48 protein-coding genes and 4 tRNA genes are annotated in these 40,781 nt (G+C 55.2%); 1 reads left to right on the top strand and 51 read right to left on the bottom strand.

All coding sequences use genetic code 11. The features are described 5' to 3' along the window. Positions 1 to 163: 163 nt before the first annotated feature. The gene (locus tag ACZRKZ_RS26670; RefSeq protein ID WP_133103468.1) at positions 164 to 688 is read right to left on the bottom strand and encodes a single-stranded DNA-binding protein; all 525 of its coding nucleotides are present in this window, start codon (positions 686 to 688) and stop codon (positions 164 to 166) included. A 9-nt stretch (positions 689 to 697) separates the two neighbouring features. Next, complete coding sequence (locus tag ACZRKZ_RS26665; protein WP_463983125.1) at positions 698 to 2,092, bottom strand: MFS transporter; 1,395 nt, start codon at positions 2,090 to 2,092, stop codon at positions 698 to 700. 175 nt (positions 2,093 to 2,267) lie between these two features. On the opposite strand from ACZRKZ_RS26665, the gene uvrA reads away from it, so the two are divergent. Next, entirely contained in the window at positions 2,268 to 5,102 is a 2,835-nt protein-coding gene (gene uvrA, locus ACZRKZ_RS26660) for an excinuclease ABC subunit UvrA (protein WP_463967400.1), read from the top strand. A 65-nt stretch (positions 5,103 to 5,167) separates the two neighbouring features. Here the strand turns inward: uvrA and bfr are convergent, their stop codons facing one another. From bfr to birA, 49 genes are all read right to left on the bottom strand, one after another. Continuing rightward, the gene (bfr, locus tag ACZRKZ_RS26655) at positions 5,168 to 5,632 is read right to left on the bottom strand and encodes a bacterioferritin (protein ID WP_133103471.1); all 465 of its coding nucleotides are present in this window, start codon (positions 5,630 to 5,632) and stop codon (positions 5,168 to 5,170) included. A gap of 149 nt (positions 5,633 to 5,781) precedes the next feature. Then, entirely contained in the window at positions 5,782 to 7,236 is a 1,455-nt protein-coding gene (locus ACZRKZ_RS26650) for a catalase (protein ID WP_463983124.1), read from the bottom strand. Between the two features lie 246 nt (positions 7,237 to 7,482). Then, complete coding sequence (gene rplQ / locus ACZRKZ_RS26645) at positions 7,483 to 7,869, bottom strand: 50S ribosomal protein L17 (RefSeq protein ID WP_133103473.1); 387 nt, start codon at positions 7,867 to 7,869, stop codon at positions 7,483 to 7,485. Positions 7,870 to 7,910: 41 nt separating this feature from the next. Further along, positions 7,911 to 8,912 carry a DNA-directed RNA polymerase subunit alpha gene (locus ACZRKZ_RS26640; RefSeq protein ID WP_003176403.1) on the bottom strand — a complete coding sequence of 334 codons (1,002 nt, stop codon included), beginning with the start codon at positions 8,910 to 8,912 and terminating at the stop codon, positions 7,911 to 7,913. A 22-nt stretch (positions 8,913 to 8,934) separates the two neighbouring features. Next, a complete protein-coding gene (gene rpsD, locus ACZRKZ_RS26635) occupies positions 8,935 to 9,555 on the bottom strand; it encodes a 30S ribosomal protein S4 (RefSeq protein WP_133103474.1) in 621 nt (206 codons plus the stop codon). An 18-nt stretch (positions 9,556 to 9,573) separates the two neighbouring features. Continuing rightward, positions 9,574 to 9,963 (bottom strand): 30S ribosomal protein S11, encoded by a 390-nt coding sequence (rpsK, locus tag ACZRKZ_RS26630; protein ID WP_002555466.1) that lies wholly within the window; start codon positions 9,961 to 9,963, stop codon positions 9,574 to 9,576. A gap of 30 nt (positions 9,964 to 9,993) precedes the next feature. Continuing rightward, complete coding sequence (gene rpsM / locus ACZRKZ_RS26625; RefSeq protein WP_003186020.1) at positions 9,994 to 10,350, bottom strand: 30S ribosomal protein S13; 357 nt, start codon at positions 10,348 to 10,350, stop codon at positions 9,994 to 9,996. A 129-nt stretch (positions 10,351 to 10,479) separates the two neighbouring features. After that, positions 10,480 to 10,596 carry a 50S ribosomal protein L36 gene (rpmJ, locus tag ACZRKZ_RS26620; RefSeq protein ID WP_002555468.1) on the bottom strand — a complete coding sequence of 39 codons (117 nt, stop codon included), beginning with the start codon at positions 10,594 to 10,596 and terminating at the stop codon, positions 10,480 to 10,482. Between the two features lie 27 nt (positions 10,597 to 10,623). Beyond that, positions 10,624 to 11,952, bottom strand: coding sequence for a preprotein translocase subunit SecY (gene secY / locus ACZRKZ_RS26615; RefSeq protein ID WP_003210064.1), 1,329 nt, complete (start codon positions 11,950 to 11,952; stop codon positions 10,624 to 10,626). Further along, on the bottom strand, positions 11,953 to 12,390 hold the full coding sequence (gene rplO, locus ACZRKZ_RS26610; RefSeq protein WP_003210066.1) for a 50S ribosomal protein L15: 438 nt from the start codon (positions 12,388 to 12,390) through the stop codon (positions 11,953 to 11,955). 3 nt (positions 12,391 to 12,393) lie between these two features. Further along, entirely contained in the window at positions 12,394 to 12,570 is a 177-nt protein-coding gene (rpmD, locus tag ACZRKZ_RS26605) for a 50S ribosomal protein L30 (RefSeq protein WP_003186033.1), read from the bottom strand. Positions 12,571 to 12,572: 2 nt separating this feature from the next. Then, positions 12,573 to 13,073: a 30S ribosomal protein S5 gene (rpsE, locus tag ACZRKZ_RS26600; protein WP_003186035.1), complete on the bottom strand. Its 501-nt coding sequence runs from the start codon at positions 13,071 to 13,073 to the stop codon at positions 12,573 to 12,575. A 3-nt stretch (positions 13,074 to 13,076) separates the two neighbouring features. Further along, positions 13,077 to 13,427, bottom strand: coding sequence for a 50S ribosomal protein L18 (gene rplR / locus ACZRKZ_RS26595; protein WP_122486025.1), 351 nt, complete (start codon positions 13,425 to 13,427; stop codon positions 13,077 to 13,079). A 10-nt stretch (positions 13,428 to 13,437) separates the two neighbouring features. Continuing rightward, a complete protein-coding gene (rplF, locus tag ACZRKZ_RS26590; protein WP_010174584.1) occupies positions 13,438 to 13,971 on the bottom strand; it encodes a 50S ribosomal protein L6 in 534 nt (177 codons plus the stop codon). Positions 13,972 to 13,983: 12 nt separating this feature from the next. Beyond that, the gene (gene rpsH / locus ACZRKZ_RS26585) at positions 13,984 to 14,376 is read right to left on the bottom strand and encodes a 30S ribosomal protein S8 (protein ID WP_017848802.1); all 393 of its coding nucleotides are present in this window, start codon (positions 14,374 to 14,376) and stop codon (positions 13,984 to 13,986) included. Between the two features lie 209 nt (positions 14,377 to 14,585). Then, on the bottom strand, positions 14,586 to 14,891 hold the full coding sequence (gene rpsN, locus ACZRKZ_RS26580) for a 30S ribosomal protein S14 (RefSeq protein ID WP_003176414.1): 306 nt from the start codon (positions 14,889 to 14,891) through the stop codon (positions 14,586 to 14,588). A gap of 13 nt (positions 14,892 to 14,904) precedes the next feature. Then, positions 14,905 to 15,444 carry a 50S ribosomal protein L5 gene (gene rplE, locus ACZRKZ_RS26575; protein ID WP_003186044.1) on the bottom strand — a complete coding sequence of 180 codons (540 nt, stop codon included), beginning with the start codon at positions 15,442 to 15,444 and terminating at the stop codon, positions 14,905 to 14,907. A 20-nt stretch (positions 15,445 to 15,464) separates the two neighbouring features. Next, entirely contained in the window at positions 15,465 to 15,779 is a 315-nt protein-coding gene (gene rplX, locus ACZRKZ_RS26570) for a 50S ribosomal protein L24 (protein WP_029299388.1), read from the bottom strand. An 11-nt stretch (positions 15,780 to 15,790) separates the two neighbouring features. Then, positions 15,791 to 16,159: a 50S ribosomal protein L14 gene (gene rplN / locus ACZRKZ_RS26565; RefSeq protein ID WP_002555479.1), complete on the bottom strand. Its 369-nt coding sequence runs from the start codon at positions 16,157 to 16,159 to the stop codon at positions 15,791 to 15,793. A gap of 23 nt (positions 16,160 to 16,182) precedes the next feature. Then, positions 16,183 to 16,449, bottom strand: coding sequence for a 30S ribosomal protein S17 (rpsQ, locus tag ACZRKZ_RS26560; RefSeq protein ID WP_003176419.1), 267 nt, complete (start codon positions 16,447 to 16,449; stop codon positions 16,183 to 16,185). Between the two features lie 2 nt (positions 16,450 to 16,451). Beyond that, the gene (rpmC, locus tag ACZRKZ_RS26555; protein WP_002555481.1) at positions 16,452 to 16,643 is read right to left on the bottom strand and encodes a 50S ribosomal protein L29; all 192 of its coding nucleotides are present in this window, start codon (positions 16,641 to 16,643) and stop codon (positions 16,452 to 16,454) included. Continuing rightward, positions 16,643 to 17,056 carry a 50S ribosomal protein L16 gene (gene rplP / locus ACZRKZ_RS26550; RefSeq protein WP_133103477.1) on the bottom strand — a complete coding sequence of 138 codons (414 nt, stop codon included), beginning with the start codon at positions 17,054 to 17,056 and terminating at the stop codon, positions 16,643 to 16,645. The genes rpmC and rplP overlap by 1 nt, the downstream gene beginning before the upstream one ends. 12 nt (positions 17,057 to 17,068) lie before the next feature. Beyond that, on the bottom strand, positions 17,069 to 17,755 hold the full coding sequence (gene rpsC, locus ACZRKZ_RS26545; RefSeq protein ID WP_003176422.1) for a 30S ribosomal protein S3: 687 nt from the start codon (positions 17,753 to 17,755) through the stop codon (positions 17,069 to 17,071). A gap of 13 nt (positions 17,756 to 17,768) precedes the next feature. Next, a complete protein-coding gene (gene rplV / locus ACZRKZ_RS26540) occupies positions 17,769 to 18,101 on the bottom strand; it encodes a 50S ribosomal protein L22 (RefSeq protein WP_003210077.1) in 333 nt (110 codons plus the stop codon). 13 nt (positions 18,102 to 18,114) lie between these two features. Further along, positions 18,115 to 18,390, bottom strand: a complete 276-nt coding sequence (gene rpsS, locus ACZRKZ_RS26535) for a 30S ribosomal protein S19 (protein ID WP_133103478.1) — start codon at positions 18,388 to 18,390, stop codon at positions 18,115 to 18,117. A gap of 16 nt (positions 18,391 to 18,406) precedes the next feature. Next, positions 18,407 to 19,231 carry a 50S ribosomal protein L2 gene (gene rplB, locus ACZRKZ_RS26530; RefSeq protein WP_003176423.1) on the bottom strand — a complete coding sequence of 275 codons (825 nt, stop codon included), beginning with the start codon at positions 19,229 to 19,231 and terminating at the stop codon, positions 18,407 to 18,409. 14 nt (positions 19,232 to 19,245) lie between these two features. Continuing rightward, positions 19,246 to 19,545, bottom strand: coding sequence for a 50S ribosomal protein L23 (gene rplW, locus ACZRKZ_RS26525; RefSeq protein WP_002555488.1), 300 nt, complete (start codon positions 19,543 to 19,545; stop codon positions 19,246 to 19,248). After that, positions 19,542 to 20,144, bottom strand: a complete 603-nt coding sequence (gene rplD, locus ACZRKZ_RS26520) for a 50S ribosomal protein L4 (RefSeq protein WP_149413630.1) — start codon at positions 20,142 to 20,144, stop codon at positions 19,542 to 19,544. The genes rplW and rplD overlap by 4 nt, the downstream gene beginning before the upstream one ends. Before the next feature lie 12 nt (positions 20,145 to 20,156). Beyond that, positions 20,157 to 20,792 carry a 50S ribosomal protein L3 gene (gene rplC / locus ACZRKZ_RS26515; RefSeq protein ID WP_133103480.1) on the bottom strand — a complete coding sequence of 212 codons (636 nt, stop codon included), beginning with the start codon at positions 20,790 to 20,792 and terminating at the stop codon, positions 20,157 to 20,159. An 81-nt stretch (positions 20,793 to 20,873) separates the two neighbouring features. Next, positions 20,874 to 21,185 (bottom strand): 30S ribosomal protein S10, encoded by a 312-nt coding sequence (rpsJ, locus tag ACZRKZ_RS26510; RefSeq protein ID WP_003186070.1) that lies wholly within the window; start codon positions 21,183 to 21,185, stop codon positions 20,874 to 20,876. A 142-nt stretch (positions 21,186 to 21,327) separates the two neighbouring features. Further along, positions 21,328 to 22,521, bottom strand: a complete 1,194-nt coding sequence (gene tuf / locus ACZRKZ_RS26505) for an elongation factor Tu (protein WP_133103481.1) — start codon at positions 22,519 to 22,521, stop codon at positions 21,328 to 21,330. A 30-nt stretch (positions 22,522 to 22,551) separates the two neighbouring features. After that, positions 22,552 to 24,657 carry an elongation factor G gene (gene fusA / locus ACZRKZ_RS26500; RefSeq protein WP_149413631.1) on the bottom strand — a complete coding sequence of 702 codons (2,106 nt, stop codon included), beginning with the start codon at positions 24,655 to 24,657 and terminating at the stop codon, positions 22,552 to 22,554. A 30-nt stretch (positions 24,658 to 24,687) separates the two neighbouring features. Continuing rightward, the gene (gene rpsG / locus ACZRKZ_RS26495; protein ID WP_002555493.1) at positions 24,688 to 25,158 is read right to left on the bottom strand and encodes a 30S ribosomal protein S7; all 471 of its coding nucleotides are present in this window, start codon (positions 25,156 to 25,158) and stop codon (positions 24,688 to 24,690) included. A 118-nt stretch (positions 25,159 to 25,276) separates the two neighbouring features. Continuing rightward, positions 25,277 to 25,648 (bottom strand): 30S ribosomal protein S12, encoded by a 372-nt coding sequence (gene rpsL / locus ACZRKZ_RS26490; protein WP_002555494.1) that lies wholly within the window; start codon positions 25,646 to 25,648, stop codon positions 25,277 to 25,279. A 216-nt stretch (positions 25,649 to 25,864) separates the two neighbouring features. Further along, positions 25,865 to 30,064, bottom strand: coding sequence for a DNA-directed RNA polymerase subunit beta' (gene rpoC / locus ACZRKZ_RS26485; RefSeq protein ID WP_133103483.1), 4,200 nt, complete (start codon positions 30,062 to 30,064; stop codon positions 25,865 to 25,867). A gap of 64 nt (positions 30,065 to 30,128) precedes the next feature. After that, entirely contained in the window at positions 30,129 to 34,202 is a 4,074-nt protein-coding gene (gene rpoB / locus ACZRKZ_RS26480; protein WP_133103484.1) for a DNA-directed RNA polymerase subunit beta, read from the bottom strand. Positions 34,203 to 34,422: 220 nt separating this feature from the next. Further along, complete coding sequence (rplL, locus tag ACZRKZ_RS26475) at positions 34,423 to 34,791, bottom strand: 50S ribosomal protein L7/L12 (RefSeq protein WP_133103485.1); 369 nt, start codon at positions 34,789 to 34,791, stop codon at positions 34,423 to 34,425. An 80-nt stretch (positions 34,792 to 34,871) separates the two neighbouring features. Next, a complete protein-coding gene (gene rplJ / locus ACZRKZ_RS26470) occupies positions 34,872 to 35,372 on the bottom strand; it encodes a 50S ribosomal protein L10 (RefSeq protein ID WP_463967403.1) in 501 nt (166 codons plus the stop codon). Positions 35,373 to 35,570: 198 nt separating this feature from the next. Continuing rightward, entirely contained in the window at positions 35,571 to 36,266 is a 696-nt protein-coding gene (gene rplA, locus ACZRKZ_RS26465; RefSeq protein WP_133103487.1) for a 50S ribosomal protein L1, read from the bottom strand. After that, entirely contained in the window at positions 36,266 to 36,697 is a 432-nt protein-coding gene (rplK, locus tag ACZRKZ_RS26460; protein ID WP_003210097.1) for a 50S ribosomal protein L11, read from the bottom strand. The genes rplA and rplK overlap by 1 nt, the downstream gene beginning before the upstream one ends. 117 nt (positions 36,698 to 36,814) lie before the next feature. Continuing rightward, on the bottom strand, positions 36,815 to 37,348 hold the full coding sequence (gene nusG / locus ACZRKZ_RS26455) for a transcription termination/antitermination protein NusG (RefSeq protein WP_133103488.1): 534 nt from the start codon (positions 37,346 to 37,348) through the stop codon (positions 36,815 to 36,817). Between the two features lie 9 nt (positions 37,349 to 37,357). Further along, on the bottom strand, positions 37,358 to 37,726 hold the full coding sequence (secE, locus tag ACZRKZ_RS26450) for a preprotein translocase subunit SecE (protein ID WP_076016471.1): 369 nt from the start codon (positions 37,724 to 37,726) through the stop codon (positions 37,358 to 37,360). Between the two features lie 45 nt (positions 37,727 to 37,771). Beyond that, positions 37,772 to 37,847: transfer RNA gene (locus ACZRKZ_RS26445), tRNA-Trp, on the bottom strand. Between the two features lie 163 nt (positions 37,848 to 38,010). Then, a tRNA-Thr gene (locus tag ACZRKZ_RS26440) sits at positions 38,011 to 38,086 on the bottom strand. A 26-nt stretch (positions 38,087 to 38,112) separates the two neighbouring features. Next, positions 38,113 to 38,186 (bottom strand) — tRNA-Gly (locus ACZRKZ_RS26435). 23 nt (positions 38,187 to 38,209) lie between these two features. Then, a tRNA-Tyr gene (locus tag ACZRKZ_RS26430) sits at positions 38,210 to 38,294 on the bottom strand. 143 nt (positions 38,295 to 38,437) lie between these two features. Continuing rightward, a complete protein-coding gene (locus ACZRKZ_RS26425; protein ID WP_463983123.1) occupies positions 38,438 to 38,884 on the bottom strand; it encodes a hypothetical protein in 447 nt (148 codons plus the stop codon). Positions 38,885 to 38,891: 7 nt separating this feature from the next. After that, positions 38,892 to 39,641, bottom strand: a complete 750-nt coding sequence (locus ACZRKZ_RS26420) for a pantothenate kinase (RefSeq protein WP_149413636.1) — start codon at positions 39,639 to 39,641, stop codon at positions 38,892 to 38,894. After that, positions 39,631 to 40,590, bottom strand: coding sequence for a bifunctional biotin--[acetyl-CoA-carboxylase] ligase/biotin operon repressor BirA (gene birA / locus ACZRKZ_RS26415; protein WP_463967405.1), 960 nt, complete (start codon positions 40,588 to 40,590; stop codon positions 39,631 to 39,633). The genes ACZRKZ_RS26420 and birA overlap by 11 nt, the downstream gene beginning before the upstream one ends. Positions 40,591 to 40,781 lie beyond the last annotated feature (191 nt).

The raw sequence follows: 40,781 nt of genomic DNA, 5'->3' as shown, positions 1-40,781 counted from the left end.
GTCGCCCTCATGCAGTTGCGCTTCACTTCGTTCGCTGTGGTCAGCTTACGGCGGGACTTGCACCCGCAAGATTGCGCCCATGCTGGGCGCACATAAAAAACCCCCGAAGCCGATGGCTGCGGGGGTTTTGGGTGTTGCTCGATAATCCAGGTCTCAAGAGACCCTAGAACGGAATATCGTCATCAAAGCTGTCGAAGTCAGCTGCCGGTTGCGGGGCGGCCTGCTGTGGCGCTGGACGCGACTCACGCTGTGGCTGCTGAGGCTGCTGGCTTGGCTGCGGACGGGACTGCTGTGGACGTGGCGCCGAGTTGGACATGCCGCCCTGGCCCTGTTGGTCGCCCTGTGGACGGCCGCCCAGCAGTTGCATGGTGCCTTGCATGTCGACCACGATTTCAGTGGTGTAACGCTTGATACCGTCTTTTTCCCACTCGCGGGTCTGCAGCTTGCCTTCGATGTAGACCTGCGAACCTTTGCGCAGGTATTCACCGGCGATCTCTGCGACCTTGCCGAACATCGACACACGGTGCCATTCGGTTTTCTCGACCTTCTGGCCGGTTTGCTTGTCGGTCCACTGTTCGCTGGTCGCCAGACTCAGGTTGGTCACGGCGTTACCGTTAGGCAAGTAGCGAACTTCGGGATCCTGGCCGCATGTACCGACCAATATGACTTTGTTAACCCCACGGGCCATAACGTTCTCCTAAGCTGGGCGCGCTGTTGGCACTGGATTGACCAGTTGCTCAAGCGTCGCGCGATCCAATAATTCGGTGTCCAATTTGATGTAAATGGCGGCTTCTTCAGCCACCACGACTGCATCCGTTACTCCGACGACGGCCTTCAGGCGCTCTACCAGACCGGCTTCACGAATCGCTTCGGGCGATAACGGCAGGCGCAGGCTTGTGACGTATGGAGGTTCGCGCATGGTAACAGCAAAGACCAGCCAAAGTGCAGCCAGCCCGGCGCATCCAAGGAACACAACCGACAAACCGCCATGCTGGTACATCCAGCCACCCATGATCCCGCCGAGTGCCGAACCGAGGAACTGACTGGTGGAATACACCCCCATTGCCGTGCCCTTGCCGCCGGCCGGTGAAACTTTACTGATCAGCGAAGGCAATGAAGCCTCCAGCAGGTTGAACGCGGTAAAGAACACCACCGTGCCAATCACCAACGCCCGTAGGTTGTCGCCGAACTGCCAGAAGAATAGCTCAGTGAGCATCAATGTCGCGACGGAGCCCAGTAGAACTCGTTTCATTTTGCGTTTCTTCTCGCCATAGATGATGAACGGGATCATGGCGAAGAATGAAATCAGCAGCGCGGTGAGGTAAACCCACCAGTGCTGCTCCTTGGGCAGCCCGGCTTTTTCTACCAGGGCCAGGGGCAAGGCGACGAAGCTGCACATCAGCATTGCGTGTAATACGAAGATACCTAAATCCAGGCGCAGCAGGTCCGGGTGCTTGAGTGTGGGCAACAGCGCCTCGCGGGCGACGCCTGACTCGCGATGCTGCAACGGGCCAGCGGAGCGCGGAACCATGAAGGCAACGATCAGGATGCCCACCAGGGCCATACCGCCCGTGGCCAGGAACAACCCCGACAAGCCGAAGGCACGGGTCAGCAACGGGCCGACCACCATGGCCACGGCGAACGACAGCCCGATGGTCATGCCGATCATGGCCATGGCTTTGGTACGGTGCTGCTCGCGGGTCAGGTCAGAGAGTAGCGCCATGACGGCAGCAGAAATCGCCCCGGCACCTTGCAGGACGCGTCCGGCGATCACGCCCCAGATCGAATCGGCATTGGCCGCCAGCACGCTGCCGAGGGCGAAAACGATCAGCCCGAGGTAAATCACCGGCCGGCGGCCGATGCGGTCGGAAATGAACCCAAACGGAATCTGAAAAATCGCCTGGGTCAGGCCATAGGCCCCAATTGCCAGGCCGATGAGGGCCGGGGTCGCGCCTGCGAGGTCCATTCCATAGGTCGCCAGGACCGGCAACACCATAAACATGCCAAGCATACGGAAGGCGAACACCAGGGCCAGACCGCTTGCCGCGCGGGTCTCGCTGCCACTCATGCGTTCGCTGTGGGGATCGTGCATGGAAAAACCTCGTGTGAACCGGCGGCGATTCTATCAGTCCCATCGTTTGAGAGGGTATATGCGGCGCTTTGCCGCGCAGCTTTCATGTAAGGCTGCGCCGGGTGACTTGATAGTGTGTATTCATCCAGTATTTAACCGTATACTCCTGCGTTTACGCCCGCCGTGCGAGGCCACTTTGGACAAGATCGTGATTCGTGGGGCTCGAACCCACAACTTGAAGAACATCGACCTGACCCTGCCACGGGACAAACTGATCGTTATCACCGGCCTGTCCGGGTCCGGCAAGTCGTCCCTGGCGTTCGACACGCTGTATGCCGAAGGCCAGCGTCGCTATGTGGAATCGCTGTCGGCCTATGCCCGGCAGTTTTTGTCGATGATGGAAAAACCAGACGTCGACACCATCGAAGGCCTGTCGCCGGCGATCTCCATCGAACAGAAGTCGACGTCCCATAACCCGCGCTCCACCGTGGGCACCATTACCGAAATCTACGATTACCTGCGCCTGCTGTATGCCCGCGTCGGTATTCCGCGCTGCCCGGATCACGACATCCCGCTGGAAGCCCAGACCGTCAGCCAAATGGTCGACCTGGTACTGGCCCAGCCCGAAGGCGCCAAGCTGATGCTGCTGGCACCGGTGATTCGCGAGCGCAAGGGTGAACACCTTTCAGTGTTCGAAGAGTTGCGCGCCCAGGGTTTCGTTCGGGCGCGGGTCAACGGCAAGCTCTGTGAGTTGGACGAGCTGCCCAAGCTGGATAAACAGAAGAAACACTCCATTGATGTGGTCGTCGACCGCTTCAAGGTGCGTGCCGATCTGCAACAGCGCCTGGCTGAGTCGTTCGAGACCGCGTTGAAACTGGCGGACGGTATCGCCCTGGTGGCGCCGATGGACGACGAGCCCGGCGAAGAAATCATCTTCTCCGCGCGCTTTGCCTGCCCGATCTGCGGCCATGCCATCAGCGAGCTGGAACCCAAGCTGTTTTCCTTCAACAATCCGGCCGGCGCTTGCCCAACCTGTGATGGCCTAGGGATTAAGCAATTCTTCGACATCAAGCGTCTGGTCAACGGTGACCTGACGTTGGCGGAGGGTGCGATACGCGGCTGGGACAGGCGTAACGTCTATTACTTCCAGATGCTCGGCTCATTGGCCTCGCACTATAAGTTCAGCCTGGAAGTGCCGTTCAACGAACTGCCGGCCGAGCAGCAGAAAGTCATCCTGCATGGCAGCGGTTCGCAGAACGTCGACTTCAAGTACCTGAACGACCGGGGCGACATCGTCAAACGCTCCCATCCGTTCGAAGGGATCGTGCCAAACCTGGAACGGCGCTACCGCGAGACCGAGTCGGCCAGTGTGCGCGAGGAACTGGCCAAGTTCCTCAGCACCCAATCGTGCCCGGATTGCCGGGGCACCCGCCTGCGTCGCGAGGCGCGGCATGTGTGGGTTGGCGAGAAGACGTTGCCGGCAGTGACCAACCTGCCGATTGGCGATGCCTGCGAATACTTTGGCACGCTGAAATTGACCGGTCGTCGTGGGGAAATTGCCGACAAGATCCTCAAGGAAATTCGTGAGCGCCTGCAGTTCCTGGTCAACGTTGGCCTGGATTATCTGTCACTGGACCGCAGCGCCGACACCCTTTCCGGTGGTGAAGCGCAGCGGATTCGCTTGGCGAGTCAGATTGGCGCCGGCCTGGTAGGAGTGCTGTACATCCTCGATGAGCCGTCCATCGGCTTGCATCAGCGCGACAACGACCGTTTGCTCGGTACGCTGAAGCACCTGCGGGACATCGGTAACACCGTGATCGTGGTCGAACATGACGAGGATGCCATTCGTCTGGCCGACTATGTCGTCGACATCGGCCCCGGCGCGGGCGTGCATGGTGGGCATATTGTTGCCGAGGGCACGCCAGCGCAAGTCATGGCTCATCCTGACTCGTTGACCGGCAAGTACCTGTCAGGCCGGGTGAAGATTGCCGTGCCAGCCGAACGCACCCCACGTAACAAGAAGATGGCGCTGCACCTCAAGGGTGCGCGTGGCAACAATCTGCGCAATGTCGACCTGGAGATTCCGCTGGGCCTGCTGACGTGCGTGACCGGCGTGTCCGGATCAGGCAAATCGACTCTGATCAACAATACGCTGTACCCCTTGAGCGCTACCGCACTGAACGGCGCGACCACCCTGGAGGCCGCGGCTCACGACAGCATCAAGGGCCTGGAGCATCTGGACAAGGTGGTCGATATCGACCAGAGCCCGATTGGACGTACACCGCGCTCCAACCCGGCGACCTACACCGGACTGTTCACGCCGATTCGCGAGTTGTTCGCTGGCGTACCGGAGTCCCGCTCCCGTGGTTACGGCCCGGGGCGGTTTTCCTTCAACGTCAAGGGCGGACGCTGTGAGGCTTGCCAGGGCGATGGCCTGATCAAGGTAGAGATGCACTTTCTGCCGGACATCTACGTGCCGTGCGATGTATGCAAGAGCAAGCGCTACAACCGTGAAACCCTGGAGATCAAGTACAAGGGCAAGAACATCCACGAAACGCTGGAAATGACTATTGAAGAAGCGCGAGTGTTCTTTGATGCGGTCCCGGCACTAGCGCGCAAGCTGCAGACGCTGATGGATGTCGGCCTGTCGTACATCAAGCTGGGGCAATCGGCGACTACCTTGTCCGGTGGCGAGGCACAGCGGGTGAAACTGTCCCGTGAGCTGTCCAAACGCGATACCGGCAAGACCCTGTATATCCTTGATGAGCCGACCACCGGTCTGCACTTCGCTGATATCCAGCAGTTGCTGGACGTGCTGCATCGCTTGCGCGACCACGGCAATACAGTGGTAGTGATTGAACACAACCTGGACGTGATCAAGACTGCCGACTGGCTGGTGGATCTCGGCCCTGAGGGCGGCTCCAAAGGTGGGCAGATCATTGCCGTCGGTACACCGGAAGAAGTGTCGGAGATGAAGCAGTCTCACACTGGCTTCTATCTCAAGGCATTGTTGGCTCGCGACAAGGCCTGATCCAGGCTTATGAAAAAGCCCCTGTCACCGTTGAGGTGACAGGGGCTTTTTTGATGCCGGCGGAATCAGAACTGCGATTGCAGGTAGTTTTCCAGACCGATCAACTTGATCAGACCCAACTGCTTCTCCAGCCAGTAAGTGTGATCTTCTTCAGTGTCATTCAACTGCACCCGCAGGATTTCCCGGGTGACATAGTCGTTGTGCTGCTCGCAGAGCTCAATGCCCTTGCACAGTGCAGCACGGACCTTGTACTCAAGGCGCAAGTCGCTGGCGAGCATGTCAGGCACCGTGGTGCCGGTATCCAGATCGTCGGGACGCATACGTGGCGTACCTTCGAGCATCAGGATGCGGCGCATCAGCGCGTCAGCGTGCTGTGCCTCTTCTTCCATTTCGTGGTTGATACGTTCGTAGAGCTCAGTAAAGCCCCAGTCTTCGTACATCCGCGAGTGAACGAAATATTGGTCACGAGCTGCCAGTTCGCCCGTCAGCAACGTGTTGAGGTAATCGATTACGTCGGGGTGACCTTGCATCGCCCTACATCTCCCTTCTTGAAAGGCTGTAGTTTGAACCATGATGACCTGCAGGTCACGGGACCAACGGCAGAAAAGCGATGATATTCAGAGAAAATCAGCTGAAATAACGCAAAAACCGCCCAAATGAGGGCGGTTCTGCTTATCACTTAGAGTTGGTTAAGCGATACACCCAGTGCAGATGCGACACCTTCTCCATAAGCAGAGTCGGCCCTGAAGAAATGCTGCAATTGGCGCTGGACTACATCGCTGGAAACTCCGGCCATTGCCCCGGCGATGTTGTTGATCAGCAGGGCTTTCTGCTCATCGTTCATCAGGCGGAACAGCGCACCAGCGTGGCTATAGTAGTCAGTGTCTTCACGGTGATCGTAACGGTCAGCCGCACCGCTCAGGGCCAGGGCAGGCTCGGCGAACTGCGCAGCTTGCTTCGGCGCGTCGGCGTAGCTGTTTGGCTCGTAGTTGGGAGCCGCGCCGCCGTTGCTACCGAACGCCATTGAACCGTCTCGCTGGTAGCTGTTGACCGGACTGCGTGGCGCATTCACCGGCAGGTGCTGGTGATTGGTGCCGATACGGTAGCGGTGAGCATCGGCGTAAGCGAACACACGGCCTTGCAGCATACGGTCTGGCGACAGGCCTACACCTGGGACCATATTGCTTGGACCAAACGCGGCCTGCTCTACTTCAGCAAAGTAGTTCTGCGGGTTACGATTCAGCTCCAGCTCACCCACTTCGATCAGAGGGAACTCTTTTTGCGACCAGGTCTTGGTCACGTCAAAGGGGTTCTCATAGTGAGTATTCGCCTGAGCTTCGGTCATGATCTGGATGCAGACGCGCCATTTCGGGAAATCACCGCGCTCAATAGCTCCGAACAGGTCGCGCTGGGCGTAATCAGGATCGGTACCGGCCAGCCGTGCTGCGTCAGCAGGCGCGAGGTTTTTGATGCCCTGTTTGGTCTTGTAGTGCCACTTCACCCAGTGCCGTTCACCCGTGGCGCTGATGAGGCTATAGGTGTGGCTGCCGAAGCCGTGCATGTGACGGTAGCCGTCCGGGATGCCTCGGTCCGAAAACAGGATAGTGACCTGGTGCAGCGCCTCAGGGGAGTGGGACCAGAAGTCCCACATCATCTGCCCACTCTTCAAATTGCTTTGCGGCAAACGTTTTTGAGTGTGGATAAAGTCAGGGAATTTCAACGGATCACGGATGAAGAACACCGGGGTGTTGTTGCCGACGATGTCCCAGTTGCCTTCTTCGGTGTAGAACTTCAAGGCGAAACCACGCGGGTCGCGCTCGGTGTCAGCCGAACCGCGTTCGCCGCCAACGGTGGAGAAGCGCAAAAAGGTCGGCGTTTGTTTACCCACAGACTCGAACAGCTTGGCGCTGGAGTACTGCGTAATGTCTTGAGTGACGGTGAAGGTACCGTAGGCACCCGATCCTTTGGCGTGTACGCGACGCTCCGGGATGTTTTCACGGTTGAAGTGCGCAAGCTTCTCGATCAGGTGAAAGTCGTCGAGCAGCAGCGGGCCACGGGGGCCTGCGGAACGGGAATTCTGATTGTCCGCAACGGGCGCGCCGCTGGCGGTGGTAAGGACTTTAGTCTGGCTCATGCTCAATCTTCCTCAGGTCAGTCTTGGAACTGCCGGCTAATCGGCTGGGAGGGAGTATTGACCATCAGAATGACACCATCAAATTCAATAAATCATGGTCTTTGATAGAGAATAACTAACGATCCATCGGAGCACATAGCTATTGCCTTGATTGTGGAGGTGGCAGTGACTCAAAAATATAGACGCCTTTTTTCCAGGCACAAAAAACCGGGCGCTAGGCCCGGTTCTTCGTTACAGACTGACGTCTTACTCAGCGGATACAGCTTCACCGCCAACTGGACGATCGATCAGCTCAACGTACGCCATAGGCGCGTTGTCACCAGAGCGGAAACCGCACTTGAGGATGCGCAGGTAGCCACCCTCACGGGTAGCGTAACGCTTGCCCAGGTCGTTGAAGAGCTTACCAACGATAACTTTCGAACGAGTACGGTCGAAAACCAAACGGCGGTTAGCCAGGCTGTCTGTCTTGGCCAAAGTGATCAGCGGCTCAGCAACGCGACGCAGTTCTTTAGCTTTCGGCAGTGTAGTTTTGATCAGCTCGTGCTCAAACAGCGACACCGCCATGTTTTGAAACATGGCCTTGCGGTGCGAGCTGGTACGGCTCAGGTGACGACCACTTTTACGATGACGCATGGTTCATTCCTTACCAAACTCACGTTCGGTGATTACGACGATCAGGCAGTCGCCTTGTCGTCCTTCTTAAGACTTGCAGGCGGCCAGTTGTCGAGGCGCATGCCGAGGGACAGACCGCGGGAGGCCAGAACGTCCTTGATTTCAGTCAAGGATTTCTTGCCCAGGTTCGGAGTCTTCAACAGTTCTACTTCGGTACGCTGAATCAGGTCGCCGATGTAGTAAATGTTTTCCGCCTTAAGGCAGTTAGCCGAACGTACAGTCAGTTCCAGATCGTCAACCGGGCGAAGCAGGATCGGATCGATCTCGTCTTCTTGCTCGATTACCACTGGCTCACTATCACCTTTGAGGTCGACGAACGCAGCCAACTGCTGTTGCAGAATGGTTGCAGCACGGCGGATAGCCTCTTCAGGATCTAGAGTACCGTTGGTTTCCAGATCAATAACCAGCTTGTCCAGGTTAGTACGCTGCTCGACACGGGCGTTTTCCACCACGTATGCGATACGGCGAACCGGGCTGAACGAAGAGTCAAGCTGCAAGCGACCAATGCTGCGGCTTTCGTCTTCATCGCTCTGACGCGAGTCGGCCGGTTCATAACCACGACCACGAGCTACAGTGAGCTTCATGTTCAGGGCGCCGTTAGACGCCAGGTTAGCGATTACGTGATCGGGATTAACGATCTCGACATCATGATCCAGCTGAATATCGGCAGCGGTAACCACCCCCGAACCCTTCTTCGACAAGGTCAGCGTAACTTCGTCACGGCCATGCAGCTTGATAGCCAGACCTTTAAGGTTCAACAGGATTTCAATTACGTCTTCCTGTACACCTTCGATGGCGCTGTACTCGTGGAGCACACCGTCAATCTCGGCCTCGACTACTGCACAGCCGGGCATTGAGGACAACAGGATGCGGCGCAGCGCGTTGCCCAGGGTGTGGCCAAAACCACGCTCGAGAGGCTCGAGAGTGATCTTGGCGCGGGTTGGACTGACAACCTGCACATCAATGTGACGGGGTGTCAGGAACTCATTTACCGAAATCTGCATGGATGCACCTATTTTCTAGCCCTTACTTGGAGTAGAGCTCGACAATCAGGCTTTCGTTGATGTCGGCGGACAGATCACTGCGAGCAGGAACGTTCTTGAAAACGCCCGACTTCTTCTCAGTGTCTACTTCTACCCATTCTACGCGGCCACGTTGGGCACACAGATCGAGAGCTTGGACAATGCGAAGTTGGTTTTTTGCTTTCTCGCGAATCGCGACCACGTCACCAGCACGAATCTGGTAGGACGGGACGTTAACGGTTTGGCCGTTTACGCTGACGGATTTGTGCGATACCAGCTGACGGGATTCGGCACGAGTCGAACCAAAGCCCATACGGTATACAACGTTGTCCAGACGGCATTCGAGCAGTTGCAGCAGGTTTTCACCGGTTGCACCTTTCTTGCCAGCAGCTTCTTTGTAGTAGCCGCTGAATTGACGCTCGAGAACGCCGTAGATACGACGGACCTTCTGCTTTTCACGCAGTTGGGTGCCGTAATCGGACTGGCGACCGCGGCGTTGGCCGTGGATACCAGGTGCTGCTTCAATGTTGCACTTCGATTCGATCGCGCGCACGCCGCTCTTCAGAAAGAGATCGGTGCCTTCGCGACGAGCGAGTTTGCATTTTGGACCAATGTAACGAGCCATTCTTTACAATCTCCTGGATTACACGCGGCGCTTCTTCGGCGGACGGCACCCGTTGTGCGGGATTGGCGTCACGTCGGTGATGCTGGCGATCTTATAGCCACAGCCGTTCAATGCACGGACAGCAGACTCACGACCTGGACCTGGACCTTTGACGTTAACGTCGAGGTTTTTCAGGCCATATTCCAGCGCAGCTTGACCAGCACGTTCAGCAGCTACTTGAGCAGCGAACGGGGTGGACTTGCGAGAACCGCGGAAACCCGAACCACCGGAGGTAGCCCAAGAAAGCGCGTTACCCTGACGGTCGGTAATGGTCACGATGGTGTTGTTAAAAGAAGCATGGATGTGGGCGATGCCATCAACCACTGTCTTTTTAACTTTTTTACGAGGACGAGCAGCAGGTTTTGCCATGATTAATTTCCTGTCGATTCGCTGGGGCGATTACTTGCGGATCGGCTTACGCGGACCTTTACGGGTACGCGCGTTAGTCTTGGTACGCTGACCGCGTACTGGAAGACCACGACGATGACGCAGACCGCGATAGCAACCGAGGTCCATCAAACGCTTGATTTTCATGTTGATTTCGCGACGCAGGTCACCTTCAGTGGTGAACTTCGCCACTTCGCCACGCAGCTGTTCAATCTGCTCGTCGCTCAGATCTTTGATCTTTGCGGCTGGGTTTACCCCAGTCACTGCGCAAATTTTCTGCGCAGTAGTGCGACCAACACCATAGATGTAGGTCAGCGAGATAACAGTGTGCTTGTTATCTGGAATGTTAACGCCTGCAATACGGGCCATTCAGTGGGACTCCAATTGACAGCTACCTACGCCCCGGAAGCCAAGAAATAGGGCGCGAGATAATATCGCTGTAATAACAAATAATCAACCCGGCAGCGCACTAGCTGCCGGGCTTCAAGCGGATCACACTCAGCCTTGGCGCTGTTTGTGACGCGGTTCCGCGCTGCAAATTACTCGAACAACACCTTCGCGGCGAATAATTTTGCAGTTACGGCACAGCTTTTTCACCGATGCACGAACTTTCATCACCAACTCCTCGAACCTTATGGGTACTCAGCGCAACATGCCGCTGCCGTAACCCTTCAGGTTGGCTTTCTTCATCAGGGATTCGTACTGGTGCGAAACGAGGTGCGATTGTACTTGAGACATGAAGTCCATCACAACCACGACCACGATCAGCAACGAGGTCCCCCCAAGGTAGAACGGAACGTTTGCCGCAACCACCAGGAACTGGGGCAGCAGACACACGGCCGTCATATATAGAGCACCGAACATGGTCAAGCGAGTCAGAACGCCATCAATGTAGCGCGCAGACTGCTCACCTGGACGGATGCCCGGAATAAAGGCACCGGACTTCTTCAGGTTTTCCGCTACGTCTTTCGGATTGAACATCAACGCCGTATAGAAGAAGCAGAAGAAAATAATCCCTGCACTAAACAGCAGAATATTCAACGGCTGACCAGGAGCGATCGACTGCGAGATGTCCTGCAACCAGCCCATACCTTCAGACTGACCAAACCAGGCACCCAACGAAGCCGGAAACAGCAAAATGCTGCTCGCGAAGATAGCAGGAATTACCCCGGCCATATTCACTTTCAGCGGCAAGTGGCTGGTCTGCGCAGCAAAAACCTTGCGGCCCTGCTGACGCTTGGCGTAATGAACAGCAATACGACGCTGACCACGCTCAATGAACACCACAAAACCGATAATCGCTACTGCCAGCAAACCGATGGCAACCAGGGCAAAGATATTGATATCACCCTGACGCGCAGACTCGAAAGACTGCCCAATTGCTCTCGGAAGACCGGCGACGATACCTGCGAAAATCAACATCGAGATACCGTTACCAACACCGCGCTCAGTAATCTGCTCACCCAGCCACATCATGAACATCGCACCAGCCACAAATGTGGATACCGCAACGAAATGGAAGCCAAAGTCACCAGTGAACGCAACACCCTGCCCAGCCAGGCCAACGGACATGCCGATAGCTTGGACCAAGGCGAGAATGACAGTGCCGTAGCGGGTGTACTGGCTAATCTTGCGACGGCCAGCTTCACCTTCCTTCTTCAACTGCTCCAGCTGCGGGCTGACGGCGGTCATCAGCTGCATGATGATCGATGCCGAGATGTACGGCATGATCCCCAATGCAAAGATGCTCATCCGTTCCAGCGCGCCGCCGGAAAACATGTTGAACAAGCTAAGAATGGTCCCCTCATTCTGTCGAAACAGGTCTGCGAGTCGGTCCGGGTTGATACCTGGAACCGGGATGTGTGCGCCTATTCGGTAGACGATAATCGCCAGGAACAGAAAACGCAGACGAGCCCAAAGTTCAGACATACCGCCTTTGCCGAGCGCTGAGAGAGCACCTTGCTTAGCCATTTATTCCTCGAACTTGCCGCCAGCTGCTTCGATAGCCGAACGCGCACCTTTGGTGGCGCCGATTCCCTTGCCGATAGTGACAGCGCGAGTCACTTCACCGGACAGCATGATTTTCACACGCTGTACGTTGACGTTGATCACGTTGGCATCTTTCAGGGTCTGCACGGTAACGATGTCGCCTTCCACTTTAGCCAGCTCGGACAGACGCACTTCTGCGCGGTCCATGGCTTTCAGGGAAACGAAACCGAATTTCGGCAGGCGACGATGCAGCGGCTGTTGACCGCCTTCAAAGCCTGGAGCAATAGTGCCACCGGAGCGGGAGGACTGACCTTTGTGGCCACGGCCACCGGTCTTGCCCAAACCACTACCGATACCACGGCCCGGACGATGCTTTTCACGACGGGAACCCGGCGCTGGACTCAGATCATTGAGTTTCATCGATTAACCCTCGACACGCAGCATGTAGTAAGCCTTGTTGATCATCCCGCGATTCTCGGGAGTATCAAGTACTTCTACAGTGTGACCGATGCGACGCAGACCCAAACCCTTAACACACAATTTGTGGTTAGGGATGCGACCGGTCATGCTTTTGATCAGCGTTACTTTAACGGTAGCCATGATCAGAAGATCTCCTTGACGCTTTTGCCACGCTTGGCGGCAATAGATTCAGGAGACTGCATTGCTTTCAAACCCTTGAACGTAGCGTGAACCACGTTTACCGGGTTAGTCGAGCCGTAGCACTTGGCCAGAACGTTCTGAACGCCGGCAACTTCGAGGACAGCACGCATAGCGCCGCCAGCGATGATACCAGTACCTTCAGAAGCAGGCTGCATGTACACCTTCGAAGCGCCATGAGCGGACTTCATTGCGTACTGCAGCGTGGTGCCGTTCAGATCAACTTGGATCATGTTGCGGCGAGCAGCTTCCATTGCCTTCTGGATCGCAGCAGGCACTTCACGTGACTTGCCACGGCCGAAGCCAACGCGCCCCTTACCATCACCCACCACGGTCAACGCGGTGAAAGTGAAGATACGGCCGCCTTTAACGGTTTTGGCTACGCGGTTAACTTGAACCAGCTTCTCAATGTAGCCTTCGTCGCGCTTTTGGTCGTTATTTGACATAACTTAGAACTCCAGCCCAGCTTCACGAGCAGCATCAGCCAGCGCCTTGACGCGACCGTGATACTTGAAGCCAGAGCGGTCGAAAGCCACCTGCGAGACGCCAGCGGCTTTTGCACGCGTAGCGACCAGCTGGCCAACCTTAGTGGCCGCGTCGATGTTGCCAGTGGCGCCATCACGCAGTTCTTTATCCAAAGTCGAGGCGCTTGCCAGGACCTGGTTGCCGTCGGCCGAGATGACCTGGGCGTAAATGTGCTGCGACGAGCGGAACACGCAGAGACGCACGACTTCGAGTTCGTGCATTTTCAGGCGTGCTTTGCGAGCGCGACGCAGTCGAGTAACTTTTTTGTCGGTCATTTGCTATGCCCTACTTCTTCTTGGCTTCTTTACGACGGACGACTTCGTCCGCGTAGCGCACACCTTTGCCTTTGTACGGCTCAGGTGGACGGAAGTCGCGGATCTCAGCGGCCACCTGACCTACCAGCTGCTTATCGATACCCTTGATCAGGATATCGGTTTGGCTAGGGGTCTCAGCGGTGATGCCTTCCGGCAGTTCGTAATCCACTGGGTGCGAGAAGCCAAGGGCCAGGTTCAAAACCGTGCCTTTTGCTTGCGCTTTGTAACCAACACCGACCAGCTGGAGCTTACGCTCGAAGCCTTGGCTTACGCCTTGGACCATGTTGTTTACCAACGCACGAGTGGTACCGGCCATTGCGCGAGTTTGTTGATCGCCATTGCGAGCAGCAAAACGCAGCTCACCGGCTTCTTCAACGACCTCAACGGACGAATGGATGTTCAGTTCTAGAGTGCCCTTGGCACCCTTCACCGAAAGCTGGCCACCTGCGAATTTGACTTCGACACCGGCTGGCAGCTTAACGGGGTTCTTAGCGACGCGTGACATGCTTATCCCCCCTTAGAACACTGTGCAAAGAACTTCGCCGCCGACACCGGCAGCGCGCGCAGCACGATCCGTCATCACACCTTTATTGGTGGAGACGATAGACACACCGAGACCGCCACGAACTTTCGGCAGATCTTCGACGGACTTGTACTGACGCAGGCCTGGACGGCTAACGCGCTTCACTTCCTCGATGACCGGACGGCCTTCGAAGTACTTCAGCTCGATGGACAGCAGTGGCTTGATTTCGCTGCTGATCTGATAACCCGCAATGTAGCCTTCGTCTTTCAGGACTTTGGCAACAGCAACCTTCAACGTGGAAGATGGCATGCTTACGACGGACTTTTCAGCCATCTGGGCATTACGGATTCGAGTTAGCATGTCCGCTAACGGGTCCTGCATACTCATGGGCTAGACGCTCCTATTACAAAAAAATTAGCCTTGCGGCTACTACGTGTCGCCGAGAATCTCCGAGCATAAAACACACGGGCTCAGGCGAGCCGCGTATTTTAGACACACCCCGGAAATGAATCAAGCCCCAAAAGGGGCTTGATTCAGATTCAAGGCCACCGATGGTCAGTATCTTGCGATTCTGACCATCGAGACTTCGAAAGTACTTACCAGCTAGCTTTAACCAGACCTGGTACGTCACCACGCATTGCCGCTTCACGCAGTTTGTTACGGCCGAGACCGAACTTGCGGTAAACGCCGTGTGGACGACCGGTCAGGCGGCAGCGGTTACGCATGCGCGAAGCGCTTGCGTCACGTGGCTGCTTCTGCAGGGCTACTGTAGCTTCCCAACGCGCTTCTGGACTTGCGTTCAGATCAACGATGATAGCTTTCAGTGCTGCACGCTTCTTGGCGTACTTGGCAACCGTGAGCTGACGTTTCAGCTCGCGGTTTTTCATGCTCATCTTGGCCATGGTCCTACTCCAATCAGTTGCGGAACGGGAATTTGAAAGCGCGCAGCAGTGCGCGACCTTCATCATCCGTCCGAGCAGTGGTGGTCAGGGTAATGTCCAGACCGCGGAGAGCATCGATCTTGTCGTAGTCGATTTCCGGGAAGATGATCTGCTCTTTAACGCCCATGCTGTAGTTACCACGACCATCGAAGGACTTGGCATTCAGGCCGCGGAAGTCGCGTACCCGAGGCAGGGAGATCGACAGCAGACGATCCAGGAATTCGTACATACGCTCACGGCGCAGAGTCACTTTGACGCCGATCGGCCAACCTTCACGGACTTTAAAGCCAGCGATGGATTTCCGAGCGTAAGTCACAACGACTTTTTGACCGGTGATCTTTTCCAGGTCAGCAACAGCGTGCTCGATGACTTTTTTGTCGCCGATCGCTTCGCCCAGACCCATGTTCAGGGTGATTTTGGTAACGCGCGGAACTTCCATCACATTCGAAAGCTTAAGTTCTTCCTTAAGTTTCGGTGCGATTTCCTTCCGGTAAATCTCTTTTAGTCGTGCCATGGTCTTCTACCTAGCAGTGTTCAAGCATCAACCGCTTTTTGGGTCGACTTGAAGACACGAATTTTCTTGCCGTCTTCTACTTTGAAACCAACGCGGTCAGCCTTGTTGGTTTCGCCGTTGAAAATGGCGACGTTAGAAGCGTGCAGTGGCGCTTCTTTCTCGACGATACCGCCTTGTACGCCCGACGCGGGGTTAGGCTTGGTATGACGCTTAACCAGGTTCAAACCACCGATGACCAGACGGTCATCAGCGAGAACCTTAAGCACCTTACCGCGCTTACCTTTGTCTTTGCCGGCGATCACGATGATCTCGTCGTCACGACGAATCTTTTGCATGTCGGATCTCCTTACAGCACTTCTGGGGCGAGCGAGACGATCTTCATGAACTTCTCAGTACGAAGTTCACGGGTCACTGGCCCAAAGATACGGGTGCCGATCGGCTCTTGCTTGTTGTTCAAAAGAACAGCAGCGTTGCCATCAAAGCGGATAATGGAGCCATCTGCACGGCGTACGCCGTGACGAGTGCGGACTACAACAGCAGTCATCACTTGGCCTTTTTTCACTTTACCGCGAGGAATTGCTTCCTTCACGGTAACTTTGATGATGTCACCGATACCAGCGTAACGACGATGGGAGCCACCCAGCACCTTGATGCACATAACGCGGCGAGCGCCGCTGTTATCGGCCACATCGAGCATGGATTGAGTCTGAATCATATAATTTCTCCGACCCCTAGTCCTTAGACTTCCACAGCGCGTTCGAGAACATCAACCAGTGCCCAAGACTTAGTCTTGGCCAGGGGACGAGTTTCACGAATAGTGACTTTGTCGCCGATGTGGCACTGATTGGTTTCGTCGTGCGCGTGCAGCTTAGTCGAACGCTTAACGTATTTACCGTAGATCGGGTGCTTAACGCGGCGCTCGATCAGAACGGTGATGGTTTTGTCCATCTTGTCGCTGACAACACGGCCAGTCAGCGTACGGACAGTTTTTTCGGCTTCAGCCATGATCACTTACCTGCCTGCTGGTTGAGCACAGTCTTCACGCGAGCAATGTCACGCTTAACTTGCGAGAGCAGATGAGACTGCCCCAACTGGCCAGTTGCTTTCTGCATACGCAGATTGAACTGGTCGCGCAGCAGGCCGAGCAGTTGCTCGTTCAGCTGCTGTGCGGATTTTTCACGAAGTTCATTCGCTTTCATCACATCACCGTCCGTTTAACAAAGGAGGTGGCGAGCGGCAGCTTTGCAGCAGCCAGGGCGAAAGCCTCACGCGCCAGCTCTTCAGTAACACCCTCGATTTCATACAGGACTTTGCCTGGCTGAATCTGGGCAACCCAATATTCCACGTTACCCTTACCTTTACCCATCCGAACTTCGAGTGGCTTCTTGGTTACAGGCTTGTCCGGGAATACACGGATCCAGATCTTGCCGCCACGTTTAACGTGACGGGTCAGTGCACGACGCGCTGACTCGATCTGACGAGCGGTGAGACGACCACGAGCTACAGACTTCAGCGCGAACTCGCCGAAGCTGACTTTGCTACCGCGCTGAGCCAGACCACGGTTGTGGCCTGTCATCTGCTTGCGGAACTTCGTACGCTTTGGTTGCAACATTTGGCGTACCCCTTACTTAGCAGCTTTTTTACGAGGCGCTGGTGCTTGTGGTTTCAGCTCTTCTTGGCGACCACCAATTACTTCGCCTTTGAAGATCCAAACCTTTACACCGATCACACCGTAGGTGGTGTGAGCTTCGTAGTTGGCATAGTCGATGTCGGCACGCAGGGTGTGCAGTGGCACACGACCTTCGCGATACCATTCAGTACGTGCGATTTCAGCACCGCCGAGACGACCGCTCACTTGGATTTTGATGCCTTTGGCACCAATGCGCATAGCGTTCTGTACAGCGCGCTTCATAGCGCGACGGAACATTACACGACGCTCCAGCTGCTGAGCTACGCTCTGCGCAACCAGCATACCGTCGAGCTCCGGCTTGCGGATCTCTTCGATATTGATGTGCACAGGCACACCCATTTGCTTGGTCAGGTCCTGACGCAGTTTCTCAACATCTTCACCTTTCTTCCCGATAACGATACCTGGACGAGCGGTGTGGATGGTGATACGTGCAGTTTGGGCCGGACGATGGATATCGATACGGCTTACGGACGCGCTTTTTAGTTTGTCTTGGAGATACTCGCGCACCTTCAGATCAGCGAACAAATAGTCCGCATAAGTCCGACCGTCTGCGTACCAGACGGAGGTGTGCTCCTTGACGATTCCCAGGCGAATGCCAATGGGATGTACTTTCTGACCCATCTCTTCGACTCCGTTACTTGTCAGCAACCTTGACAGTGATATGGCAAGACCGCTTGACGATGCGATCAGCCCGGCCTTTGGCACGAGGCATGATGCGCTTCAGCGAACGCCCTTCGTTGACGAAAACGGTGCTGACTTTAAGGTCATCAACGTCTGCGCCTTCGTTATGCTCGGCGTTGGCTACGGCCGACTCCAGCACTTTCTTGATGATCTCGGCGGCTTTCTTACTGCTGAAAGCCAACAGGTTGAGCGCTTCGCCCACCTTCTTCCCGCGGATCTGGTCGGCGACCAAGCGGGCTTTCTGGGCGGAGATTCGAGCGCCCGACAACTTAGCGGCTACTTCCATCATTCCTTACCCCTTAACGCTTGGCTTTCTTGTCTGCCACATGCCCACGATAAGTGCGGGTAGCGGCAAACTCGCCTAGTTTGTGGCCGACCATGTCTTCGTTCACAAGAACTGGGACATGCAGACGACCGTTATGCACAGCAATGGTCAAACCGACCATTTGTGGCAGGATCATCGAACGGCGCGACCAGGTTTTCACTGGTTTGCGATCGTTCTTTTCCGCCGCCACTTCGATCTTCTTCAGTAGGTGAAGATCAATAAAAGGACCTTTTTTCAGAGAACGTGGCACTGTCGTATCCCTCTATTTACTTGCGACGACGGACGATCATTTTGTCGGTACGCTTATTACCACGAGTCTTCGCGCCCTTAGTCGGGAAGCCCCACGGCGATACCGGATGACGACCACCAGAGGTACGACCTTCACCACCACCATGTGGGTGGTCAACCGGGTTCATGGCAACACCACGAACGGTTGGGCGAACGCCACGCCAGCGTTTGGCACCAGCTTTACCCAGCGAACGCAGGCTATGCTCGGAGTTCGAGACTTCGCCCAGGGTCGCACGGCATTCAGCCAATACTTTACGCATCTCACCAGAACGCAGACGCAGGGTCACGTAGACACCTTCACGAGCGATCAGCTGAGCCGAAGCACCAGCGGAACGAGCGATTTGCGCGCCTTTACCTGGCTTCAATTCGATGCCGTGTACGGTGCTACCAACTGGAATGTTACGCAGTTGCAGAGCGTTGCCCGGCTTGATCGGCGCCAGAGCACCTGCGATCAGCTGGTCACCAGCACTCACGCCTTTAGGGGCGATAATGTAGCGACGCTCGCCATCTGCGTACAGCAGCAGAGCGATGTGAGCAGTACGGTTTGGATCGTATTCGATACGCTCGACAGTGGCAGAGATGCCATCTTTGTCATTGCGACGGAAATCGACCAAACGATAATGCTGCTTATGGCCACCACCGATGTGACGAGTGGTAATGCGACCATTGTTGTTACGACCACCAGTCTTCGATTTCTTCTCGAGCAGCGGTGCGTGAGGAGCGCCTTTATGCAGCTCCTGGTTGACCACCTTGACCACAAAACGGCGGCCAGGGGAAGTCGGTTTGCATTTAACGATTGCCATGATGCACCCCTTCCTTACTCAGCACTGCTGCTGAAATCGAGATCTTGGCCTGGTTGAAGGGAGATAACTGCCTTCTTCCAGTCATTACGCTTGCCCAGACCGCGAGCAGTGCGCTTGCTCTTACCCAGAACATTCAGGGTAGTAACACGCTCTACTTTCACGCTGAACAGGCTTTCGACGGCCTTCTTGATTTCCAGCTTGGTTGCGTCAGTAGCAACCTTGAAAACGAACTGACCTTTCTTGTCAGCCAGAACCGTAGCCTTTTCGGAAACGTGCGGGCCAAGCAGAACTTTAAATACGCGTTCCTGGTTCATCCCAGCAGCTCCTCGAATTTCTTCACGGCCGACACGGTGATCAACACCTTGTCGTATGCGATCAGACTAACTGGATCGGAACCTTGCACGTCACGGACATCGACGTGTGGCAGGTTGCGAGCAGCCAGGTACAGGTTCTGATCAACAGCTTCGGACACGATCAGGACATCAGTCAGACCCATGCCATTCAGCTTGTTCAGCAGATCTTTGGTTTTCGGTGCTTCAACTACGAAGTCCTGAACCACGACCAGACGATCAGTACGCACGAGTTCAGCAAGGATGGAGCGCAGTGCTGCGCGATACATCTTCTTGTTGAGCTTCTGAGTGTGATCCTGTGGACGAGCTGCGAAAGTGGTACCGCCGCCACGCCAGATTGGGCTACGGATAGTACCGGCACGAGCACGGCCAGTACCTTTCTGACGCCAAGGGCGCTTACCGCCACCACGAACGTCGGAACGGGTCTTTTGCTGCTTGCTACCTTGACGGCCGCCAGCCATGTAGGCCACGACTGCTTGGTGAACGAGCGTCTCGTTGAATTCGCCGCCAAATGTCAGTTCGGAAACTTCGATCGCTTGAGCGTCATTTACATTTAATTGCATGTCAGCTTCCCCTTAACCGCGAGCCTTGGCCGCTGGACGTACAACCAGGTTGCCGCCAGTAGCGCCAGGAACAGCACCCTTGACCAACAACAGATTGCGTTCAGCGTCGACGCGCACTACTTCGAGGGACTGCACGGTCACGCGCTCAGCGCCCATATGACCGGACATTTTTTTGCCCTTGAATACACGACCAGGAGTCTGGCACTGGCCAATAGAGCCCGGGACGCGGTGGGAAACGGAGTTACCGTGAGTGTTGTCTTGGCCACGGAAATTCCAACGCTTGATCGTACCCTGGAAGCCTTTACCCTTGGACTGACCGGTTACATCAACCAGTTGACCAGCGGCGAAGATTTCAGCGTTGATCAGATCGCCAGCCTGGTAGTCGCCATCTTCAAGACGGAACTCCATGACAGTACGACCAGCTGCAACGTTTGCTTTAGCGAAGTGACCTGCTTGAGCAGCAGTCACACGCGAAGCACGACGCACGCCGACAGTGACTTGCACTGCACGATAGCCATCGGTTTCTTCAGTTTTAAACTGGGTGACGCGATTCGGCTCGATCTCAATGACCGTAACCGGAATGGAGACACCTTCTTCGGTGAAAATACGGGTCATACCGCATTTACGACCGACTACACCAATAGTCATGTTGTAAACCTCATGAGTGTACGGGGCTTTCACCCGCTATGGCCGCCCATTTCAGAGCGTTACACGACTAAGACCCAAGTCTTAGCCGAGGCTGATCTGCACTTCCACACCGGCCGCCAGATCAAGCTTCATAAGTGCATCAACGGTTTTATCCGTTGGCTGGACGATATCCAGTACGCGCTTATGAGTACGGATCTCGTACTGGTCACGCGCGTCTTTGTTGACGTGCGGGGAGACCAGAACGGTGAACCGCTCTTTACGGGTAGGCAGTGGAATTGGACCACGCACTTGAGCACCAGTACGTTTCGCGGTTTCCACGATTTCCTGGGTGGATTGGTCGATCAGGCGATGGTCAAAAGCCTTCAACCTGATACGGATTTGCTGATTTTGCATTGGATTTCAGACTCCAGATTGCTATTCCCACCGGACGCAATACGCCCGTTAAAAGGAGGCGCAATTCTATAGACGGGGCACCACAGTGTCAACCCAATAAAAAAGCCCCCGCTAAGCGGGGGCTTTTTCAAGTCATCGCTTATTAAGCGATGATTTTGGCTACGACGCCAGCGCCGACGGTACGACCGCCTTCACGGATAGCGAAACGCAGACCATCTTCCATTGCGATGGTTTTGATCAGGGTGACAACCATTTTGATGTTGTCGCCTGGCATTACCATTTCAACGCCTTCCGGCAGTTCGCAGTTACCGGTCACGTCAGTGGTCCGGAAGTAGAACTGTGGACGGTAGCCTTTGAAGAACGGAGTGTGACGACCGCCTTCTTCTTTGCTCAACACATACACTTCAGCTTCGAAGGTAGTGTGCGGCTTGACCGAACCTGGCTTGACCAGAACCTGGCCACGCTCAACGTCGTCACGCTTGGTACCGCGCAACAGAACGCCGCAGTTCTCGCCAGCACGACCTTCGTCGAGCAGCTTGCGGAACATTTCAACGCCAGTGCAGGTGGTGACAACAGTGTCACGCAGACCTACGATTTCCAGCGAATCCTGAACCTTAACGATACCGCGCTCGATACGACCAGTCACAACAGTACCGCGACCCGAGATCGAGAATACGTCTTCGATTGGCATCAGGAACGGCTTGTCGATAACACGAACTGGATCTGGAATGTAGCTGTCCAGAGTCTCAACCAGTTTACGAACGGCAGTGGTGCCCATTTCGTTGTCATCTTGGCCGTTCAGAGCCATCAGAGCGGAACCGATGATGATCGGAGTGTCGTCGCCCGGGAAGTCGTAAGTGCTCAGCAGATCGCGCACTTCCATCTCAACCAGTTCCAACAGCTCAGCGTCGTCAACCATGTCAGCCTTGTTCAGGAAGACAACGATGTACGGAACGCCTACCTGACGGGACAGCAGGATGTGTTCGCGGGTCTGCGGCATCGGACCATCAGCGGCCGAGCAAACCAGGATCGCGCCGTCCATCTGGGCAGCACCGGTGATCATGTTCTTCACATAGTCAGCGTGACCTGGGCAGTCAACGTGAGCGTAGTGACGCACCAGCGAGTTGTATTCAACGTGCGCAGTGTTGATGGTGATACCACGAGCCTTTTCTTCCGGAGCGCTGTCGATTTTGTCGAAAGCAACAACGGCCGAACCGAAAATTTCGGAGCAGACGCGAGTCAGAGCTGCAGTCAGCGTGGTTTTACCATGGTCAACGTGACCGATGGTGCCAACGTTGACGTGCGGGAGGTCACGTACAAATTTTTCTTTAGCCACGACAATTAACTCCTTGCCTAAAGGACTGAATCAGCCTTGTTTTTTGGTAACAGTTTCGACGATATGCGACGGAGCTGTATTGTATTTTTTGAATTCCATAGAGTAGCTTGCGCGACCCTGGGACATGGAACGAACGTCGGTCGCATAACCAAACATCTCGCCCAACGGAACCTCAGCACGAATCACTTTGCCGGAAACCGTATCTTCCATACCCAAGATCATGCCGCGACGACGGTTAAGGTCGCCCATGACATCACCCATATAGTCTTCAGGCGTAACAACTTCTACCGCCATGATTGGCTCAAGCAACTCACCACCGCCCTTCTGGGCCAGTTGCTTGGTTGCCATGGAGGCAGCCACCTTAAACGCCATCTCGTTGGAGTCGACGTCGTGGTAAGAACCATCAAAAACGGTTGCCTTCAGGCCGATCAGCGGATAACCGGCAACAACGCCGTTTTTCATCTGCTCTTCGATACCCTTCTGGATCGCCGGGATGTATTCCTTAGGAACCACACCACCCACGACTTCGTTCACGAATTGCAGACCTTCCTGACCTTCATCAGCCGGTGCAAAACGAATCCAGCAATGACCAAACTGGCCACGACCACCGGATTGACGAACGAACTTGCCTTCGATTTCACAGCTCTTCGTGATGCGCTCACGATAGGAAACCTGAGGCTTACCGATGTTGGCTTCGACGTTGAACTCACGGCGCATCCGGTCAACCAGGATGTCCAGGTGCAACTCGCCCATGCCAGAGATGATCGTTTGACCAGTCTCTTCATCAGTTTTGACGCGGAAAGATGGATCTTCCTGAGCAAGCTTGCCCAGAGCAACACCCATTTTTTCCTGGTCATCCTTGGTCTTTGGCTCAACGGCAACCGAAATAACCGGCTCCGGGAAGTCCATGCGAACCAGGATGATTGGCTTGTCAGCAGTGCACAAAGTCTCACCAGTGGTGACGTCCTTCATGCCGATCAAGGCCGCGATGTCACCAGCGCGCACTTCCTTGATTTCTTCACGGGCGTTTGCGTGCATTTGCACCATACGACCCACGCGCTCTTTCTTGCCTTTAACCGAGTTGATCACGCCGTCACCGGAGCTCAACACGCCCGAGTAAACTCGAACGAAGGTCAAAGTACCCACGAATGGGTCGGTAGCGATCTTGAACGCCAGCGCCGAGAACGGCTCGCTGTCGTCTGCATGACGCTCCAGTTCGATAGTCTCGTCATCCGGGTCAGTACCCTTGATGGCAGGAATGTCGACTGGGGCCGGCAGGTAGTCGATAACAGCATCGAGAACCAGGGGAACACCCTTGTTCTTGAAAGAAGAACCGCAAACAGCCAAGACGATTTCGCCAGCGATAGTACGCTGACGCAGACCGGCCTTGATTTCCTCGATGGTGAGTTCTTCACCTTCAAGGTACTTGTTCATCAGCTCGTCACTGGATTCGGCCGCAGCCTGCACCATGTTGTCACGCCACTCTTCAGCCAGCGCCTGCAAGTCTGCAGGAATAGCCTCGCGACGAGGAACAGTGCCCTTGTCTGCATCGTTCCAATACACAGCTTCCATACGCATCAGGTCGACCTGACCCTGGAAGTTGTCTTCGGAACCAATAGCCAACTGGATCGGCACCGGAGTGTGACCCAGGCGCTTTTTGATCTGTTCGATCACGCGCAGGAAGTTCGCACCAGCACGGTCCATCTTGTTCACGTAAACAAGACGTGGAACACCGTATTTGTTGGCTTGACGCCATACGGTTTCCGACTGCGGCTCAACACCCGAGGTGCCGCAGAACACAACTACCGCGCCATCGAGCACACGCAGGGAACGCTCAACTTCAATAGTGAAGTCAACGTGGCCTGGGGTGTCGATGACGTTGAAGCGGTGATTGTCTGCGTATTGCTTCTCAGAGCCCTTCCAGAAGGTGGTAATAGCAGCAGAAGTAATGGTAATACCACGCTCCTGCTCTTGCACCATCCAGTCGGTGGTCGCGGCGCCGTCATGCACCTCGCCCATCTTGTGACTTTTGCCAGTGTAAAAAAGGACGCGCTCGGTGGTGGTGGTTTTACCAGCATCCACGTGAGCGACGATACCGATGTTACGGTAGCGACTAATCGGAGTAGTACGAGCCATAAAGCCCTCGCAAAATTAGTGAAGCTGAAATTAGAAGCGGTAGTGCGAGAAAGCCTTGTTGGCTTCAGCCATACGGTGCACGTCTTCACGCTTCTTAACAGCAGCACCTTTACCTTCGGCAGCATCCAACAGTTCGCCAGCCAAACGCAGAGCCATAGACTTCTCGCCGCGCTTACGGGCGAAGTCTACCAACCAGCGCATTGCCAGAGCGTTACGACGGGACGGGCGAACTTCGACCGGAACCTGGTAAGTAGCACCGCCTACACGGCGCGACTTCACTTCGACCAGCGGAGCGATGGCGTCGAGAGCTTTCTCGAAGATTTCCAGGGGGTCGCTGTTCTTGCGTTCTTTAACCTTTTCCAGCGCGCCATAAACGATACGCTCGGCAACGGCTTTTTTGCCGCTTTCCATCACGTGGTTCATGAACTTGGCCAGAATTTGGCTTCCGTATTTTGGATCGTCAAGCACTTCGCGCTTGGCTGCTACGCGTCTTCTTGGCATGGATAAGCCCTCAAACGGTCTTCAGGTTCGCTCGGAATCGGTGCCCTTGCGGGACGCCTCCGACCTTACTCTTATCGACTCAGAAAATAAGATGATTCAGTTTTACAAAAAGCCACTACTACTTAGGCTTCTTGGTACCGTACTTCGAACGACCCTGGTTACGACCTTTTACGCCGGAGGTATCCAAGGAGCCGCGCACGGTGTGATAACGAACACCTGGCAAGTCTTTTACACGACCGCCACGGATCAGTACCACGCTGTGTTCTTGCAGGTTGTGGCCTTCACCGCCGATGTACGAGGAAACCTCGAAACCGTTGGTCAGACGCACACGGCATACTTTACGCAGTGCCGAGTTAGGTTTTTTCGGCGTAGTGGTATACACGCGAGTGCATACGCCACGACGTTGCGGGCAGTTCTGCAGCGCAGGCACGTCGGATTTCTCGACGATACGCTTACGCGGCTGACGTACCAGCTGGTTGATAGTTGCCATCTACTAGCTCCACTGTTGTCTTGCGACGCTATTGTCTTGCAAGAAAAGCAAAATGGCAGGAACGAATTCCCGCCAAATTTAGGGGTACAAGAGTCTAAAGAGGATCTTGCCCCCAGTCAAGGCAAGGCCCCGACCTCCCCTTCCATCGAACCGGGATAAAACTATCTCGATCCGACGAACGGGGCTGCCAGGGCCCGGACTTATTTATCGCAGAACTCAGTTACCGCTTGAGTTCAGCGCTTCGGTCAGTGCAGCTTCCACTTCACTGGCGCTTACGCGCAGCGGCTTGTCAAGCTCACGGCGGCGCTTGCGCTCGCTGTGGTAAGCCAAACCGGTACCGGCTGGGATCAGACGACCCACAACCACGTTTTCTTTCAGGCCGCGCAGGTAATCGCGCTTGCCGGTTACCGCTGCTTCGGTCAGTACGCGAGTGGTCTCCTGGAAGGAGGCCGCCGAGATGAACGACTCAGTGGACAACGACGCCTTGGTGATACCCAGCAGTACCCGAGTGAACTTGGAAACGAATTTCTCGTCGCCAGCCAGACGCTCGTTTTCTACCAGTACGTGAGTCAACTCCATCTGGTCGCCCTTGATGAAAGTCGAATCGCCGGATTCAGCGATCTCAACTTTACGCAGCATCTGACGCAGGATGGTCTCGATGTGCTTATCGTTGATCTTCACGCCTTGCAGACGGTAAACGTCCTGGATCTCGTTAACGATGTACTTGGCGAGCGCACTCACACCCAGCAAGCGCAGGATGTCGTGTGGATCGCTCGGGCCGTCGGAGATAACTTCGCCGCGGTTTACCTGTTCGCCTTCGAAGACGTTCAGGTGACGCCACTTCGGAATCAGCTCTTCGTACAGATCGGTACCGTCGTTAGGGGTAATGACCAGACGGCGCTTGCCTTTGGTCTCTTTACCGAACGCGATGGTGCCGCTGACTTCAGCCAGAATCGATGCTTCCTTCGGACGACGAGCTTCGAACAAGTCGGCAACACGCGGCAGACCACCGGTGATGTCACGAGTTTTCGAAGTCTCTTGCGGAATACGAGCGATAACATCACCGATCGCGATTTTCGCACCATCCGCCACACCGACAAGGGCGTTGGCAGGCAGGAAGTACTGGGCAATTACGTCGGTACCCGGCAGCAAGAGATCCTTGCCGTTGTCATCAACCATCTTCACAGCAGGACGGATATCTTTACCGGCAGCTGGACGATCTTTGGCGTCGAGTACTTCAATGTTGGTCATACCGGTCAATTCGTCAGTCTGACGCTTGATCGTGATGCCTTCTTCCATGCCCACGTACGTCACGGTACCTTTCATTTCGGTAACGATTGGGTGAGTGTGCGGATCCCACTTGGCCACGATTGCGCCAGCGTCGACCTTGTCACCTTCTTTGACCGAAATCACAGCACCGTACGGCAGCTTGTAACGCTCACGCTCACGACCGTAGTCATCAGCGATTGCCAGCTCACCGGAACGGGACACAGCAACCAGGCAGCCATCCACTCGCTCAACGTGCTTCAAGTTGTGCAGACGAACGGTACCGCCATTCTTCACCTGAACGCTGTCCGCAGCGGAGGTCCGGCTTGCCGCACCACCAATGTGGAACGTACGCATGGTCAGCTGGGTACCCGGCTCACCGATGGACTGGGCAGCGATAACGCCGACCGCTTCACCGATGTTCACCTGGTGACCACGAGCCAAGTCACGGCCATAGCACTTGGCGCAAATGCCATAACGGGTTTCGCAACTGATCGGCGAACGTACAATCACTTCGTCGATGCTGTTGAGTTCGATGAACTCGACCCATTTCTCGTCAACCAGAGTGCCGGCAGGAACGATAACTTCCTCGGTACCTGGCTTGAATACGTCACGGGCGATTACTCGACCCAGTACGCGCTCACCCAACGGCTCTACAACGTCGCCGCCTTCGATGTGCGGAGTCATCAGCAGACCGCGTTCGGTACCGCAGTCGACTTCAGTCACAACCAAGTCTTGCGCAACGTCTACCAGACGACGAGTCAGGTAACCGGAGTTAGCAGTTTTCAACGCGGTATCCGCCAGACCTTTACGCGCACCGTGAGTAGAGATGAAGTACTGAAGTACGCTCAAACCTTCACGGAAGTTCGCAGTAATCGGCGTTTCAATGATGGAACCGTCCGGCTTGGCCATCAGGCCACGCATACCGGCGAGCTGACGGATCTGCGCGGCAGAACCCCGTGCGCCCGAGTCGGCCATCATGTACATCGAGTTGAACGACTCTTGATCGACTTCTACGCCATGACGGTCGATAACACGCTCTTTCGAGAGGTTCGACATCATCGCCTTCGACACTTCGTCGTTGGCCTTGGACCAAAGGTCGATCACTTTGTTGTACTTCTCGCCCTGGGTTACCAGGCCGGAGGCGTACTGGCTTTCGATCTCTTTCACTTCATCGGTAGCAGCACTGATGATGGCGGCTTTCTCGTCCGGGATAACGAAGTCGTTAACACCGATGGAAACGCCGGAAATGGTCGAATAAGCAAAACCGGTGTACATCAACTGGTCAGCGAAGATAACGGTCTCTTTCAAACCAACCACGCGGTAGCACTGGTTGATCAGCTTGGAGATCGCCTTTTTCTTCATTGGCTGGTTGACCACGTCGTACGACAGGCCAGGTGGAACAACCTGGAACAACAGCGCGCGGCCGACAGTAGTGTCGACGATACGAGTGTTCTTGACGCTGCCACCATCACGATCGTTGACGGTTTCGTGGATGCGGACCTTGACCTTGGCGTGCAGAGCGGCTTCGCCGGCACGGAACACACGGTCAACTTCCTGCAGATCCGCGAACACACGACCTTCGCCCTTGGCGTTGATCGCTTCACGAGTCATGTAGTACAGACCCAATACAACGTCCTGCGACGGAACGATGATTGGCTCACCGTTGGCTGGCGACAGAATGTTGTTGGTCGACATCATCAACGCACGCGCTTCCAGCTGGGCTTCCAGCGTCAGCGGTACGTGCACGGCCATTTGGTCGCCGTCGAAGTCGGCGTTGTACGCAGCACAGACCAACGGGTGCAGCTGGATAGCTTTACCTTCGATCAGTACCGGTTCAAACGCCTGGATACCCAGACGGTGAAGGGTCGGTGCACGGTTGAGGAGAACCGGGTGTTCGCGAATCACTTCAGCGAGAACGTCCCAAACTTCTGGCAGCTCGCGCTCGACCATTTTCTTGGCCGCTTTGATGGTGGTCGCAAGACCGCGCATTTCCAGCTTGCCAAAAATGAACGGCTTGAACAGCTCGAGAGCCATCTTCTTCGGCAGACCGCACTGGTGCAGACGCAGGGTCGGGCCTACGGTAATTACCGAACGACCGGAGTAGTCAACACGCTTACCGAGCAAGTTCTGACGGAAACGACCCTGCTTACCCTTGATCATGTCAGCCAGGGATTTCAGAGGACGCTTGTTGGAACCCGTGATAGCGCGGCCACGACGACCGTTGTCGAGCAAGGCATCGACAGCTTCCTGCAACATACGCTTTTCGTTGCGCACGATGATGTCCGGAGCGGACAGATCAAGCAGGCGCTTCAAGCGGTTGTTACGGTTGATCACGCGACGGTACAGGTCGTTGAGGTCGGAAGTCGCGAAGCGACCGCCATCCAACGGTACCAGCGGACGCAAGTCTGGCGGCAAAACCGGCAGAACGGTCAGCACCATCCACTCTGGCAAGTTGCCGGAACCCAGGAAGGCTTCCATCAACTTCAGACGCTTGGACAGCTTCTTGATCTTGGTTTCGGAGTTGGTTTGCGGAATTTCTTCACGCAGGCGGCCAATCTCGTGTTCCAGGTCGATAGCGTGCAGCAGTTCACGGACAGCTTCAGCACCCATGCGGGCATCGAAATCGTCGCCGAACTCTTCCAGCGCTTCGAAGTACTGTTCGTCGTTGAGCAACTGACCCTTTTCAAGGGTGGTCATGCCTGGATCGATAACAACGTAGCTCTCGAAGTAGAGAACGCGTTCGATATCACGCAGGGTCATGTCCATCAGCAAGCCGATACGGGACGGCAGCGATTTCAGGAACCAGATGTGAGCAACCGGCGAAGCCAGTTCGATGTGCGCCATGCGCTCACGACGAACCTTAGCCAGTGCAACTTCAACGCCGCACTTCTCGCAGATCACACCACGGTGCTTCAAGCGCTTGTACTTACCGCACAGGCACTCGTAATCCTTTACCGGGCCAAAGATCTTGGCGCAGAACAGGCCGTCACGCTCAGGTTTGAACGTACGGTAGTTGATGGTTTCCGGTTTTTTAACTTCACCGAACGACCACGAACGGATCATCTCAGGCGATGCCAATCCAATACGGATGGCGTCGAACTCTTCGACTTGACCCTGGTTTTTCAGCAAATTCAGTAGGTCTTTCAAGGCCTTTCCTCCTGGCGGAGCAGAGAGCGGGCTAAACAGCCCCGCTCTCGATTCGCGTCACGTGTTATTCGGTTTCCAGATCGATATCGATGCCGAGGGAACGAATTTCTTTGATCAACACGTTGAAGGACTCGGGCATGCCCGGCTCCATACGGTGATCGCCGTCCACGATGTTTTTGTACATCTTGGTCCGGCCGTTCACATCATCCGACTTCACTGTGAGCATTTCTTGCAGAGTGTATGCAGCACCGTATGCTTCCAGTGCCCAGACCTCCATCTCCCCGAAACGCTGACCACCGAACTGAGCCTTACCACCCAACGGCTGCTGGGTAACCAGGCTGTACGAACCGGTAGAACGAGCGTGCATCTTATCGTCTACCAAGTGGTTCAGCTTCAGCATGTACATGTAGCCAACAGTAACCGGGCGCTCAAACTTGTTGCCGGTACGGCCGTCGAACAGCTGCATCTGGCCGCTTTCTGGCAGGTCTGCCAGTTTCAGCATGGCCTTGATTTCGCTTTCCTTGGCACCGTCGAACACCGGCGTAGCCATTGGAACACCGCCGCGCAGGTTCTTCGCCAGATCCAGGATTTCCTGGTCGGTGAAGGTGTCCAGCTCTTCGTTGCGACCGCCGATCTCGTTGTAGATCTCGTGCAGGAACTTGCGCAGGTCAGCAACCTTGCGCTGCTCTTCGATCATACGATTGATCTTCTCGCCCAAACCTTTGGCCGCAAGGCCCAGGTGGGTTTCAAGGATCTGACCAACGTTCATACGCGAAGGTACGCCCAACGGGTTGAGGACGACGTCGACCGGAGTGCCATTGGCATCGTGCGGCATGTCTTCAACCGGCATGATCACGGAGACCACACCTTTGTTACCGTGACGACCGGCCATCTTGTCGCCAGGCTGGATGCGGCGACGGATTGCCAGGTAAACCTTGACGATTTTCAGCACACCTGGAGCCAGGTCATCGCCCTGCTGCAGTTTGCGCTTCTTGTCTTCGAACTTGTCGTCCAGCAGACGGCGACGATCAACGATGTAGGCCTGGGCCTTCTCGAGCTGCTCGTTCAGAGCATCTTCAGCCATGCGCAGCTTGAACCACTGACCATGCTCAAGACCGTCGAGTACTTCGTCGGTGATCTCCTGACCCTTCTTCAGACCTGCGCCGCCTTCAGCCTTACGACCTACCAGCGCGGAACGCAGACGTTCGAAGGTCGCGCCTTCAACGATACGGAACTCTTCATTCAGATCCTTGCGGATCTCGTCGAGTTGGGTCTTCTCGATGGACAGTGCACGAGCATCACGCTCAACACCGTCACGGGTGAAGACCTGTACGTCGATGACAGTACCCTTGGTACCGGTAGGTACGCGCAGGGAGGTGTCTTTAACGTCGCTGGCTTTTTCACCGAAGATGGCACGCAACAGCTTCTCTTCCGGAGTCAGTTGGGTCTCGCCTTTCGGAGTGACCTTACCAACCAGGATGTCGCCTGCGCCAACCTCAGCACCTACGTAAACGATACCGGCTTCGTCCAGCTTGTTCAGTGCAGCTTCACCCACGTTCGGGATGTCTGCAGTGATTTCCTCTGGCCCAAGCTTGGTGTCACGTGCCACACAGGTCAGTTCCTGAATGTGGATCGTGGTGAAACGGTCTTCCTGAACAACACGCTCGGACAGGCAGATGGAGTCTTCGAAGTTATAACCGTTCCAGGCCATGAACGCGATACGCATGTTCTGACCCAGCGCCAGCTCACCCATGTCGGTGGACGGACCATCGGCCATAATGTCGCTGCGCTGAACCCGATCACCCTTGCTCACCAGCGGACGCTGGTTGATGCAGGTGTTCTGGTTGGAGCGGGTGTACTTGGTCAGGTTGTAGATGTCGACACCGGCTTCGCCAGTTTCAACTTCGTCGTCAGCAACACGAACCACGATACGGCTGGCATCAACAGAGTCGATAACACCGCCACGACGAGCCACGACACAAACGCCGGAGTCACGGGCTACGTTACGCTCCATGCCGGTACCTACCAGCGGCTTGTCAGCACGCAGGGTCGGTACAGCTTGACGCTGCATGTTGGAACCCATCAACGCACGGTTGGCGTCATCGTGTTCCAGGAACGGGATCAGCGACGCTGCAACCGAAACTACCTGCTTCGGCGATACGTCCATCAAGGTGACGTCTTCCGGCGCCTTGACGGTGAACTCGTTCAAGTGACGAACAGCTACCAGTTCGTCGATCAGCATTTTCTTGTCGTTCATCGTGGCCGAGGCCTGAGCGATCACGTGATCAGCTTCTTCGATGGCGGACAGGAACACGATCTCGTCGGTGACCAGAGCGTCTTTCACCACACGGTACGGGCTCTCGAGGAAACCGTACTGGTTGGTGCGCGCATAAGCGGCCAGGGAGTTGATCAGGCCGATGTTCGGACCTTCCGGCGTTTCAATCGGGCATACACGACCATAGTGAGTCGGGTGTACGTCACGAACTTCAAAGCCTGCACGCTCACGAGTTAGACCGCCCGGGCCCAGTGCAGAAACACGGCGCTTGTGGGTGATCTCGGAGAGCGGGTTGTTCTGGTCCATGAACTGCGAGAGCTGGCTGGAACCGAAGAACTCTTTCACCGCCGCAGCCACTGGCTTGGCGTTGATCAGGTCTTGCGGCATCAGGCCTTCGCTTTCAGCCATCGACAGACGCTCTTTGACCGCACGCTCAACACGTACCAGGCCAACACGGAACTGGTTTTCAGCCATTTCGCCTACGCAGCGAACACGACGGTTACCCAGGTGGTCGATGTCATCGACGATGCCTTTACCGTTACGGATGTCGACCAGGGTCTTCAGTACCGCGACGATGTCTTCCTTGCACAATACGCCCGAACCTTCGATCTCGGTGCGACCGATACGACGGTTGAACTTCATCCGGCCGACCGCAGACAGGTCATAGCGCTCAGGGCTGAAGAACAGGTTGTTGAACAGGGTCTCGGCAGCGTCTTTGGTTGGTGGCTCGCCAGGACGCATCATGCGATAGATCTCGACCAGCGCTTCCAATTGGTTGCTGGTGGAGTCGATCTTCAGGGTGTCGGAGACGAACGGACCGCAGTCGATATCGTTGGTGTACAAGGTCTCGAGGCGAACAATCTGAGACTTGGCGATTTTGCCCAGGATCTCGGTGTTCAGCTCGGTGTTGCATTCAGCCAGGATTTCGCCAGTGGCCGGGTGCACGATGACCTTGGCGGTGGTGCGACCCAGGACGTAGTCCAAAGGCACTTCCAGCGTCTTGATACCGGCTTTTTCGATCTGGTTGATGTGGCGCGCAGTAATACGGCGGCCGGCTTCAACGATGATCTTGCCCTTCTCGTCCTGGATGTCCAGAACAGCAATCTCACCACGCAGGCGCTGAGGCACCAGTTCCAGGCTGAGGGTTTCGCCACTCACATGGAATACGTTGGTGGTGTAGAACGCGTCCAGCACCTGCTCAGTGGTATAGCCGAGCGCGCGCAGCAGTACCGATGCCGGCAGCTTGCGACGACGGTCGATACGCACGAACACGCAGTCTTTCGGGTCGAACTCGAAGTCCAACCACGAACCACGGTACGGAATGATCCGCGCGGAGTACAAGAGTTTGCCGGAGCTGTGCGTCTTGCCGCGGTCGTGGTCGAAGAACACGCCCGGGGAACGGTGCAGCTGGGAAACGATAACGCGCTCGGTACCATTGATAACGAAGGTACCGTTCTCAGTCATCAGGGGGATTTCACCCATGTAGACTTCTTGCTCTTTGATGTCCTTGATCGCTTTGTTCGACGATTCTTTGTCGAAAATGATCAAACGGACTTTTACCCGCAAAGGTACGGCGTACGTAACACCGCGCAACACGCATTCTTTGACATCAAATGCCGGTTCGCCCAGGCGATAACCGACGTACTCCAGCGCAGCATTGCCGGAGTAGCTGATGATCGGGAAAACAGATTTGAAGGCCGCATGCAGGCCCACGTCGCGGAACTGATCTTTGGTCGCTCCCGCCTGCAAGAATTCACGATACGAATCCAGCTGGATAGCCAGAAGGTACGGGACATCCATGACGTCCGGCAACTTGCTAAAGTCCTTGCGGATACGTTTTTTCTCAGTATATGAGTAAGCCATCAGCGTTCCCCAGCTTGGTCACCTGCTTGTTTGGCCCCTCCCGACGGGAGCAGCCAGAAAATCGTGCAAACCCCATGGTTTGCGCCACCCCATCGGGTGGTTACAGCGCGCTATAGGCGACGACCGAGTCGATTGCCAATAACGGAAAAAGGCCGGTGGCAAGAGCCACCAGCCATCAGCCTTCAGCTTAACGCTTGGGCTGGAGACGCAAGGTCGATGCTTACTTCAGCTCGACTTTAGCGCCTGCTTCTTCCAAGGTAGCCTTGGCTTTAGCAGCAGCGTCAGCCGACACAGCTTCCAGAACCACGGAACCAGCACCGTTATCAACTACAGCCTTGGCTTCTTTCAGGCCCAGACCGGTCAGCTCACGTACAGCCTTGATCACGTTAACTTTCTTGTCGCCAGCTTCAAGCAGAACAACGTTGAATTCAGTTTGTTCTTCAACGACAGCAGCGGCAGCAGCAGGACCAGCAGAAGCAGCAGCAGCAGAAACGCCGAACTTCTCTTCCATTGCCTTGATCAGTTCAACGATTTCCAGAACGGATTTTTCGCCGATTGCTTCGATGATTTGGTCGTTAGTCAGAGACATGACTATAAATTCCTGTATTGGGGTGACGGCCTACGCGGCCATCGAAATAAACAATAAACGTAAAAAGGAGTTGCTCAGCCTTAAGCTGCAGCAGCTTCTTTCTGGTCGCGAAGAGCCGCCAGAGTACGAGCCAATTTGCTGGTTGCGCCTTGAATCACGCTCATCAGCTGGGAAATGGCTTCGTCACGGGTCGGCAGGCTTGCCAGTACGTCGATCTGATTAGCTGCGAGGTAGTTACCCTCGAACGCAGCTGCCTTGATCTCGAACTTGTCCTGACCTTTTGCGAACTCTTTGAACAAACGGGCAGCAGCACCCGGATGTTCGTTGGAGAATGCAATCAAGGTCGGGCCGGTGAACACGTCGTTGAGAACACTGTATTGAGTGTCGGCAACAGCGCGCTTGAGCAGGGTATTACGTACAACACGTACGTAAACGCCAGCTTCACGAGCCTCTTTACGGAGTCCGGTCATAGCGCCTACTGTCACACCGCGGGCATCAACCACGACAGCGGACAGGGCAACTTTGGCAGCCTTGTTGACTTCAGCGACGATGGCCTTCTTGTCTTCAAGTTTAATTGCCACGGGAAAAACTCCTGCTTGTTACCGTTTCATCCAACCGAAGCCGGATGTCGTTTTGGTGTCTGATTCGGTAAGGAACCGGGAGCACCATCTGCGTAGGCTTGAGGTTTAAGACTTGCGCCGCCTACGGTCTTGGATAGCCCCCGCCAGGCAGGGACCCCAATTTTTCAACTGCCGCAATTGCTTGCGCCAGTTTATGTCTTATACGTCCAGCGAGCCTTGGTCGATGACCAGACCTGGGCCCATGGTGGTGCTCAGGGTAACGCGCTTGACGTAGATACCTTTCGAGGAAGCTGGCTTGATACGCTTCAGATCAGCGATCAGGGCTTCAACGTTTTCCTTCAGCTTGACGGCATCAAAGCCGACTTTGCCAACGGAGGTGTGAATGATGCCGTTTTTGTCGGTGCGATAACGAACCTGACCAGCCTTGGCGTTTTTAACCGCGGTAGCTACGTCTGGGGTTACGGTGCCGACTTTAGGGTTAGGCATCAGGCCGCGTGGGCCCAGGATCTGACCCAACTGACCCACAACGCGCATTGCATCCGGGGATGCGATAACTACGTCAAAGTTCAGGTTACCGGCTTTCATTTCGGCAGCCAGATCGTCCATACCTACACGGTCAGCGCCGGCAGCCAGAGCAGCTTCAGCTGCCGGGCCTTGGGTGAAGACAGCAACACGTACAGTCTTGCCAGTACCGTGTGGCAGCACAGTTGCGCTACGAACGACCTGGTCGGATTTACGCGGGTCAACACCCAAGTTCACAGCAATATCAACAGACTCGCTGAATTTGACAGTCGACAGCTCGGTCAGCAGTGCAGCGGCATCTACAAAGTTGTAGGCCTTGCCCGCTTCGATTTTGCCAGCGATAGCCTTTTGGCGCTTGGTCAGCTTAGCCATTACACACCCTCCACGTTAAGGCCCATGCTACGAGCAGAACCGGCGATGGTACGCACGGCTGCATCCATATCAGCTGCAGTCAGATCCGCGTTTTTGGTTTTCGCGATTTCTTCCAGCTGAGCACGAGTCACGGTGCCAACCTTAACGGTGTTTGGACGAGCGGAACCGCTAGTCAGACCAGCAGCTTTCTTCAACAAAACCGAAGCCGGGGTCGACTTGGTTTCGAAAGTGAAGCTACGGTCGCTGTATACAGTGATGATCACTGGAGTCGGCAGACCTGGTTCAATACCCTGAGTACGGGCGTTGAAGGCCTTGCAGAACTCCATGATGTTCACGCCGTGCTGACCCAGAGCTGGACCGACGGGTGGGCTTGGGTTGGCCTGAGCGGCCTTCACTTGCAGCTTGATGTAAGCGGTAATCTTCTTGGCCATGAGGCACTCCAATTACGGGTTCGAACGCCTCGAAAGGCTCCCCGGTTACTTGCGCGTTTATCCCAGTGACGACAAAACCCCACAGCCTAAGGCTGCGGGGTTGGGATGCTTGCTCAGCTAGACTTTTTCGACCTGGCTGAACTCTAGCTCTACCGGAGTAGAGCGACCGAAAATGAGCACTGCCACTTGGATCCGGCTCTTTTCGTAGTTAACTTCTTCGACAGTGCCGTTAAAATCTGCAAACGGACCATCAGTGACACGAACGATCTCACCCGGCTCGAACAACGTCTTCGGCTTGGGCTTGTCGCTACCATCAGCAACACGACGCAGAATCGACTCTGCCTCTTTGTCGGTAATCGCAGCAGGCTTATCAGCGGTACCACCGATAAAGCCCATGACGCGAGGAGTATCCTTGACCAAGTGCCAAGTACCCTCATTCATGTCCATTTGAACCAGCACGTAGCCAGGGAAGAACTTGCGCTCGCTTTTGCGTTTCTGGCCATTACGCATTTCAACCACTTCTTCAGTGGGAACCAGAATTTCGCCGAAGCCTTCTTCCATGCCTGCAAACTTTATGCGCTCTAGCAAAGAGCGCATGACATGCTTCTCGTAACCCGAGTAAGCATGCACAACGTACCAACGCTTAGCCACGGGACACCCTTAGCCAACAATCAAGGAAACAAGCCAGCCGAGCAGGGAATCAAGCCCCCACAACAGCAACGCCATAACCAGAACAACAGCTACCACAATCAAAGTGGTCTGCGTGGTTTCTTGGCGAGTCGGCCAAACGACTTTACGGATCTCGGTACGAGCTTCCTTTACCAGGACCGCAAAAGACTTGCCTTTAGCAGTCTGCAGGCCAACAAAGGCAGCAACAGCAGCAAGGGCGAGCAATGCGAGGACGCGGTACAGGATCGGCGACGCAGAGTAGTACTGGTTGCCGACAACGCCTACGACCACAACAGCGACTACTACAAGCCACTTGAGGAGATCGAAGCGAGAGCCTTGAGCTTCAGCCTTAGGAGTCATCTATGAAGATCCTGTGAAAAGAAAGCCAGACACACCAAGTGAATCTGGCAGGTCAGGAGGGAATCGAACCCCCAACCTACGGTTTTGGAGACCGTCGCTCTGCCAATTGAGCTACTGACCTAAAACAAAATCAGGCCGACAATTATGCCGATCTGAAAAAGACTTTACAACAACAAACCCCTGCAGACCTGGAACCTACCCAAACAAAATCACGAAAGAGAGCAGAATCAATCAGAGGTAGCTGTTAAAACAAAGGCAGATATTTTCATATCTGCCTTGTTATATGGAGCTCTTGAGCGGATTTGAACCGCTGACCTCACCCTTACCAAGGGTGTGCTCTACCAACTGAGCTACAAGAGCAAAACACTATGCACAACCTGCAAACTTGGAGCGGGTAGCGGGAATCGAACCCGCATCATCAGCTTGGAAGGCTGAGGTTCTACCACTAAACTATACCCGCAGAGCTTGCAGCTCACGCTAAAATGGTGGAGGGGGAAGGATTCGAACCTTCGAAGTCGTAGACGTCAGATTTACAGTCTGATCCCTTTGGCCGCTCGGGAACCCCTCCTAAGCGAGCCGGCATTCTATATCATGCCAGCCTTCTGTCAAGCATTTTCTCATTAAAAATATGAGGTTAGCTGCATTGACTGTCGCATCACACCGTTTCCCTCAAGAGGTCATCACTGCGAAGCGGGCGCCATTCTATGCAAACTATTCAACAGTTGCAATGCCTTCGCACGGCATTATTTTATGTTTTAACTCATTGAATTCGTTAGCAAGGTTTTCAAAGGGCAAATCATCGGCCAGACGCCGGCTTTCAGGTGCCACTCTCAGCCAGTATCCCGAAACATCAGGAGCGCTCAGCGATTGCAGTTTTACCTTGATGTCCAGACTGGTAAGCCGCTGCTCCACAGATCGCGCCTGCTTCTGATCAGCAAAACTACCAATATAGAGACAACTGCTCTGCACCTCTGGGGCTTTTGCCCTGTCCCGTCGAACCACGGCATCAGCAGACTCGCTCAATAACTGGATATCCTGCTGAGAACCTCGGTACAGAACCAGGGGCGTAACATCCTTGGCACGCAGGGGCGCTTCCTGCTGATGCCAAATGTAATAGAAGATATTAAGGACCAGCAAAAGCAAAAACAGCCAACGCATAAAAACCTCAGGACAAGGGGCACGCCATCGCCAAACCGACAAAAACAAGATCAGGGACAAGTTTCGCTCGAGGCACGGCATCAGCAATCAGCTCAGCATCCCCTCCCGTCAGGAATACGGTGAATTCGTCACCCCAGTAACGCTGAGCCAACTCCAGCTGAGTCAGGACAAATCCTCTCAACATAAGCATACAGCCACGCTCCACCGCCTCTACGGTCGTACGACCTGGCGACAGGTGCTCTAGGGCACGCTCGGCGGCAATATCGTCGTAGCGTATTTTGCGAGTATGCGTTCGCAACTGGTTACGCATTAATGGCATACCAGGACAAATAAATCCGCCGAGATGCTCACCGTCCGCAGCAATGAAGTCGGAGGTAGCCGCCGTACCAAAATCGAGTACAAGGCACGAGCCCGGCGACAACTGAAAACCGCCAAGCATAGCCAGCCAGCGATCAAGCCCCAGCCGCTCGAAGTCTTCGTACCCATTACGCACCCCGGCCATCTGCCTCGCAGATGTAGCACAAACCACAGTGATGCCAAAGGCATCTACCAGGGCCGCGACCAACTTGTTGGTCTCCTCGGAAGCACGAACACTCACCAGTCGACAATGTTTTATCGCCAAGCCCGCAAGCGCTGACAGGCTATCGATTAGCACGATATCCGAGCCGACGATTCCCTCTGCGAAAACATACGCCCTGCCTGACTCAAGCACTCGCCATTTAATAAAGCTATTCCCACAGTCGAGCTCAAGAATCATCACGCAACCTCAGGCTTAACTCACCACCGCTGTATATTTTTTCAACACCATCCACGCCCAAGCGTAACGCACCCTGCCCATCGATACCCAGCACCAGTCCTTCGACTTGATTCACGCCGGCAATGAGCGAGACGGAACGCCCCTGCCATAGATGGTTCTGCTCCCACTCGCCTTGAATAGCGGAAAAGCCGAACGCTTGATGACGATCAAGGTAGGTTTGTAACTGCAAGCCGAGACGGGCTACCAGATAGTTACGATCAACGGCGCTACCGGTTTCCAACTGCACAGAAGTCCATTGCTGATCGACTTCAGGCGCTTTCTGCATATTCACATTAATCCCCACACCAAGGACTACGTGGCAGACATCTGCCGGATCTCCGACCAACTCCAGGAGGATGCCAGCAATCTTCTTCTGCCCCACCAAGACGTCATTGGGCCACTTCAAGCCTGCATTGCGCACGCCAGCCTCCCGCAGGGCCTGCATGACCGCCAGGCCGACAACCAGGCTAAGCCCCTCCAGTTGTCGCAACCCCCCATCAATTCGCAAGACGAGGCTGTAGTAGACATTTTGAGCGAAAGGGCTTACCCACTTACGCCCTCGCCTACCCCTGCCAGCAGTCTGCTGCTCCGACAGCACCAGAAACGGCGCAACTTGCCCCCCACCAATAAGACGCAATGCTTCGGCATTGGTAGAGTCAATGGAGTCGGAGATATAGACAGGCCAGGCAGAAGAAGGCGCATTTGCAGCTATTTCGTCATGGCTTAGCAACGCCAGGGGCGCAGCCAACTGATATCCCCTGCCACGGACTTTATGGATAGGCAGATTCAACTCCGCCTCAAGATGCTGAAGCTGCTTCCATACAGCACTGCGACTGACGCCCAAGGCTGTACCAAGCGCTTCCCCGGAGTGGAATCGGCCATCTTTTAGAAGTTTCAACAACGTCAGCATGCAAGTCTCGCCTCACAATGAGGCACGCATGATAGCCATGCATAGGGCCATTGCATAGAAAGGCAGGACTTTAGCATTGAAGGCGACTGGCAGCGCTCGCTCATACTTTTCGAGCGCCCAAAACAAAACCCCATCTGCTTTCGCAAATGGGGTTTCGGAATTTAATCTTGACGATGACCTACTCTCACATG

The organism is Pseudomonas sp. c313 (assembly GCF_055407145.1).
Note: the sequence above shows the minus strand (reverse complement) of the source record. Positions and strands in the feature narration are given on the sequence as shown.

Coding starts and splice junctions, on each gene's coding strand:
- rplD (WP_149413630.1), bottom strand. CDS start 20,144: ATGCAATTAAATGTAAATGACGCTCAAGCGATCGAAGTTTCCGAACTG.
- ACZRKZ_RS26665 (WP_463983125.1), bottom strand. CDS start 2,092: ATGCACGATCCCCACAGCGAACGCATGAGTGGCAGCGAGACCCGCGCG.
- rplQ (WP_133103473.1), bottom strand. CDS start 7,869: ATGCGTCATCGTAAAAGTGGTCGTCACCTGAGCCGTACCAGCTCGCAC.
- ACZRKZ_RS26420 (WP_149413636.1), bottom strand. CDS start 39,641: ATGATTCTTGAGCTCGACTGTGGGAATAGCTTTATTAAATGGCGAGTG.
- rpsQ (WP_003176419.1), bottom strand. CDS start 16,449: ATGGCTGAAGCCGAAAAAACTGTCCGTACGCTGACTGGCCGTGTTGTC.
- secY (WP_003210064.1), bottom strand. CDS start 11,952: ATGGCTAAGCAAGGTGCTCTCTCAGCGCTCGGCAAAGGCGGTATGTCT.
- rpsG (WP_002555493.1), bottom strand. CDS start 25,158: ATGCCAAGAAGACGCGTAGCAGCCAAGCGCGAAGTGCTTGACGATCCA.
- rplA (WP_133103487.1), bottom strand. CDS start 36,266: ATGGCTAAGCTGACCAAGCGCCAAAAGGCTATCGCTGGCAAAATCGAA.
- rplW (WP_002555488.1), bottom strand. CDS start 19,545: ATGAACCAGGAACGCGTATTTAAAGTTCTGCTTGGCCCGCACGTTTCC.
- rplL (WP_133103485.1), bottom strand. CDS start 34,791: ATGTCTCTGACTAACGACCAAATCATCGAAGCAATCGGCGAAAAATCC.
- rplB (WP_003176423.1), bottom strand. CDS start 19,231: ATGGCAATCGTTAAATGCAAACCGACTTCCCCTGGCCGCCGTTTTGTG.
- rplX (WP_029299388.1), bottom strand. CDS start 15,779: ATGCAAAAGATTCGTCGTGACGACGAGATCATCGTGATCGCCGGCAAA.
- rpsE (WP_003186035.1), bottom strand. CDS start 13,073: ATGTCAAATAACGACCAAAAGCGCGACGAAGGCTACATTGAGAAGCTG.
- ACZRKZ_RS26670 (WP_133103468.1), bottom strand. CDS start 688: ATGGCCCGTGGGGTTAACAAAGTCATATTGGTCGGTACATGCGGCCAG.
- rpsM (WP_003186020.1), bottom strand. CDS start 10,350: ATGGCCCGTATTGCAGGCGTTAACATTCCAGATAACAAGCACACTGTT.
- rpsJ (WP_003186070.1), bottom strand. CDS start 21,185: ATGCAAAATCAGCAAATCCGTATCAGGTTGAAGGCTTTTGACCATCGC.
- rpmJ (WP_002555468.1), bottom strand. CDS start 10,596: ATGAAAGTTCGTGCATCGGTGAAAAAGCTGTGCCGTAACTGCAAAATT.
- rplF (WP_010174584.1), bottom strand. CDS start 13,971: ATGTCACGCGTCGCTAAGAACCCCGTTAAGCTGCCAGCCGGTGTCGAA.
- rpsD (WP_133103474.1), bottom strand. CDS start 9,555: ATGGCTCGTTACATTGGTCCAAAATGCAAACTCGCTCGTCGCGAAGGC.
- rpsH (WP_017848802.1), bottom strand. CDS start 14,376: ATGAGTATGCAGGACCCGTTAGCGGACATGCTAACTCGAATCCGTAAT.
- rpsN (WP_003176414.1), bottom strand. CDS start 14,891: ATGGCCAAGATGAGCATGAAAAACCGCGAGCTGAAACGTCAGCTCACG.
- bfr (WP_133103471.1), bottom strand. CDS start 5,632: ATGCAAGGTCACCCCGACGTAATCGATTACCTCAACACGTTGCTGACG.
- birA (WP_463967405.1), bottom strand. CDS start 40,590: ATGCTGACGTTGTTGAAACTTCTAAAAGATGGCCGATTCCACTCCGGG.
- rplK (WP_003210097.1), bottom strand. CDS start 36,697: ATGGCCAAGAAGATTACCGCTTACATCAAGCTGCAAGTGAAGGCCGCT.
- rplC (WP_133103480.1), bottom strand. CDS start 20,792: ATGACTATTGGTGTAGTCGGTCGTAAATGCGGTATGACCCGTATTTTC.
- rplN (WP_002555479.1), bottom strand. CDS start 16,159: ATGATTCAGACTCAATCCATGCTCGATGTGGCCGATAACAGCGGCGCT.
- rpsC (WP_003176422.1), bottom strand. CDS start 17,755: ATGGGTCAGAAAGTACATCCCATTGGCATTCGCCTGGGAATCGTCAAG.
- rplR (WP_122486025.1), bottom strand. CDS start 13,427: ATGACCGACAAAAAAGTTACTCGACTGCGTCGCGCTCGCAAAGCACGC.
- rplE (WP_003186044.1), bottom strand. CDS start 15,444: ATGGCACGACTAAAAGAGATTTACCGGAAGGAAATCGCACCGAAACTT.
- ACZRKZ_RS26640 (WP_003176403.1), bottom strand. CDS start 8,912: ATGCAGATTTCGGTAAATGAGTTCCTGACACCCCGTCACATTGATGTG.
- fusA (WP_149413631.1), bottom strand. CDS start 24,657: ATGGCTCGTACTACTCCGATTAGTCGCTACCGTAACATCGGTATCGTC.
- rpsK (WP_002555466.1), bottom strand. CDS start 9,963: ATGGCAAAACCTGCTGCTCGTCCTCGTAAAAAAGTTAAAAAGACAGTG.
- secE (WP_076016471.1), bottom strand. CDS start 37,726: ATGACTCCTAAGGCTGAAGCTCAAGGCTCTCGCTTCGATCTCCTCAAG.
- rplV (WP_003210077.1), bottom strand. CDS start 18,101: ATGGAAGTAGCCGCTAAGTTGTCGGGCGCTCGAATCTCCGCCCAGAAA.
- rpsL (WP_002555494.1), bottom strand. CDS start 25,648: ATGGCAACTATCAACCAGCTGGTACGTCAGCCGCGTAAGCGTATCGTC.
- rplO (WP_003210066.1), bottom strand. CDS start 12,390: ATGAAACTCAATGATCTGAGTCCAGCGCCGGGTTCCCGTCGTGAAAAG.
- rpmD (WP_003186033.1), bottom strand. CDS start 12,570: ATGGCTACCGTTAAAGTAACGCTGATCAAAAGCATGACCGGTCGCATC.
- rplP (WP_133103477.1), bottom strand. CDS start 17,056: ATGTTGCAACCAAAGCGTACGAAGTTCCGCAAGCAGATGACAGGCCAC.
- rpmC (WP_002555481.1), bottom strand. CDS start 16,643: ATGAAAGCGAATGAACTTCGTGAAAAATCCGCACAGCAGCTGAACGAG.
- rpoB (WP_133103484.1), bottom strand. CDS start 34,202: ATGGCTTACTCATATACTGAGAAAAAACGTATCCGCAAGGACTTTAGC.
- ACZRKZ_RS26650 (WP_463983124.1), bottom strand. CDS start 7,236: ATGAGCCAGACTAAAGTCCTTACCACCGCCAGCGGCGCGCCCGTTGCG.
- ACZRKZ_RS26425 (WP_463983123.1), bottom strand. CDS start 38,884: ATGCGTTGGCTGTTTTTGCTTTTGCTGGTCCTTAATATCTTCTATTAC.